We start from the raw sequence: 53,790 nt of genomic DNA on the forward strand, positions 1-53,790 counted from the left end.
CCCCCTTCGCGTCGACTCCCTCCTCCGCCTTGGAATCGCACGCACCAGACCGCGTCCGCTATCCGATCGGAGGTCACCCGACAGGCTCTCAGCCGTGGTGGCGGCGCAGCACCCGGAAGGCGAGGGCGACGGCGAGCGCGGCCAGGGCGAGCAGGATGCCGGTTTCGACGAGCTGGAGCGGCCAGAAGTGCGAGGCGGGGTGGTAGTCGGCGAAGTACGTGATGCCGCCCTGGTTGCGCAGGCAGCTCGCGGGGTCCTCAGGAATCGTCGTGCCGGCCCTGAAGCAGTCCTTCCAGTAGATCTCCTTGCCGGAGGCGGTGAGCATGCCCGACTCGATGTGCCAGGCGTGACCGCTCGGGCCGTCGTCGCCGAGGACGCGGGCGGTCGGCCAGAGCTCGTAGCGGCGCTTGCCGAACCCCAGCATGACCGTGCCCAGGGCGAGGGCTGTGAGGCTCATGGACAGGACGGTGCGGCGTACGGCCACGGCGCACAGGGCGCCCACGGCCAGGGCCAGCAGGGCGTAGGCGACGGCGGTCGGGCCGAGGGCGGGTTGGACACCGTTCTCGTACCAGCCCAGTCCGGAGGCGTTCGGGTTGCTCTGCAAGCCCGACCAGCCCCATCGGTAGACGAGGATGAGCACGGTCATCCCGGCGGTCACCAGAGCCGCGGGCAGGGCGAGCCGGGCCGCCAGCCACTGGGCCGGGGAGACCGACTGGGCCCAGGCGAGCCGGAACGTACCGCTCTCCAGCTCGCGGGCGACCAGCGGTCCGGCGACGAAGAGGCCGATGAGCCCGGCGAGCAGCAGGACGACGGTCCCACCGCCTGACAGATACGCCTCGGCGGCGGCGCGGGCGTAGGTGGGCTGGTAGGTGTCGTCGCCGCAGCGGGTGATGTCGCCGTCGGCGCAGAGCTCGTCCGAGCTCGCGACCGCGACCCAGATGCGGAGCCCGACCACGATGGCGATGCCCAGCACCAGGAGTGCGCCGGCCGCCCACAGGGCACGGCGGTGCTGGCGGAGAAGGACGCGGACGGGGCCCCGCAGCCCGGCGGCGGGTGCGACGGGCGCACGCAGACCGATGGCGCTCATACGGCAGCCACCTCCTTGCCGGCCTCGGCGCTCGGCGTCAGCAGAGCAGGCGCCTGGGGCGACCGCAGATGCGCCAGCAGCAGTTCCTCCAGCGAGGGCTCCGCGGCTTCCCAGACGGTGGCGTCCACGGGGCCCTGCCTCCGTACCAGCGCCGTCTGCAGCCGCCCCGCCGTGCGGGACTCGACGACGGTGTGCGGGGCGGTGTCCCGCACCGGACCGGTGAGCAGGGTGTGCGCGGCGAGGAGGTCGTCCGTCTCGCCGCCGAGGCGGACCCGGCCGCCGTCGACGAGCAAGAGGTAGTCGCAGGCGCCCTCCAGCTCGGTGAGGATGTGCGAGGACATCACGATGGTGGTGGAGTGCTCGGCGGCCTCGGCCATCAGTGCGCCCATCAGCTGGTGGCGGGCGAGGGGGTCGAGATCGGCCATCGGTTCGTCCAGCAGGAGCAGTTCGGGCCGCTTGCCGAGGGCGAGGGCCAGTGCGAGCCGGGTGCGCTGGCCGCCGGAGAGGCTGCGGACCCCGGCGTCGCGCGGGAGCTTTCCGGCGATGCGTTCGGCGGTGTCCTGGTCCCAGGTGGCGGGGTTCAGCTCGGCGCCCGCCCAGAGCGTCGCGGCGACCGTCAACTGCGGGTACAGCGGCTTGTCCTGGGCCACGAAGGCCATCTGGGCCCTTGACTCCCCGGGCGCCCCGCCCAGCACCCGTACCGTGCCCTCCGCGGGCCGCAGGAAGCCCGCCGCGAGGGCGAGCAGGGTGGACTTGCCCGCACCGTTGGGGCCGACGAGGGCACACACGCGTCCGACGGGCAGCCGGAACGAACAGTCGCGCAGCGCCCAGCCCCCGCCCCTGCTCCGGTACTTCATGCCGAGGCCGACGGCCTCGATCGCAGCGCCTGTCATCCGGCCTGATCCCCCTTGAAAGTCTTGTCCAGTACGGCGGTGAAGAGCGCGCTCACGTCGTCCTTCTCCAGCCCGGCCGCGCGGGCCCGGCGGGCCCAGTCGGCGAGCTCGGCGCGCAGCGGCGCGTCGTCGGCGGCAGCGGCGCCGCCGAGGGTCCGCGTGACGAAGGTGCCGAGCCCGCGCCGGGCCTCGACGAGGCCCTCGCGTTCCAGCTCCCGGTAGGCCTTGAGCACGGTGTTCGGGTTGATGGCGGTGGCCTCGACGACCTCGCGTGCGGTGGGCAGCCGGTCGCCGGGCTGCAGCAGGCCGAGGCGGAGGGCCTGTTTGGTCTGCTGGACGATCTGGAGGTACGTGGCGACGCCGCTGCGCCGGTCGATGCGGTACTCGACCGCTGCGGACTCTGCCATGTTCACCCCTTTCACTAATTAAGTAGTGGAAGAGTGGCGTAAAGAAGGGGCGACGTCAAGCGACGCCGCCCCCGGGCGAGTTGTGGCTGCTCAGGACTCCGTGCGGTACATCAGGTCCATCTCGTGCGTCGCGAAGCCCATGCGCTCGTAGACGGTCAGAGCCGCCTTGTTGTCCGCGTCGACGTAGAGCATCGCGGTCGGCAGCCCCTCGGCGGCCAGGTGGCGCAGCCCGATCGCGGTGAGCGCCTTGCCGAGCCCGCCGCCCTGCGCGTCGGGCCGGATGCCGACGACGTACACCTCGCCGAGGTGCTGATCGGCGTGCACCTTCGTCCAGTGGAAGCCGATCAGCTCGCCGTCGCGCTCGGCCAGGAAGAAGCCCTTCGGGTCGAACCAGGGTTCCGCCTTGCGGTCGTCCAGGTCGCGCTGGGTCAGCGAACCCTGTTCGGGGTGGTGGGCGAAGGCGGCGCGGTTCACCGCGAGCCAGGCGGCGTCGTCCTCGCCGGGCACGAAGGTGCGGACGGTGACGCCGGGCGGCAGCACCGGCTCCGCGATGTCCAGCGGACTCAGCGGGCGCCGCAGCTGACGCAGTTCGCGGAAGAGGGAGAGGCCGAGGACCTGCGAGAGATGCCGGGCCGCGGACTTCCCGCCGTGCGCCCACACCCGCAGCCGCTTCCCGGTCACGGCGAGCAGCGCCGCACCCAGTGCCCGCCCGTGCCCCTGCCCGCGGTACGCCGGATGCACGACCAGCTCGGCGGCCGGCGCCTCGACGGGGTCGGTGTCCTCCAGCTGCGCATACCCGACCAGGGTCGGCCCACTGGTGAGCAGCAGATGCCGCACCCCCTCACGCCGCCCGCCCCGCAGCTGCAGCCGCCCCTGCTCGGACACGGCCTGCCTGCCGTCGGACCGGGCCGCCTCGGCGAGCAGCTCGGACACGGCTCCGGCCTGTTCGGGGGAGAGCACTTCGAGCGTCTGGATCTCGCGTCCGGGGGCGGGGAGAGGTACGTCAGTCGTCATGTGTACGAGCGTACGGGGGGTGAGGGGGGTTGTGGCCCGGGCAGCACTGCGTGCGTGCTGACGGCCGGGGCCTGGTTTGCGCCCCGGCGTGTACTCGGCCGTCGGCCGGTCGCGGCTCTCGGCGATATGTACGCCATACCGGTGATGTGCGGTGGTCGGCTCCGATACCGACCGCATGGCAACCAGTTCGTAACCCCGGAAACCTGTCGCGCTACGCGCGTTGACCCTAGGCTGCGGCACGAAGTCTCCAGACTCGCCATCACCCTCAAGCCTCCCGCTGAACTCACAAGGGGACCGATGTCAGCGACACCACAGAAGAACCGCGCGCCCCGGCGGGTGCTCGCCGCCGCGGCCGGGCTCGCCACCGTCGGCGCGCTCGTCGCCGCGATGCCGGCCGGCGCCCAGGACCGCGGCCATGGGCACGGCCACCACAAGCCGGCCCGTACCGTCGACGTACAGCTGCTGTCCTTCAACGACCTGCACGGGAATCTGGAGCCGCCGGCCGGCTCGGGGGCGGGCACGGTCACCGAGACGCAGGCCGACGGCACGCCCAAGCCGATTCCGGCCGGTGGCGTCGAGTACCTCGCGTCCTCACTGCGTACCGCGCGCAAGGGGCACCCGTACTCGATCACCGCGGCCGGTGGTGACATGGTGGGCGCGAGCCCGTTGCTGTCCGGTCTCTTCCACGACGAGCCGACCATCGAGGCGCTCAACAAGATCGACCTCGATGTGACGACCGTCGGCAACCACGAGTTCGACGAGGGCGCCACCGAGCTGGCCCGCCTCCAGAACGGCGGCTGCCACCCGGTCGAGGGGTGCTACGAGAAGGGCAAGAAGTTCCAGGGCGCCGACTTCCCCTACCTCGCCGCCAACGTGACGAGCGAGAAGACCGGCAAGCCGATCCTCAAGCCGTACACGGTGTGGAAGAAGAACGGCGTCAGGATCGGCTTCATCGGGGTGACCCTGGAGGGCACGCCGAACATCGTCACAGCCAACGGCGTCAAGGGCCTGAAGTTCCACGACGAGATCGAGACGATCAACAAGTACGCCGAGGAGCTGGACAGCCAGGGCGTCAAGTCCATCGTCGCGCTGATCCACGAGGGCGGGGCGCCCGCCTCCGCCTCGTACAACTACGACTGCGACAGCTCCGGCGCCGGTGACGGCATCTCCGGGCCGATCACCGACATCGCCAAGGGCATCACGCCCAAGGTCGACGCGCTGGTCACGGGCCACACCCACCAGGCGTACGTCTGCACGATCCCGGACCCGGCGGGCAACCCGCGCATGGTCACCTCGGCGTCGTCGTTCGGCAAGCTCTACACCGACACGACCCTCACCTACGACCGCCGCACCAAGGACATCGTCCGTACGTCGGTGAAGTCGGCCGGAGCCTCGAACCCGAAGTCGGCGAACCACATCGTCAGCCGGGACCAGCGCAGGGCCAGGGACATGACGAAGCTGATCGCCCGCTGGAACGCCCTCGCGGCGCCCATCGCGAACAAGCCGCAGGGCTACATCACCGCCGACATCGACGGCCGCAGCTCCAAGGCCCTTGAGAAGCCGCTCGGCAACCTGATCGCGGACGCCCAGTTGGAGGGCCTGGCCCCGGCGGACAAGGGCGGGGCGGTCGTCGCCCTCATGAACCCGGGCGGCATCCGGGGGGACCTGGTGTACGCGTCGGCCGACGGCAAGTCCGACGGGGTGGTGACGTACGGGGAGGCGTTCACCGTGCAGCCCTTCACCAACATGATGAACGTCGTCGACCTGACCGGCGCCCAGCTGATCACCGCGCTCCAGCAGCAGGTCAGCGGCTCCAACGAGGCCGGCCCGAAGATCCTTCAGGTGTCCAAGGGCCTCACGTACACCCTGGACATGACGAAGACGGGTGCGGCCCGCGTGGTGACCGACACCATCAAGCTGGACGGTGCGGCGATCGACCCGGCGAAGACCTACCGCGTCGCGATGAACGAGTTCCTGGCGGGCGGCGGCGACGGCTTCGCGGCACTCGGCCAGGGCACCAACAAGCTGGTCGGCGCGTCCGACCTGGACCTGTTCAACGCCTACCTGGCGGCCCACTCCACGGCCGCCGCGCCGCTGGCCCCGCCGGCGACGGACCGGATCACGGTCATCCAGTAACTCCCGTACGCGGGTGAGAGGGGCGGTGGGCCGGCGGGCCCACCGCCCCGCTGCGTGTGACGGGGTGACGGGGGTTTTCGGGCAGGACGACCACGGCGTCGCCCTCGGCAGGTTCTATGAGCGGGTCGCCTCGTAGTCGGGGAGTGCGGCCGGGGTGGTCCGGGTTGCCGGGCGCATGGTCAGGATCAGTACGGCCAGCCCGGCGAAGACGACCGCGGCGACGACGCCGGTGACGTGCAGGCCGGCGGTGAACGCCTCCCGCGCGGTGTGCAGCAGTTCCGCGCTCTCGTCGGCGGGAAGGTGCCGACCGGCGGCGACCGCGCCGGCCAGCGAATCGGACGTGCCGTCCGTCCGGCTGCGGTAGATCACTGCGGCCACCGTGCCGAGCAGTGCGAAGCCGAGCGAACCGCCGAAGTAGTTGCCGGTCTCGGACATCGATGCCGCCGAGCCGGCGCGTTCCGGCGGTACGGACCCGACGACCAGCCCGGTGCCCAGCGCGAAGAGTGGGCCGGTGCCCAGCGCCAGTACGGCGATCCCGGTCATCACCAGCGGCAGGGCGCCCGCACCGTCGACGCCGACGAGCAGCAGGCTGCCCAGCGCCGATCCCACCAGCCCGCCGGCGATCGCGGTCGTCTGCTTCATCCGCCGGGCCAGCGCCGGCGCGGTCATGGTGCCGACCGCCACGCCCAGGCCCATCGGTGCGAACAGCACCGCCGACGCGACCGGCGAGAAGCCCAGCACGCTCTGCAGGTACTGGGTCACCAGCAGGCCCGTACCGGCCATGGCGATACCGGCGAAGACCAGCGCGACGAGTACGGCCGTGAACGGGCGGTTGCGCAACAGCCGCAGGTCGAGCAGCGGCGCCTGAAGCCGCAGTTGCCGGCGTACGAAGACCAATCCGGTGGCCGCGCCGACGACGAGGGCCACCGCCGGCACGACCGGCACGCTCTCGACGGTCAGCTGCTTGATGCCGTAGACCATCAGAAGCACCGCCACGAGCGACAGCCCGACGCTTGCCGGGTCCAGCCGGCCGGCCCGGTCGCTGCGGAACTCCGGCAGCAGGACGGGCCCGGCCAGCAGCAGCAACGCCATCGCCGGCACGGCGACCAGGAACACCGATCCCCACCAGAAGTACTGGAGCAGGAACCCGGCGAGCACGGGCCCGAGCGCGCCGCCGGTGAACTGGCAGGTCGCCCAGATCGCGATGGCCTTCCCACGCTGCCGTTCGTCGCGGAACATGTTGGTGATCAAGGCAAGTGTGGACGGCGCCAGGGTCGCGCCGGCGACGCCCAGCAGCGCCCGCGCGACGATCAGCATCAGCGGGTCGACCGCGAAGGCGGCCACGACCGAGAACACCGCGAACGCCGCTGCGCCGATCATCAGCAGCCGTCGGCGGCCGATCCGGTCGCCGAGCGTACCCATCGTGATGACCAGGCCGGCCACCATGAATCCGTAGCTGTCACTGATCCACAGCTGCTGGACGTTGGTGGCACCCAGGTCGGCGCTCAGCCGTGGGAGCGCGAGAAGCAACGCCGTCGCGTCGATCGCGACGAGCAAGGTCGGCAGCATGAGGACGACCAGTCCCAGCCATGCCCGGTTGACTCGCATATCCGAAACTCCCTGTTCTCTCGACGTTTCGCCGGTTGGTCGGAGTGGTGGAGAGCTTCTTGACATCGGTACGGACGGACATCTTTCGCGTCTGCCACGGAGGGGTGTCACCGGAAATGACGGCCTCTCGGTCCGGGCGACGCGACGCCGGAAAACTCCGTGCGAAAGTTCTGGCGGAGGATGTCAAGACGACGACGGCGGCTCCGACCAACCGGTCGAAGGGCCCGATCCGGGGCTCGCGAACCACGAGGAGTACGAGATGCAGTTCCTGATCAGCATGCATATGAACCCGGCCGTGCTGGACGCGCTGACCGACCAGGAGAAGGCGGCGATCGGCAACGGCCACGGCGCGTTCATCGAGGCGCTGAAGACGTCCGGCGAGCTGATCACCACGCAGGCGCTGGTCGACCCGTCACAGGCCGCTGTGGTGTCCGTACGCAACGGCCAGCCGGTGGTGACCGACGGACCCTACCTGGAGGCCAAGGAGTACCTGGGCGGCTTCTACCTGATCGACTGCGAGAACAAGGAGCGGGCGATCGAGCTGGCAGCGCAGATCCCGGACACCGCGGTCGAGGGCCTGGGTGTCGAGGTGCGGCAGGTGATGTTCGCCGACGGACAATTGGAGGCATGACAGCATCAGCCATCGAGGACCTGCTGCGTGAGCTCACGCCGCAGGTCCTCGGCACGTTGGTACGCCGGAACGGCCGGTTCGAGGGGTGTGAGGACGCCGTGCAGGAGGCCGTCCTCGCCGCCACCGTGCAGTGGCCGGCCGAGGGAGTACCGAACAACCCGCGCGGCTGGCTGGTGACGGTCGCCTCCCGGCGGCTCATCGACCAGATGCGCAGCGAGCAGGCGCGCCGCGAGCGGGAGTCGGCGACGGCCACCGAGGTGGTGCCCAAGGACGTACCGGACACCGACGACACGCTCGTCCTGCTCTTCCTGTGCTGTCATCCGACGCTGACCGCGGCCTCCCAGACCGCCCTGACGCTGCGGGCGGTCGGCGGCCTGACCACTGCCGAGATCGCCCGCGCGTTCCTGGTGCCGGAGGCCACGATGGCGGCCAGGATCAGCCGGGCCAAACAGCGCATCAAGGCCGCCGGAAGCTCGTTCACCCTGCCGGACGGCGCGGAGCGCGAGGAGCGGCTACGGGTCGTCCTGCATGTGCTGTACCTGATCTTCAACGAGGGCTACACCGCCTCCTCGGGCAGCGAGCTGCACCGCGCCGACCTCGCGCACGAGGCGATCCGGCTGGCCGGGATGGTGCACGCGCAGCTGCCCGAGGACGGCGAGGTGACCGGGCTGCTCGCGCTGATGCTGCTGACCCACGCCCGCCGGGAGGCGCGTACGACGGCGGCCGGCGACCTGGTGCCGCTGGACGAGCAGGACCGTACGAAGTGGGACCGCGGGCTGATCGGCGAGGGGCTGGAGCTGGTCAAGGCGTCGCTGGCCGGCCCGACGCTGGGGCCCTACCAGCTGCAGGCCGCCATCGCCGGCACGCACGCCGACGCGGCCACGGCCGAGGAGACCAACTGGCCGCAGGTGCACGCCCTTTACCTGGTCCTGGAACGGATCGCGCCCAACCCGATGGTCACCCTCAACCGGGCGATCGCGCTCGCCGAGACCGAGGGCCCGGCGGCCGGGCTGGCCCTGCTGTCCACATTGGACAGTGACGGGCGGATGGCCGGGCATCACCGGCTGCTGTCCGTACGGGCGCATCTGCTGGAGAAGACCGGCGACACGGCAGGGGCGTACGAGCACTACCGGCGCGCAGCGAAGTCCACCGCCAGCATCGCCGAGCAGCGCTACCTGGAGTCCCGGGCGAGCCGGGTGGCACGCCTCGTACCACAGGTGCCGGGACCGAAGCAGTGCTGAGTCACAGCCACTGAAATGGCGATCGCCGCCGTCCTAGGGGTTCGTGTGGCGTGTGGGGTGCGTACGGGTTATGCGACCGACGCCGACATACCGGAGTCGCTCGGTGCGGACGGGACGACCATAGTGGTGGGCGATGAGGACGCGGGTACCACTGTGCAGCTCTTCGAGGATCTGCGCTGTCCTGCCTGCGAGGAGTTCGAGACGCAGGGCGCCGGGGCCGAGCTGAACGGGCTGGCCCAGCGCGGTTCGGTGCAGATCCACTACACACTCGCATCGTTCCTCGACGGCAAGCTGGGCGGCAACGGCTCGAAGAAGGCCGTGAACGCGCTGCGCGCCGCACTGGCAGAGGACAAGTTCGTCGAGTACCACCGGGTCCTGTACGCACATCAGCCGGATGAAGTCGTCGACGGCTTCACCGACGACTTCATCCTGAAGATGGCGTCCCGCGTCGAGGGCCTGCGCGGGCCGGGCTTCGGCACCGCGGTCCGGACGATGAAGTGTCAAGCGTTCGTCGACGCATCCGAGAATGCCTTTGAGCACTCCGGGGCCGGCGGTACGCCGACGCTGAAGGTCAGTGGCGCAGAACTGCCGGAGTTCAAGAAGGGCCACCTTGCCGACTACGTCGGGGAGCCCTCCTGGATCACCCGACTGGATCTGTGACCCACCGGGGGCGCGCCGCAGAAGCTGCGTCGGATCCCAACTCGGCTCCGGTGCACGTTCCGTGAGAACGATCGGCGGGTCGGCCGAGGCTTCCGGACACCGTCGGCATGAGTTTTGGACACCACGGGGAATCCTGCGAGGAGGGGCCCGGCCGTAGCGATAGAAAGGCAGTCCCCGATCGAGGAGGACCGCCTGTGGAACTCGGACCGTTCGGCATATGGGGCCTGGCCTTCACGCACGGGGACCGGCGCGAAGCGCAGGACGCCGCAGCAGAGCTCGAAGAGCTGGGGTACGGAACGCTCTGGCTCGGCGGCAGTCCGGGCGGCAACCCCAGCGGGGACCTGGTCACTGCCGCCGAACTCCTGGCCGCGACAAGGCGAGTAGCGGTCGCGACCGGGTGTGTGTCCATCTGGGAACAACCAGCCGACCGGCTCGCCGCCGCCTACCACGCACTGCCCGAGCACCAGCGGGCCCGGCTTCTGGTAGGGCTGGGCGTCAGCCACGCCGACTTCGTCGACCGCTACCACCGCCCCTACGCGGCGCTCGGCTCGTACCTGGATGAACTGGATGCCGCTGCCCCTCCCCTGCCGTCCTCCGCACGCATCATCGGCGCGCACGGCCCACAGATGACCCGTTTGGGCGCTGCCCGGTCAGTGGGGGTGCATCCCTACCTGGTGGATGTGGCGCACACCGCACGGGCCAGGTCCGATCTGGGAAGCCGGCCCCTGCTGGCAGTGGAACAGACCGTCATCCTGCACACCGATCCGGATTCCGCCCGCTCACAGGCCCGCGCCATGCTCGTCCCGTACCTGGAACTGGCCAACTATCGTGGCGCATGGCTGCGCGTCGGCTTCACCGACGAAGATCTGGCCGACGGCGGCAGCGACCAACTGATCGACGCCCTGTTCATCCACGGAAGCCCTGACAAGGTTGCGGCCCGACTCACGGAGCAGCAAAAGGCCGGAGCCGACCACCTTGCCCTTCAGATAGCCACCACGGACCATCGTCTTTTCCCCCGCACGGCATGGCGCGACCTTGCTGCGGCACTGTTCTGAGATGTACCCGTGGGATCACCACTCCGCGTCGGCTTGCCCCCGGCACCCGCGCCGGGTGCCGCTCCCCTGAGAGAACGTCGAGATCGCGTCGGCTCTCTCTCCCGGAATCCGATTCGGGGGAGGGCTGCCGTCGAACCCGTTCCGTTGGTGTCGTGCACCCGTCATAATTTGGCGGCTGACCCCCCACAGCAGACGGAGGCATTCCCCGCATGAGTCCCTACACCGCCACTCGCCGGAACTTCCTGGCCGGCGCTCTCGCCGCCACCGCCACCGTTGTCGTCGGCGCGGGCCCCGCCACCGCCGGGGCCCGGCAGGTCCTCGCCACCCAGGACTGGATGGGCGCCGTCCCCGATGCCACCGCGTTGCAACGCCTCACGATCCCCGGTTCGCACGACTCGGGGGCTCGCTACGGTGGTCCGTGGACCGAGTGTCAGAACACCACCGTGGCCGAGCAGTTGACCAGCGGGCTGCGGTTCCTCGACGTGCGGTGCCGGGCCACAGGTGACTCGTTCGCGATCCACCACGGCGCCTCGTACCAGAACCTGATGTTCGGCGATGTGCTCGGCGCCTGCTGGGACTTCCTGGCGGCTCACCCGGGCGAGACCGTGCTGATGCGGGTCAAGCAGGAGTACTCCGAGGAGAGCGACGCGGAGTTCCGGCGGATCTTCGACCTCTACCTCGACGTCAAGGGGTGGCGGCCGTTGTTCCGTATCGGCTCCGCGCTGCCCTCGCTGGGTGAGGCGCGCGGCAAGGTCGTACTGCTTGCCGACAACGGCGGTCTGCCCGGGGTCCGTTACGCCGATTCGGAACTCTTCGACATCCAGGACGACTACATGGCGGAGCCGTTCGCCAAGTATCCCAAGATCGAGGCCCAGTTCCGCAAGGCCGCGCAGCAGCCCGGGAAGCTGTTCATGAACTACGTCAGCACCGCCGCCCTGATGCCGCCGCGCTGGAACGCGGACCGGCTCAACCCGCAGGTGCAGTCGTTCCTGGACGGATCGGAGGCGGCGGGCTGGACCGGGCTCGGGATCGTCCCGCTGGACTTCCCCGCCACCCGGTCCGGCCTGGTGGAATCGCTGATCCGGCACAACCCCGGGGTCTGAGTGCTCCCGGCGGCCGCGGACCCTTACGAGATCGAGGTGCTCCGGCCGGACGATTTTCTGCTGGACATGCTCGACCTGGCCCCGGTGGATGTGTTCTCCGTCCTGCGCAGGCAGGCAGGCAGGAGGCTACCGACGAGAACCCCGTGACCTGCATGGACTGCTTGATCGGCCGGCGACTGGGGGAGCGCCGCAATGCGCAGCGGAGTTCCGCCGACGACTCCGAGCCCGGTCAGAGCCCCGGCGGCGGCTGCGGGGCCCCCGGCAGCCTGATCGACGCCTCGGTGCCGTCTCCCTCCGCCGCCGGGCGCAGGGTCACTTCGCCGCCGGACTGCTGGACCGTGCGGGCGACGATCGACAGGCCCAGCCCCGAACCGGGGAGCTGGCGGGCGGACGGGGAGCGCCAGAAGCGTTCGAAGACGTGGGGGAGTTCCTCGGCGGGGATGCCGGGGCCGTGGTCCCGTACGGTCAGTTCGCCGTTGCGCAGCGCCACCTCGATCGTGCCGTGGGGCGGGCTGAACTTGACCGCGTTGTCCAGGACGTTGACCACCGCCCGCTCCAGCGCCGCCGGCTCGGCCCGTACGTACCAAGGCGTCAGGTCCGCCCTGACCGTCAGCTCGGGGCCGCGCAGGCGGGCGCGTTCCAGGGCCGTGTCCGCGATGTCGTGCAGAGCGACGACCTGGAGCGGGCCGGGGTCCGCCGCGTCGGGGCGGGCCAGTTCCTGGAGGTCGCCGATGAGCGAGGCCAGCTCGGTCATCTGCGCCTTGACCGATTTCATCAGGGCCTTGCGGTCGTCCGGCGGGATGGCCCGGCCGGTGTCGTCACTGCGGGCGAGGAGTTCGATGTTGGTACGGAGGGACGTCAGCGGTGTCCGCAGTTCGTGGCCGGCGTCCGCGATCAGCTGGGCCTGGCGGTCGCGGGAGCTGGCGAGGGAGGCGGTCATCGAGTTGAAGGAGCGGGACAGCCGGGCGATCTCGTCCTCGCCCTCGACCGGGATGCGGACGGTGAGGTCCTCGGTGCGGGCGACGTGCTCGACCGTCTCGGTGAGCTCGTCGACGGGGCGCAGACCGGTGCGGGCGACCCAGAGACCGGCCGCGCCGGCGCCGATCACGCCGATGCCGGAGACGACCAGGAGGACCCAGGCGAGGGTGGAGAGCGGGTCGTCGACGTCGCTCATCGGGCGGGCGATGGAGACGGCGAAGCTTCCCTGCAGCAGGCCCGGAACCTGGCTGCGGGGCTCGTACGCGTAGGTGTAGACGCGCATCCCCTTGCCGTTCTCGGCCCTGGCCGAGTGCAGGGAGTTGTCGCGCAGGTGGGCGGCCACGGCGATGTCGGCGGCGGTCACTCCGATCGGTGACGTCTTGGCGGCGGTGCACGTGCTCCCGGACACGGTGACGAGCTGCACGGTGTACGTTCCCTGGAGCTGCGGTGCGGTCGCTCGATCGGGGCGCGTACAGGCGACGAGCAGGGTCTGCACATACTCGTCGCTGACCTGGACGTTGCGCAACGAGTCGTCCATCTGCTGCTCCAGCTGGGCCCGCGTCACGAACCAGCAGGCCGCCGCGACCGCCGCCACCGCGACCGCCACCGCTGTCGCCACCAGCAGCGCGAGCCGGGTCCGCAGCGGCAGGGCGCGGAGCCGGTGCAGGGTCTCGGTCATCCGTCACCGCCGCCGGAGCGGAGCGCGTAACCGACCCCTCGCACCGTGTGCACGAGCCGCGGTTCGCCCCCCGCCTCCGTCTTGCGGCGCAGGTACATCACGTACACGTCCAGGGAGTTGGAGCTCGGTTCGAAGTCGAAGCCCCACACCGCCTTGAGGATCTGCTCGCGGGTCAGCACCTGCCGCGGGTGCGCCAGGAACATCTCCAGCAGGGTGAACTCGGTACGGGTCAGCTCGACCCGGCGCGTGCCCCGGGTGACCTCGCGGGTGGCGAGGTTCATCCGCAGATCGGCGAAGTCCAGCACGTCGTCGTCCGGGACGCCGCCCGCCGCGGCCGCGTACGAGCTGCGGCGCAGCAGGGCCCGGATGCGGGCGAAGAGCTCGTCCAGTTCGAACGGCTTCACCAGGTAGTCGTCGGCGCCCGCGTCGAGACCGGTGACCCGGTCGCCGACGGTGTCGCGGGCGGTGAGCATCAGGATGGGTGTGGTGGTGCCTGCGGAGCGAAGCCTGCGGGCCGCCGTCAGTCCGTCCATCCGCGGCATCTGGATGTCGAGGACGATGAGGTCGGGGGCGTACGACTCGGCCCGGGCGAGGGCGTCGAGACCGTCGACGGCGACCTCGGTCCCGTACCCCTCGAACGCGAGACTGCGCTCCAGGGCCTCACGTACGGCGGGCTCGTCGTCGACGATCAGGATGCGCTGCGGATCGTCTTCGGCGGGGCTCATCGCTCGTTGTCCTCTTCTCGTTCCGTGCCTACCGGGCTGCTCTCAGCCTCGCACGGCCGCCGCGCGTCGTCGCGCGGCCCGGCGCTTACGGCCTGCGGCGGTACGGACCTCCGGGGCGCGGGGCGGCTCGGAGGTACCGCGGGCGGCCAGTTCCGTGACGAGCGCGAGGGGCAGGGCCAGGTCGGCCGGGCCGGTGGGGGGCTGCGTGGGGTGGTGCATGACTGTCTCCTCAGGAGCTGTTGCCGGCCCGCAGGGTGTCGAGGTCGGCCTTGAGCGTGTTCACCGGGATCGCGAAGCCGAGGCCCACGCTGCCCGCGCCGGCGCTGCTGGATCCGCCGGACGAACTCGCCGAGTACATCGCGGAGTTGATGCCGATGATCTCGCCGTTCATATTGATGAGCGCGCCACCGGAGTTGCCGGGGTTGAGCGAGGCGTCGGTCTGGATGGCCTTGTACGTGGTGGTGGAGTTGCCGGTGTCGCCGTTGAACTGCCGGCCGCCGAACTCGAACGGCCACTGCTCGCCGCCGCGCTGCCCGCCCTGTGCCTGGTCCTGGCCGCCGGTGTTCTCCTTGGCGACCGTGACATCGCGGTCGAGGGCGGAGACGATACCGCTGGTGACGGTGCCGGTGAGGCCCTCCGGCGAGCCGATCGCGACGACCTGGTCGCCGACCGCGACCGCCGAGGAGTCGCCCAGCGTGGCCGTCTTCAGCCCGCTCGCACCTTGGAGCTTGATGAGTGCGAGGTCCTTGTCGGGGTCGGTGCCGACGACCTTCGCGTTGTACGTCTTGCCGGTGCTGAGCGTCACCTTGATCGACGAGGCGCCGGAGATGACGTGGTTGTTGGTGACGACCTCGCCGTCGGACGTGATGACCACTCCGGAGCCGGTGGACTCGCCCGCGGTCGAGGTCGCGTTGATCTCGACGATCATCGGCGAGACGGCCTGGGCGACACCGGCGACGGTGCCCTTGCTGCTCTGCGAGACGGTGGTGCCGGGGACGACGCCGCTGCCCGTGCTGTTCGTGTCGTTGCCGGTGAGCCGGCCGATGACGGTGGCGGTGCCGCCGCCGACGACCCCTGCCGCGATCGCCACGGCCACCAGGAGGGCGACCGGCCGCCGGGCCCGGCGCCGGGACGGGGCAGGCTCGGGCGCGGGCTGCGGGAGGCCGGAGCCGTAACCGCCGTCCCCGCCTCCGCCGTGCCCGTCGGCGTCGCCGCCCCAGCCGGGCCACACGGTGGTTCCGGGGCCCGTCGCGATCGGCTGCGCGGGCTGGTGGGACGGCGGCGGCGGGTAGGACGCGTCGCCGTTGCCGTACGAGGGGTACATCGGGTACTCGCCGCTCGGGCGCTGGCTCTCTGTCATGTCAAAGAGCGTGTCCGGCGAAGATGAGAGAAGCCTGAGCACGCGCTGAGAAGCCCTGCAGAACCTCGTATGCCCCATATAAGACCGACCGGCACATGGGGGGTGGGAGTAGGAGCGGGGCCGGGTGCGTGCAGCTACAAGGCGGAGGAGGGAAGCAACGCGAAAGGGGTCCCCCCATGCCTTTCGGGCCCTTTCGGGCTATGGGGGAGTTGTTGACCGACGACAACGCCGGAGGGGGTCCCCCTGGCCCTTAAGGCCTTGGGGGAGTGCGTGCCCAGCCCCGCGACGCCGCCCCCCATGTGCCGGTCGGTGCCGGTCGGTGCCGGTCGGTCCAAGGGAGTACGGCCCGCCGGTAAGTACAGGGGTACGGCCCGGCAGGGACAAGAGGTACGCAGGTACGGCCCGCCGGGCCTATCGCGCCCCGACCGTGAGCTCCCCGCAGCCGCACGACCGCCGCACCACCAGCGCAGACGGGAACTGCTTCAGCCGCTCCCGCCGCGACCCCGACACCCGCAACGCGTCGTCGAGCACCAGGTCCACGGCCGCCCGTGCCATCGCCGGGCGGTCCGAGAAGACCGTGGTCAGCGGCGGATCCGTCAGACCGGCTTCCTTCACGTCGTCGAAACCCGCCACGGCGAGATCCCCGGGCACATCGATCCGCAGCTCGCGCGCGGCCCGCAGCACACCGATGGCCTGGTCGTCCGTCGAGCAGAAGATGGCCGGCGGCCTGTCCGGACCCGCGAGCAGCTTCAGCGCCACCTGATAGGCGTCGTAACGGTTGTACGGGGCCTGGAAGAGCCGGCCCTCCGTCGAGCGCCCCGACTCGTGCATCGCACGGCGCCAGCCCTCGACGTGGTCGGCGACCGGGTCGCCGACCACCGGGGTCGACTCCATGCCGCCGAGGCACGCCACGTACTCGTTGCCGTGTTCCAGCAGGTGCCGGGTGGCGAGCTGGGCGCCGCCGATGTCGTCCGTGACGACCGCGACGTCATCGATCGCCTCGGGCCGCTCGTGCAGCAGCACGACCCGCGCGTCCCATGCCTCGATCTCGGCCGCCGCCCGCTCGCTGGGGCCCTGGCTGACCAGGATCAGCCCGGAGACCCGCATGCCGAGAAAGGCCCGCAGGTAGTGGACCTCGCGCTCGTCGCGGTAGTCGGAGTTGCCGACGAGCACCATTTTTCCGCGCTCGGCGGCAGCCTGTTCGACCGCGTGCGCCATCTCCGCGAAGAACGGCTGCCGGGCGTCCGGCACGATCATCCCTATGAGGTCGGTCCGCCGCGAGGCCATGGCCTGGGCAACTCGGTCGGGCCGGTAGCCCAGCTCCTTGATCGCGGCGAGCACCCGCTCGCGCGTGGCCGGGGCGACCGGCCTGGGTCCGTTGTTGATGACATAGCTGACGACCGCGGTCGACGTACCCGCCAGTCTCGCCACATCGTCCCGCGTCACCTTGGCCACGCGCGGCAGTCTACGCGGATGGACCTACCGGCTGGCAGGCCGGACCGGGGCTTCTTCGACGACCTCGGCCACGCGCGACTGCTCCGGACGGATTACGGGTTCGGCGGCCGCCTTCGCCGCGGCCTGCGCCTTGGCCTCCTCGGCGGCACGCTCCACCTTCTCCGGTGCGACGAAGCGGTAGCCGACGTTGCGGACCGTACCGATCAGCGACTCGTGTTCGGGGCCGAACTTGGCGCGCAGTCGCCGCACATGGACGTCGACCGTCCGGGTACCGCCGAAGTAGTCGTAGCCCCAGACCTCCTGGAGCAGCTGGGCGCGGGTGAAGACCCGGCCCGGGTGCTGTGCCAGATATTTGAGCAGTTCGAATTCCTTGAAGGTCAGGTCCAGGACCCGGCCCTTGAGCTTCGCGCTGTACGTCGCCTCGTCGACCGACAGATCGCCGTTGCGGATCTCCATCGGGGAGTCGTCGGCGCTGATCTGCTGCCGGCCGGTGGCCAGCCGCAGCCGGGCCTCGACCTCGGCCGGTCCCGCCGTGTCCAGCAGTACGTCGTCGATGCCCCAGTCGGCGGTGACGGCCGCGAGACCACCCTCCGTCACGACGAGGATCAGCGGACAGCCCGGTCCGGTGGACCGCAGCAGCTGGCACAGCGACCGCACCTGCGGCAGATCGCGGCGGCCGTCGATCAGGATGACGTCGGCACCGGGGGTGTCGACGAGAGCGGGGCCTTCGGCCGGCGCCACCCGCACGCTGTGCAGCAGGAGACCGAGGGCCGGAAGTACCTCCGTCGACGGTTGAAGGGCATTCGTCAGGAGCAGCAGTGAACTCATCGCCGCCCACCTGCCTGGGTCGTCGGTCGGTGATCGTGCACGGTTCGCTCGCCCATTACGTCGGTCCTCCTCGTTCCCTGCGAGAGGGGCACTCCCGGGCTCGGGCCCGGGGGAGTATGCAGCACTTCTTCGTACGTTTCGTGCCGGCTTTCGTACTGTCTGCCGTACGACATTCGTCATACGGGTTTTACGGGTGCGGTCCCGCGCCCCGGGGCCGCTGAGCTTGTGGAAACGTCGCCGTAACAACGCTTGGAAAGCACAAAAGGACCCGGGGGCTGCTTTGCCCGGATCCTCTTCCCAGCAGAATAGCCCACATGAGTTCAGTGTCCGAGGGGCGATTTCCGAGTTCTTCTGTTCCCTTGATCACGCCGGGTCCACTGCGCACCACATTGCGGACCGATGACGGGGTCCGTATCGAGGCGGTGTACGAGCCGTGTACGGCAGACGCCGGGGCTGCTGCGGAAACATCCTTCGACAGTACTGCGATCGTGGTCGCGCACGGTTTCACCGGATCGGTGGACCGGCCCGCGGTGCGGCGTGCCGCCGGGGTGTTCGCCCAGCGTGCGGCCGTGATCACGTTCTCCTTCCGGGGGCACGGTGGGTCCGGCGGGCGGTCGACGGTGGGCGACCGCGAGGTGCTGGATCTCGCGGCTGCGGTGGAGTGGGCGCGGGCGCTCGGACACCGGCGGATCGTGACCGTCGGGTTTTCGATGGGCGGTTCCGTGGTGCTGCGGCACGGGGCGCTGTATACGGGACGATCAACGGCCGGCGCGGAAGCCGGTGGCGTTGCGGAGCGCGAGGGGCGCATTGAGGCGCGCAACGGGGCGCACGCGGATGCGGTGGTCGCCGTGAGCGCCCCTGCCCGCTGGTACTACCGGGGCACGGCTCCGATGCGCCGCCTGCACTGGGTGGTCACCCGACCCGTCGGCCGGCTGGTCGGCCGCTACGGGTTCCGCACCCGGATCGACCGGAACGACTGGAATCCGGTGCCGCTCCCGCCGGTCGAGGCGGCCGGGCTGATCGCCCCGGCCCCGCTGCTGATCGTGCACGGCGACCAGGACCCGTACTTCCCGCTGGACCACCCCCGGATGCTGGCGGCCGCGGCGGGCGACGGCGCCGAGCTGTGGCTGGAGTGCGGCATGGGCCATGCCGAGAACGCCGCCGACGAGAGCTTGCTCACCCGCATCGGCGACTGGGCGGTGGCGCGGTGATTCATGATGGACAGCTGATGCGAGACGAGAGGAACTCCGCCATGCCTGCGGGAACGATCCGCTACTGGGCCGCCGCCAAGGCCGCCGCCGGGACCGCGGAGGAGCCGTACACGGCCGCGACCCTCGCCGAGGCGCTCGACGCGGTGCGTGAGCGGCACCCCGGTGAGCTCACCCGAGTGCTCCAAAGGTGCTCGTTCCTCATCGACGGTGCCCCCGTGGGGACCCGCAGTCATGAGACCGTACGCCTTGCCGAGGGCGGCACGGTCGAGGTGCTCCCGCCGTTCGCAGGAGGGTGAACCGCAGAACATGAGCAGCAACGATCAGCAGCATCCGTACGGACAGGACCCGGGCTACGGGTACGACCCGCTGAACGGCCAGGAGCCGCAGCCTGCGCAGCCGTACCGGGAGCAGTCCTACGGCGACCAGCCCTACGGCGTGCAGTCGTACGGAAATCAGTCGTACGCGGATCAGTCCTACGGTCAGCAGTCGTACGGGGGCGAGTCCTACGGCGCGCAGTCGTACGGTCAGCAGGCCCCCTACGGAGCCCCGCAACAGGCGCACGGCCCGTACGACCCTAACCAGGCACCCCGGGCGAACCCCGGGCCCGCGTGGCCGGCCGGGCACATGCAGGAGCCCGGCGCGCCTGATGGGCACGGCCCGCAGGATCCCGGTGTCGCCCAGACCTGGGAGGGCCAGACCTGGGACACCCAGTACCAGCCGGCCATCCGGCCCACCCAGCCCGTACAGCACTCCCAGCCGGTGCAGCAGCCCGTTCCGGCCGCCGCCGAGACCGGATATCCGCAGCCGCCGCTGGGTGCCTCCGGCTCCTACCCGCTGCCTCCCGAGGTCCCGGTCGCACCCGTCGCGGCCGAGCCGGTCCGGGCGGCCGCACCCGCCGGCGCGGCTCCGGCCGCCACCGCATCCGCGCAGGATGCCGCCGGTTACAGCGCGCCCACCACCCTGGGCAACAGCCGCATCACCGATGCCCAGCGCGCCCGCGCCGAGGGCCGTTCGCCGATCATCGCGCCGGGCATGCAGCCGGCCGGCATCACAGCGGGACTCGGGCTGCTGCTCGCCCTCGGCGCCGCGATCGGGCCGTACGCCCTGGTCGTACCCCTGGTGCTGCTCCAGGCCGTGACCGCGGCCGGCTGGTTCCGGCTCAACGGCATGTGGCCGGCCCGGCAGGGCATCGCGCTCGCGTTCGCCGGTGGCTTCGTAGCCGACATCGCACTGCTCGCCGCGGGCCGCGAGAACGGACCGGCCGCCATCCTCGGCACCCTCGGCGTCTGGGTGCTGCTCACCGTGGTACTCCAGCTGCGCAGTCACGCGAGCGCCGACGAGCGGATGCAAGGGCTGATGGCCACCGTCGCGTCGGCCGCCCTCTCCGTCCTGGCCGCAGGACATCTCGCGGCGGTCCCGGACGCGGTGACGGTGGGCGCGGTGGCCGTCGCGGTCGCCGTGCTCGTCCGCGCGCTGCCGCTGCCCGGACCTGCCTCGGTCGTGGTGGCGCTGCTCGCTGCCGCGGGCGCCGGTGCGGTGGCGGGGACGTTCACCGACTTCGGTACGAAGGGTGCGCTGCTCGGCCTCGCGGCGGGCGGTTGCGCACTGATCGGGCTGCGGGTGGCGAGCTACGACTACCCGTCACGGTTCGTCCACATGACGGCCGGTGTGGCACTGCCGCTCACCGCCGCGGCCCCCGCCGTCTATCTGATCGGCCGCGCGATCTCGTAGCGCGGAACGGCATCGCCCCGGGAACCGAAGGGGGGCGATCACTCGTCGATCACCCCGGGCGCGCCGTGCATCCATAGTGGATGTGCGGGCGCCAGGGGTCCGGCCGGATTCAGGGTGGGGGAAGAGCGGGCATGCGTGCACTGCGAATACTGCTGGTGGCAGTGGTGGTTCTGGGCGGGATCTTCGTCGCCGTCGACCGGGCGGCGGTGTACTTCGCCGAGTCGGAGGTCGAGGGGCGGGTCCAGGTCACCGGCGCCACGATCGGCTCGACGGACGTCTCCATCAAGGGATTCCCGTTCCTGACGCAGGTCGCCGGAGACCAGCTCGACGAGGTCGACGTCAAGATCACCGGCATCGAGACCGACGCCAACGGCCGCAGGATCCGGATCAGCCGGATGAACGCCGCGCTGCACGAGGTGAAGCTCGCCGACGGCTACTCCAGTGCCACCGCTGCCCGGGCCACCGGCACCGCCGTCATCTCGTACGAGGACCTGACCAAGGCCGCCAGCGACGGCGTCGTCGTCGAGTACGGCGGCAACGGCAAGGTGAAGGTGACCGGCACGGTCGACATCCTCGGCAACCCGCTCTCGCGCAGTGTGCTCTCCACCGTCACCCTGGTCGACGGCCACACGCTCAAGGTGCACGCGGACAAGGTGCCGGGCGAGGGCATCCCGGGGCTGGAGGGTCTGGTGCGGGAGAAGACCGACTTCGAGCGGGAGGTCGGCGGTCTGCCCAGCGGTCTCAAGCTGGAGAAGATCCAGCCGACCGCCGACGGCCTGGAGATCTCGGTGACGGGCACGGACGTACGGCTCGCGGGATAAGACCGACCGGCACATGGGGGGCGGCGTCGCGGGGCTGGGCACGCACTCCCCCAAGGCCTTAAGGGCCAGGGGGGACCCCCTCCGGCGTTGTCGTCGGTCAACAACTCCCCCATAGCCCGAAAGGGCCCGAAAGGCATGAGGGGACCCCTTTCGCGTTGCTTCCCTCCTCCGCCTTGCAGCTGCACGCACCCAGCCCCGCTCCTACTCCCACCCCCCCCATGTGCCGGTCGGTCCAAGACCGACCGGCACATGGGGGCATCGACGACCCTGCGCGCCACATATTGAGACGGCTGCGTCCGATCCGTAGATGACTGACGGGCGTCGACGGCGAAGGACCGACGCGGGAGAAGCCGTAACGCCATGCGTGTCTCGCATCGCGGGCGATCGTGTCTCACGATACGACACGGCGGTGACATGCCCGCCCGCACCTCCCTACGATCGGTCCCATGCAGTGCTCTATTGGCGGTCTCCCACAGCGGGGACGGGCGGATCTCACGAAGCGGCGGGCAGTGGACCTGTGCCGCGTCGCCGCCATGCTCTGTCGCACTGTCTGAGCGGGAGCCTTCGGCACCCCGCATTCCCCGGCCCTTCGACCGATGTCAGGGCCCATCCCGATCGCCTGTGCACGTGCGCCGCACCCTGTGCCGCCGTACATCCGCATCACGCACCGTCTCGCACCATCTCGCCGCAGACTGCCCCGGAGGAGAACAGAATGAGCCGCAGTGACGTCCTGGTAGACGCCGACTGGGTCGAGGCCCACATCGACGACCCGAAGATCGCTCTCGTCGAGGTCGACGAGGACACCTCGGCGTACGAGAAGAACCACATCAAGAACGCGATCCGGATCGACTGGACCAAGGACCTCCAGGACCCGGTCCGCCGCGACTTCATCGACCAGGCCGGTTTCGAGAAGCTGCTGTCCGAGAAGGGCATCGGCAACGACACCACTGTCGTCCTGTACGGCGGCAACAACAACTGGTTCGCGTCCTACGCGTTCTGGTACTTCAAGCTCTACGGACACCAGGACGTCCGCCTGCTCGACGGCGGCCGCAAGAAGTGGGAGCTCGACTCCCGCGACCTGGTCGACGGCGACCAGATCCCGTCGCGCCCGGCCACCGCGTACAAGGCCCAGCCGCAGGACGAGTCGATCCGTGCCTACCGCGACGAAGTCGTGAAGGCGATCGGCAGCCAGAACCTGGTCGACGTGCGGTCGCCCGACGAGTTCAGCGGCAAGCTGCTCGCCCCGGCGCACCTCCCGCAGGAGCAGTCCCAGCGCCCCGGCCACGTGCCGACCGCCCGCAACATCCCGTGGTCGAAGAACGCCAACGACGACGGCACCTTCAAGTCGGACGACGCGCTCAAGGCCCTCTACGAGGACGAGCAGGTCGACCTGGCGAAGGACACCATCGCGTACTGCCGTATCGGCGAGCGCTCCGCGCTCACCTGGTTCGTGCTGCACGAGCTGCTCGGCCAGGAGAACGTCAAGAACTACGACGGTTCGTGGACCGAGTACGGCTCCCTCGTGGGTGTGCCGATCGAGCTCGGCGCCAACAAGTAACTCCGCACGACCCGGACCAGCACGACCCCCGACCCAGAAGGACAGAACACCATGTGTGGAGCAAAGGCCGGCGGCCCCGACGCTTCGACCATCAAGCCCGGTGAGACCACCATCCAGGGCAGCGTGACCCGCGACGGCGAACCCGTCACCGGTTACGTGCGCCTGCTGGACTCGACCGGAGAGTTCACCGCGGAGGTCCCGACCTCGGCGACCGGACAGTTCCGCTTCTACGCGGCCGAGGGCACGTGGACGCTGCGCGCCCTCGTCCCGGGCGGCAGCGCCGACCGCACGGTCGTGGCGCAGACGGGTGGCCTCTCCGAGGTCGCGATCGCCGTCTAGTTCCGAACGCGGCCTCGTGCCGCTTCGCGGGCTTCGAGCCGCTGCGCCGGACTGCGTCCGTCGAACCGGCCCGGAGCTCCCGCGACGCCTTACCGGCCGAAGGGCCGTACCCCGGGGGTTGGACGCCTTCTGTAGCGGGGTGCGGCCCTTCGCGCCGTTCGTGTGGGTGGGAGCGGGCCTACGCTTGAGTTATGTACGCCCGGCGCCGTCGCGGCTATTTCCTCATGATGGGCGGCTGCATCGTCCTCTTCGTATCGGCCTGGTCCTTTGTCAGACTGTGGTCGATGCCCGCCGCGGTAGCGATGTGCGTCGTCGCCATGGTGATCCCGCCCGTCGCGGCCATGGTCGCCAACCGCCGGGGTCCGGAGGACCGCTGGTGGGACGATCCGTCGGGCGACCCGCAGTCCGACGAGTGGTGGGACGAGCTCGACGGCAAGAAGCGGCGGTAGCGGGTACGGCGCGGGTGCGTCAGTAGACGAGGGCCTGGACGCCGTCGGCCATGATCTCGCTGACGAAGACCTGGGCGCCCGCGATCCGTACGCCCTCCAGGACGTCCTGCTCGGTGATGTCGCGACGGGCCGCGCACTGCGTGCACAGGGTGATCTGCCCGCCCGCCTGGATCGACTCGATCAGATCCGGCAGCGGCGCGGCATGCGGCAGTTCGAACTCCGCGGCGCGCCCCGGCAGAGCGAACCATGAGGATTCACCGGTCAGCCAGAGCGAGACCTCCACGCCGCTGGCGACGGCGACCGCGGCCACCGTGAACGCCTGCGAGCAGCGCTCGGCGGAGTCGGCACCGGCAGTCACCTTGATCACGAGCTTCTTCGGCATATGCCGAACTGTAATCGTCGGGTGGGCAACCTCATCTCCTCGGTGGCAGTCAGGTGTGTGCGCGGATAACGGAATTCGTGCCTCAGGTCTCGTGGGGGGACCCCTTTTGGAACCGAAAGACACCATTCCTGACGAGCAGGCCGGGCCGCTCGCGGCGAAGGAGATACCGGCCGGTGCCTTGGAGCCATCGCCGGCGGGAGAGACACCGGAGCCGGAGCCGGAGCCGGTGCTTGAGGCCGGACCCGAGCCCGAGCCTCAGCCCCAGCCCGTTCCCGAGTCGGCGCCCGTGGCCGAGCCCGGGGCCGCACCGGTCGCCGCGCCCGTCGTGAAGCGCCCGCGTGGGCGCACGACCCTGCTGATCGCCGCTGCCGCAGTGCTCGGTATCGCCGGCGGCACCGCCGTGGGCTACGACGTGCAGGCCGGACGCGCTCCGACCGCGCTGCCCGCCCTGTCGCAGCCCGATCTGGTGTACCCGGCGAAGGCGCTGCCCGCGGACAAGGCCCCCGACCCGCTGCCCGCGTCCCAGGACCATCAGGTCAGGACGGACGGCGACCTGCGCAAGCTGCTCGCCGACAGGCCCGCGGGCTGGAGCGAGGACAAGGCGGCGCCGGGCCTCCGCGACGGCTGGCTGGGCGTGGACGAGTACGCCCGCACCTTCAGGGACAAGGGCGACCAGTACGAGTACTTCCTGGAGTCCGACATGCGCCGGATCGCGGGTGCCGCCTGGAAGCGCGGGCAGTACCGCACCGCCGAGACCCATCTCGTGCAGTTCCGCTCGGGCGTCGTGCAGGAGGCCCAGGTCTTGGCCGAGGGCCAGCGTTCGTACATGCCCGGCACCGAGTTCGGTGCGGGCAACGACGGCGATCCGCTCAAGGGAAGCGGCAACGGCCGCTACTACCTCTACGAGGTCGAGCGGAAGCCGGGCTATCTGCCGTCCTATCGGGCCAGGGCCATCGTGTACCGCGGCGACATCATGGCCGACATCAACATCTACGACACCGTACCGATCAGCAAGAAGGACATCCGGACGCTGGCCGAGCGACAGCTGGAGCGCCTGTGAACGACGTGACCACGCAGGTGATGACGCCCGACGGGAGCGCCGACGCTCCCGGGCCCGCGGCCCCGCTTCCCCCGGCCGCCCCCGGCCGGGCACGCCGGGTGATCCGCACAGCGCTCCCCGTCGTGCTGGTGATCGCCGCGGTCGGAGGTGCGGCCGCGTACACCAGCAGCACGGTGGACAGCGCGGACCACAGCGTCAGGACCGTCCTCTGGCAGGAGCCCGAGCGCAAGCCGGGCAAGGACCCGGCCGGTGACGTGGCCCGGGGCAGGGCCTCCACCGAGCTCAGCAAGTTGCTGCTGCCGGTCCCGATCGGCTACCGGCTCGGCCCCGACATCGGAGAGATGGGCAACGACGGTGAGCAGAGCGGCAGCAAGGCGGCAGCCGCGGTGAAGGAGAGCGCCCACGGTCTCGCGGGCAAGGAACGCCGGGACTACGAGAAGCGGATCGACGAGCTCCGTATCGAGGGCATGGCCGTCCGTTCCTATGTACCGGACGGCAACGACCTGCTGGTGGAAACACAGATCATGCGGATGAAGGACAAGAAGGCGGTCCGGAACCTCTACAACGTCAGGTCGGACCTCTTCGAGACCATCGGCATCTTCCGCCAGGGGCCGAAGATCCAGGGACACACGAGGAACGCCAAGTGCTTCCTCCTGCGCAAGGACAGTGAAGGCGGCGAGGACTCCATCGTGTCCATGGAGTGCATGGCGTACGACGGTGAGCTGAGCATCAGTGTCTCGGCATCCGGCACCGTGCCCTTCGACCGGGCGGCCGTCGCCGAATTGCTGAAGGACCAGCTCAACCACATCGCGTCTCCGGGGGAGTACGTATGACCGAGCAGACGACGGAAACGCCCGCCGCGCCCGCCGGGACCGAGCCCGCCGCGCCCTCCGAGGCCACCCCCGTACCGCAGGCGCCCGAGCCTCCGTCGGCCCCGCCGCCGGTGCCCAAGCAGCCCAGGCGCGTCCTGCGGGCCGTCGCCCGGTGGACTGTCGCGGCCCTGGTTCTCGGCGGCCTCGGCGCCGGTACGGCCTTCGGCATCACCTCGATGGAGCGCACCGACGTGCCCGGTCTGGCGACCGAGAGCGACGGCCGCTGGGACTACCCCGAGCTCAGCCTGCCCGCGCTCCCGGCCGGCTCGCCCCGCCCGTACAGCGACGGCAATGTCGCCGAGATCCACCACGCCGACCTGCGGCGTCTGCTGCTGCCCGCCCCGGCCGGAGCAACCGTGGACAAGAAGCTCGATGGCGGCTGGGTGAGCACGGAGCAGTACCTCTCCGAGTATGTGAAGGGCAAGCGCTCCGACATCACACACATACTGAAGGACTCTGCTCCGCGGCACGTCGCCGCCCGCGGCTGGACGATGCCCGACGGCACGTCGTCCCGGATCTATCTCGTGCAGTTCAATTCGACGGCCTTCGCGCAGTACTTCAGGGACGCGATCGTCCAGGACACCCCCTCCGGGGTGCCGCTCGTCGGGACGTCCGAGACGTCCGGGATGGTCCTCGACGAAGGCTGGAACGGCGCGGGCAAGGTGGAGCGCACCGCGTCGTACGCGTACGACGAGGCGAAGCCGTACGGCGAGGCGCAAGTCCGCCAGGGTTACCTGGTCGCCGGCGACACGCTCGCCCTCGTCGTCCAGTCCCGCAAGGGCAAGGAGGGCACTCGGAGTGTTCCGTTCCACCAGACGCTGATCCTGCAGAACCAGCTGCTGGGCTGACCTGCCCCTCGGCGATCCCGGGCAAACCCCGAACCGACGGGACGGGCCCCAACCCATTAGGCTGGGGCCCGGCCCCGAATTGCTGCCATACCGCTCGTTCCAAGGAGCTCCCGTGCTTGAGGCATTCTTCTCCGCCCTGCTGGTCCTGGTCTGCATCGGCGTTCTCGCCTTCGCCGGCGTGACCGTGAAGAAGCTGTACCAGGGTCAGCGCTGACCCTCGCTGCCCTCGCCTCCGTCCGCGCCGGCACCCCCCGTCACGAACGTGACATTCGTGCCCGATGTGTCACGTCCGCAGTCACCCGCCCCCACCTCACAGATCGTCTGAGCCGCTCATGATCGAGATCCCGTCCGACCTCCACCCGGACCTCGTCCCGCTGGCCTTCCTCCTCGGCAACTGGGCGGGCGCCGGTGTCTCCGACTTCCCCGGCGCCGAGCAGTGCAACTTCGGCCAGGAAGTCTCCTTCAGCCACGACGGCCGGGACTTCCTGGAGTACGTCTCGCACACCTGGGTGCTCGACTCCGAGGGCAAGAAGGTCAAGCCGCTGGAGTCCGAGTCCGGCTACTGGCGCATCGACAAGGACCGCAAGGTCGAGGTCGTCATGGTCCGCGACCAGGGCGTCATCGAGATCTGGTACGGCGAGCTGGCCGACAAGAAGCCGCAGATCGACCTGGTCACCGACGCGGTGGCCCGGACCGCGGCCTCCGGCCCGTACAGCGGTGGCAAGCGTCTCTACGGCTATGTGAAGAGCGACCTGATGTGGGTCGGCGAGAAGGCCACCCCCGAGGTGGAGCTGCGCCCGTACATGTCGGCGCATCTGAAGAAGACCGTCACCCCGGAAGAGGTCGAGGCGATGGCGAAGAGCCTCGGCGACCTGCCGGACGACGGCATCGCCTTCTTCAAGTAGTCCGGCCCGTTCACGGGTTTCCCCTCGCGCAAAGCTGCGGACAGGTGCTCACCCGGTCCTACACTGGGCCTGTGGTGAGCACCGACTGGAAGACCGATCTCCGGCAGCGCGGCTATCGTCTGACGCCGCAGCGGCAGCTTGTTCTGGAAGCCGTCGACACGCTGGAACACGCGACGCCCGACGACATCCTCTCCGAGGTGCGCAGGACCGCGTCCGGCGTGAACATCTCCACCGTCTACCGGACGCTCGAGCTCCTGGAGGAGCTGGAGCTGGTCAGCCACGCCCATCTGGGCCACGGGGCACCGACGTACCACCTGGCCGACCGCCACCACCACATCCATCTGGTCTGCCGCGACTGTACGAACGTCATCGAGGCCGATGTCGACGTCGTCGCCGAGTTCACCGCGAAGCTGCAGGGCACCTTCGGTTTCGAGACGGACATGAAGCACTTCGCGATCTTCGGCCGCTGCGCCGACTGCACGGCGAAGGCGGCGTCCGAGGGTGCGGCCCGGACGGCCGACGCGGCCGGTACCAAGCCTTAAGGCTTAGGACCGGCAGCTGGAGGGCGGCCGTAAATCGCGTCGTACGCTGGTCGCATGAAGAGCCCCCTGCTGTCCCTGCCAGGCGCCGTCCCCGCCGAAGGCCGCGACGAAGGCGTCGCCGCGCACTACGGTGACCTGTTCCGCGAGCAGCGCGCCCTCGCCGACGGCTCCGGCCTCGTCGACCTCTCGCACCGCGCCGTCGTCACCGTCACCGGCAGCGACCGGCTGACCTGGCTGCATCTCCTGCTCACCCAGCATGTCAGCGAACTCGCCCCGGGACAGGCCACCGAGGCCCTGATCCTCACCGCGAACGGGCACATCGAGCACGCCCTCTATCTCGTCGACGACGGCGAGACCGTGTGGATGCATGCCGAACCGGGCACGCAGGGCGACCTCGTCGCCTATCTGGAATCCATGAAGTTCTTCTACCGGGTCGAAGTCGCCGACCGCACCGAGGACTTCGCCCTGGTGTACCTGCCGGCCGGCTCCATCGCGGAGGTCCCGGACAGCGTGACGGTACGGGAGACGGCGTACGGCCGGGATCTGTTCCTGCCCCGCGCCGACCTGGAGACGTACGCGGCCGGGCACGGCCCCGTGGCCGGCATCCTGGCGTACGAGGCGCTGCGCGTCGAGGCGCACCGTCCGCGCCTCGGCTTCGAGACCGACCACCGCACCATCCCGCACGAGCTGGGCTGGATCGGCACCGCCGTCCACCTCCAGAAGGGCTGCTACCGCGGTCAGGAGACCGTGGCCCGGGTGCAGAATCTGGGCAAGCCGCCGCGGCGCCTGGTCTTCCTGCACCTCGACGGCAGCGAGGTCGTCCTGCCCGGGCACGGCACACCGGTACGGCTCGCCGCGGACGGTGCCGAAGGCCGTCAGCTGGGCTTCATCACCACGTCCGCCCGCCACCACGAGCTGGGACCGATCGCACTGGCCCTGGTCAAGCGGAACGTCGCGGTGGACGCGGAGCTGCTCGCGGGGGACACGGCCGCAGCCCAGGAGACGGTGGTGGAACCGTAGCTGTGCGTAGATTCTCTACGCGCGACCGTCTGCACCGACTGCTCGACCTGGCTCAGACCTGACTCGGACCCGACCCGCTCAGACCCGGCTCAGACCTCGATGACGACGGTGAACGGGCCGTGGTTCGTGAGTGAGACCCGCATGTCCGCCCCGAACCGGCCCGTCTCCACCTGCGCCCCCAGCGCCCGCAGCTGTGCCACCACCTCGTCGACCAGCGGTTCGGCGATCTCGCCGGGCGCCGCGGCGTTCCAGGTGGGCCTGCGCCCCTTCCGGGCGTCCCCGTAGAGAGTGAACTGCGAAATCACCAGAAGTGGTGCATTCACATCGGAGCAGGACTTCTCGCCCTCCAGAATGCGGACCGACCAGAGCTTGCGGGCGAGCTGCGCCGCCTTCTCCGCGGTGTCCCCGTGGGTGACTCCCACCAGCACACACAGCCCCTCGCCGACGATTTCGCCGACCACCTCGGGCCCGCCCGAAGCGCCCGCGCCGTCGGACACCGTGACGCTCGCACCGTCCACCCTCTGTACCACTGCACGCATACAGACCAACCTATCTTGGGCTGAACGGGTACAGAGCATCCACACAGGCCCCACGGGAGTGGCACCATGCTCGGAAGGCGGTGCGCCGACGCACCGGTCGAGGGGATGGACAACAGCATGAGTACCTATGGAACCGGGCAGTCCCCCGGTGCCGTGCCGGGCACGCGCACCGGCACCAGTACCAGTACCAGCACCAGCACCATGCGCCCACCCGTGCAGCGAACCGGTCACGGTCTGGTGGACGGCCCGTCCGCGGGACCGCAGTCCGAGCTGGACGGCCTGCGGCTGCCGGAGCTGCGCACCCTGCGCCGCGAATCGCAGCGCGACGAGGCCGACCTCAGCTATGTGCGGCGGCTGGTCCAGGGGCGGATCGACATCCTGCGGGCCGAGCTGGCCCGAAGGCTGGATCCGGAGACACCCGTGGTGGACCGGCTCTCGGAGATCCTCGCCGACACCCCGTCCCGGCACCGCTCCTCCGCCAGGCATGTCACGCTCACCACACCGCGCAGCGACGAGTACCGCCGGCTGGCGGCCGAGACGCTCGCCGAGGTCGAACTCTCCGACCTCGACGCCCGTACGGACGAAGAGCTGCACGCCGCGATGGGGCGCCTGGTCCGCTACGAACAGCAGGTCTCCCGACGCCGTCACCAGCTGCAACGGACCGCTGACGATTGCAGTGCGGAGATCGCCCGCAGGTACCGTGATGGTGAAGCACAAGTAGACGACCTGCTCGCCTGAAGCGACCCTTCCGAGGGCTGGTCCGCCCGTCCCCGGAAGGCCACCATGACCTCCAGCGCCGCCCTCGCTGCTCCCTCCGCCATATCCCCCGCCCACCCCGTCCTGGCCGAGGTCGTACGGTCCGGCTTCGTGGAGGGCCGGCACCGGGGCTCGCTGGTCGTGCTGGCCGCCGACGGCAGCGTGGAGCGGGTGCTGGGCGACCCGGCGGCGCCGGTCTTCCCGCGCTCCTCCAACAAGCCGATGCAGGCCGCGGCGGTGCTGCGGGCCGGGCTCGATCTGTCCGGGGAGCGGCTGGCACTGGCCGCCGCGAGCCACTCGGGCGAGGACTTCCACCTCGAACTCGTACGCACGATGCTCGCCGAACACGGACTGACGTCCGGCGATCTGCAGACCCCGCCCGATCTGCCGCTGGATCCGGCGGAGGCGGAGGCGTATCTCGCCGCGGGCCACGTCCGGGACCGGATCACCATGAACTGCTCCGGCAAGCACGCGGCGATGCTCGCGGTGTGCGCGGTGAACGGCTGGGACCGGGCCTCGTACCTCGATCCGTCGCACCCGCTCCAGCAACTGGTCCACCAGGTGGTCGAGGAGGCTGCCGGGGAGCCGGTCGCGGCGGTCGGTACGGACGGGTGCGGGGCTCCGCTGATGGCGATCAGTCTGGTGGGTCTGGCGCGGGCCTTCCGTTCGTTCGTGCTGGCGGAGCCGGGGTCGGCGGAGCGCCGGGTCGGGGACGCGATGCGGGCCCATCCCGAGTACGTGGCCGGAACGCGCCGCCCCGACACCTGGCTGATGCGGGAAGTGCCGGGCACGCTCTCCAAGATGGGCGCGGAGGCGGTGCAGGCGGTGGCGCTGGCGGACGGCCGGGCACTGGCCTTCAAGATCGACGACGGTGCGACGCGAGCACTCGGCCCGGTGCTGGCACAGTCGCTGCGCCTGCTCGGCATCGACGCCCCGGTGGTCTCCCGGATCGGACGCACGCCTCTGCTGGGCGGCGGCGGCGAGGTCGGCGAGATCCGGGCAGCGTTCTGACCGGATTCCCCGTCGGCGGGAAAACCGCGCGACAATCGGTGAGCCTGTATCTAGCGTGGGGTGTATGCGCCTTGACGTTCGTACGATCACCGAATCCGAGTTCCCAGGCTGGCGGCAGGCCCTGAACACCGGCTTTCTGCGCCCGCCGGTGGTGACGGCTGAGGAGGTCGCCGGCCGCCTCCCGTACACCGACCTGGCCCGTACGCAGGGTGCGTTCGACGGCGGGCGGTGCGTGGCCACGTTCCGTTCGTTCGCGCAGGAGCTCACGGTCGTCGGCGGCGCTTCGGTGCAGGCCGACGCGGTCTCCAACGTCACGGTGTCTCCCACGCACCGCCGTCGCGGGCTGCTCAGCCGGATGATGGCCACGGACCTGGCGGCGGCGAAGGAGCGCGGCGACGTGGTCGCCACGCTGATCGCCGCCGAGTACCCGATCTACGGGCGGTACGGGTTCGGCCCGGCGGCGTGGACCACCGAGTGGGAGATCGACGTACCGCGGACGGGCCTCGACCCGCGCTGGTCGGGGCCCTCCGCGCAGGACGGCGGCCGGATCGACCTGGTGAGTGGCGCGGACGTACGCAAACTGGGCCCGGCCCTCCACGAGCGGCTGCGTGCCCGGCAGCACGGCGCGGTCAGCCGCGACACGCGCTGGTGGGAACTGAACACCGGCGAGAACCTGTCCGGCCCCGAAACCTGGACGGAGCCCTTCTACGCCGTCTACAGCAACGCGGACGGCGAGCCCGACGGCCTGGTCGCCTACCGCGCCGACGACAACTGGGGCGACGCCAAGCAACCGCTGAACCGGGCCACGGTGCTCGGCCAGATCGCCGTCACCCCGGCCGCGGAGCGCGCGCTGTGGCACTTCGTCTGCTCGATCGACTGGATCACCACGGTCCGCACCGGCCACCGCGCCCCCGACGACCTGCTGCCACTTCTCCTCCCGGACCCGCGCGCGGCCCGCATCGTGACCCAGGCGGACTGGCTTTGGATACGGGTCCTGGACATCGTACGCGCCCTGGAGGCCCGCACCTACGCGGTACCCGGCGCACTGACCCTGGACATCCACGACGCCACGGGCCTGACCACCGGCCGCTACCGCCTCGACGCCTCCCCGTCCGGCGCCACCTGCACCCCCACCACGGCCGCCGCCGATCTCGCCCTGGACGTAAGGGAGTTGGGGACGCTCTACCTGGGCGACGAGTCCCCGGCGCGACTGGCGGCCCTGGGTCGCATCGAGGAACTCACGCCGGGTGCGGTGGCGCTGGCGGAGGGGATGTTCCGGGCGGCGCGGCGGGCTTGGTGCCCGGATGTGTTCTAGGGCCTGCCGTCAAACGGCCGTCCGGATCCAACCTCCTTTGCGCCGAAAGGAGTTGTAGCGTTCTTCCGGGGCACAGTCGGTCTGTACGGATGCGATCCGTGCCGCCTTGCGGCTGCACGCACCCAGCCCCGCTCCTTCTCCCGCCCCCAACCCGGTTCCGGTCGGCGACGACGTCGTACCCGGCGATGCGTGCGGTGTCTTTGTCGGCGGTGGTGAGTGTGGCCAGGACGCGTACGGCGGTGGTCTTGCCCGCGCCGTTGGGGCCGAGCAAGGAGAAGACGGTGCAGCGGTCGACCCGGAGGTCGACACTGTCCAGCACCGGGGCGAGGACTTTCCGTACGACTTGGTGAGGCCGTGAGCCTCGATCACGGCTGCCATGGGTGCACCCATCCCTTCGGCGTATGGCATACGCGATAGCGCGTAGGGGTTACGCATAACTAGGATGGTCGTCAAGGGAAGGTGGGGTTCCAGGTGACTGAAGAGAAGGGCCCGTCGGGCGGTACGGGCCTGCCGGCCAGCATCGAGGCCGCCTGGGGGCTGCGCGAGCGTCCGGCCAAGGGACCGAAGCCCGGGCTGAGTCTGACCCGCATCGTGGACGCCGCGGTGGCGGTGGCGGCGTCCGAGGGGCTGGGGGCGGTGTCGATGGGGCGGGTCGCCAAGGAACTGGGCGCGTCGACGATGTCGCTGTACCGGTATGTGTCCGCCAAGGGCGAGCTCTATGTCCTGATGCAGGAGGCGGCGATGGGTCCGCCGCCCCCGCTGCCCGCACTGGAGAAAGACGCCGGCTGGCGGGAGGCGCTCGCGCAGTGGGCGTGGGCGCAGCGTCGGGTGTTCCACCGCAGTCTGTGGATGCTCCGCATCCCGATCTCGGGCCCGCCGGCCAGCCCGAACTCCGTCGCCTGGTGGGAGCAGGGCCTCCAGGCTCTCGAAGGCACCGGCCTGAGCGCGGGCGAGGAGGTCTCCGTCATCCTCCTGGTCAGCGGGTTCGTACGGAACGAGGCGCTGCTGATGGGTGATCTCGCCGCCGCAGTGGAGGCGCGCGGCATCCCGGCGCAGGAAGTGATGGCCGGATACGCCCGCACCCTGGACCGGCTCGTCGACCCCGTACGGCATCCGTCGCTCTCCCGGCTGCTGAAGTCCGAGGTGATGGGGACGCCGGACGAGCCCGACCACGAGTTCAGGTTCGGGCTCGAACGCGTGCTGGACGGGGTCGAGGCCCTGGTGGAGGCGCGGGCGCGGGACTGAGGGGGCAAGGCCGGGCCGCCGCCCCCGCTGCCCGCAACTCACTTCGGTACAACCCGGCAGCAGCTCGCAACCCTTCCGGCTGTCGGCGGCCGGCTCGTCCGGCGCCCGTCCGACCGCCCTCGGACGTCAAGTCTGGTTGAGGTCAAGGCGTACGCTTCATGGTCATGAGCGGAGAGAAAGCCTGGCCCGGGGCGGCGGTGCATACGCCCCCCGCAGTCTCTGCGGTCCGTGCGCCGATGAGCCTGCGTGAGCGGAAGAAGCAGCTGACGTACCAGGCGGTCTCCGATGCCGCGATCGCGATGTTCCTGGAGCGGGGCTTCGACAAGGTCTCGGTGGCGGAGGTGGCGGCCGCAGCGGACATCTCCAAGCCGACGCTGTTCCGGTACTTCCCGACCAAGGAGGACCTGGCCCTGCACCGGTTCGCCGACCATGAGGACGAGGCGGCCCGTGTCGTCGCAGCCCGCGCGGACACCGAGTCCCCCCTGGGCGCCCTGCGCCGCCACTTCCTGGACGGCCTGGAGCGGCGCGACCCGGTGACCGGGCTCTGTGATGCGCCTCAGGTGCTGGCGTTCATGCGGCTGCTGTACGGGACGCCGTCCCTGGTGGCCCGCATGTACGCCTACCAGGGCCGCTCGGAGGCGGCGCTCGCCCGTGCCCTGGGCGACCGGGTGCGGGACAGGCTGGCCGCGGGCCAGATCATCGCCGTACAGCGCATCCTGGGCCTGGAGAACTGGCGGCGGATCGACGCGGGGGAGAGCGCGGACGAGGCGTACGGCGGTGCGGTCGAGGCCGCCGAACTCGCCTTCGTACAGCTGCGGTCGGGGCTCGGGGAGGAGTGAAGGACGGCAGCGGCGGACTGGCGGTGTCCGCGTCGGTGTCCGGGTCTATCCGGACGGGCATCAGTCTTCGGCGCTGCCGGTGAACACGATCGAATCGCTGTGCGTCGGCGGGGCCCGCCGCCGGTGACGGCCCGCTCCACCGCCCCGGCAGCTGCATCGCGCCGAAGCCGAGCCGGGGGATGGTGACGGTGCCGCCCAGTTCGAAGGTGCGGGGGCGGGCGCGGAGTCCGAGGCTGAGTCGATCGATGAGGAGGTCATGGGGGCAGCATGGCTACCGGAGGGCCGGATCACCACATTCTTTGTTGCCGGTCACGGCCACGGATTCCGAGACCGGCCGGGCCCGGCTACCGTGAGGCAATGGCCTCCGCGCCGATGCCCGGAACGAGAGCCTTCCCGTCCCACCCGCTCCGCGGGGTCCAGGCGTCGTACGTCCGTCAGGCCAGCTGTCCCTCCGACTACGCGCAGGTCGTCGCGGACTTCGAACCCTGGGAGGAAGGGGTCGTGTTCGAGGCCGCCGGCACCGCGTCGGTCAAAGGCTGACCGGCGGACGAACTCGCCTCGTTCCACGAGGGTTTCATCCAGGGGGTGCGCGAGGAGCTGGCCGACCTCGCCGACCGCGAGTCCGCGACCGTCGCCGCGGTGGCGGTCGTCCTGCAGCGCATCAAGGTGCATGGAGCCGACTCCCACCCGGGGCGTTCCGGGCGGCCGGACGCGTCGCCGTGCGCAACGCCCTGATGCAGGCGTACGGGCCGCCACCCAGGCCCAAGCGCCGCCGCGGATGAGGACGGGGCGTGGCTGCCCCGGCCCCGGGCGTGCCCCGCCTCGGGCGTGCCCCGCCTCGGGCGTGCCCCGCCTCGGGCGTGCCCCGCCTCGGGCGTGCCCCCCGCCTCGGGCGTGCCCCCCCGCCTCGGGCGTGCCCCCCCCGCCTCGGGCGTGCCCCCCGGCCCCGGGTTGCCACCTGATCCGGGGCGTGCCACTCCGGTCCGGGGCTCAGGATTCCACGGCCGACCGGTGCAGGATCCGTGCCAGCTCGCGCGGCTGGGAGAACATCGGCCAGTGGCCGGTGTCCATCTCGACCAGTTCCCAATGCTCGCTGCCGGCCAGCAGCTTGGCCACGTCGCCGTTCGGCTCGTCGCCGTCGAGCAGGCACTTGATGTAGGTCGCCGGAAGCTCGCCGAGCGGGCGTGCCAGTACGGCCGGCTCGGTCAGCGTGGTGCCCGGATGCGGTGTCGAGCCGCCCACGATCCGGGCGATCTGCTCGTCGGTGAGGCCCTGGCCGTCGAAGTCGGCGTCGGTGAGCGGTGCCCAGAGGCCGTCGTTCCCGGCGATCGAGGCCTCCAGCGCCTCGCGGCCCGCCCACCAGCCGGAGGCGAACGATTCGCCGTCGACCGGAATCTCGGAGTCGACGAACACCACACGGGCCAGCCGGTCACCGATGCGTTCGGCGGCCTGGCCGACCGGGATGCCCGAGTAGCTGTGCCCGACCAGGACGACGTCGTGGAGATCGTGGCGCTCCACCTCGTCGACGATGTCCCGGACGTGGGTCTGCTGCCCTGCCTGCACGCCCTGCTTCTCGGCGAGGCCGGACAGTGTTACCGGGTGGGTGCCGTGTCCGGCCGTACGCAACTCCGACACCACCTCGTCCCACGCCCGCGATCCGAGCCACGCGCCTGCCACCAGTACGAATTCAGCCATGGTGGCAACCTAGCGTGGCGGCCCCACCGCTCGCCCCGGTTTTGCCCAGGTGCGGCGTGGGCGCATCAGAGTCCGTGTCAGCCGAGCGGGGAGGCGTGGCCCGGCCTGCACCCGGAAGGGACGTTGTCGCCACTGATGTCGAAGTCTCCGCAGGTGAGAAAGGCATCGTTGAACTCGCGCCCCGGGCCGTGGCCAGCACTCTGGTGGCAGCCCCGGCCAGGCCGAACAAGAGGAACCCGGCGGCTGCGGCGGGCTTGCTGTGCACGGCTGCCAGGAGCGCGCCCCGGTGTCACCGATGACGGACGCGCCGTCGCGATCGCCGTCACCGCCGACCGGGCGCCCACCGCACAGGGTCCCGCCGAGGGCTCACTTCCCGAGCGGCTGGTTGAAGCGCAACAGGTTGCCGGCGGGGTCGCGGAACGCGCAGTCGCGAACGCCGTAGGGCTGGTCCATCGGCTCCTGCAGCACCTCGCCGCCCGCGGCGCTGATGCGCTCGAAGGCGGCGTCGCAGTCGTCCGTCGCGAAGATGACGCCGCGCAGCATGCCCTTGGCCATCAGCTCCGCCATGGCCTGTTTGTCGGCCGGTGAGGCGTTCGGATCGGCGGCGGGCGGTTCCAGGACGATGTTCACGTCCGGCTGCGAGGGCGCTCCGACGGTCACCCAGCGCATCCCCTCGAACGCGACGTCGTTGCGTACCTCAAGGCCGAGCACATCGCGGTAGAAGGCGATCGCCTTGTCGTGGTCGTCGACAGCGATGAAGCATTGGGAAAGGCTGATCTCCATGCCGTTCACGCTATGGCTTGGTGGCGGGGCTCGCTCCACCGTTCCTGACCGGCCGCGTGTGGATCTTGGCCATGCAGGCCGGGATGGCGGCGCCATGGTCATGGCTCCGCGCCCGGTAGGCGCTCGGGCTCTCGCCGACCAACTGGGTGAAGCGGGAGCTGAACGACCCCAGCGACGTACAGCCGACCGCGAAGCAGACCTCGGTCACTGTGAGGTCGCCGCGCCGCAGCAGCGCTTTCGCCCGCTCGATGCGGCGGGTCATCAGGTAGCCGTATGGCGTCTCGCCGAAAGCGGCGCGGAAGCTGCGGGAGAAATGGCCCGGCGACATCAGGGCGCCACGCGCCAGCGCCGGGACGTCGAGCGGCTCGCCGTAGTCACGGTCCATCCGATCGCGGGCCCGCCGCAGCCGGACGAGGTCGTCGAGGTTCTGCCGTCTCACCTGACCAGTTTCACACAGCTCCCGAGGCCGGAGATGAAGCATGGACGACGCCCTGGAGCCGGAGCTGACCGAGGACGAGCCGAGCGACCGGCTCGGCGACGACGACCGCGAGGCCTGCGTCCGCGGCAGTCATGGCCGAAGCCCTCGGGTGCACCCCAAGGCGGTCGGTCTTGCTCGTCCTGCTCGGACACGTCTCGCCATCAGCCGAGTGGGACGAGTCGAAACACATGAGAGAACTCGTCCCACGGCGTCCGCGAGGGCCTCGGTCAGGTGCCGACGTAGGCCGCGAGGTGCTCGCCGGTGAGGGTGGAGCGGGCGGCGACGAGGTCGGCGGGTGTGCCCTCGAAGACGATCCGGCCGCCGTCGTGGCCGGCGCCGGGGCCGAGGTCGACGATCCAGTCGGCGTGCGCCATGACCGCCTGGTGGTGCTCGATGACGATGACCGACTTGCCCGAGTCGACGAGCCGGTCGAGCAGGCCGAGCAGGTGCTCGACGTCGGCGAGGTGGAGGCCCGTGGTCGGCTCGTCGAGGACGTAGACGCCGCCCTTCTCGGCCATGTGCGTGGCCAGCTTGAGCCGCTGCCGCTCGCCGCCGGACAGCGTGGTCAGCGGCTGGCCGAGAGTGAGGTAGCCGAGCCCGACGTCGGCCAGCCGCTCGAGGATCTTGTGCGCGGCCGGCGTGTGCGCCTCGCCGGCGCCGAAGAACTCCTCGGCCTCGGTCACCGACATCGCGAGCACCTCGCTGATGTCGCGACCGGCGAGGTGGTATTCGAGCACCGATGCCTGGAACCGCTTCCCCTCGCACTCCTCGCAGGGGCTGGAGACGCCGGCCATCATCGCCAGGTCCGTGTAGATGACGCCGGCACCGTTGCAGGTGGGGCAGGCGCCCTCGGAGTTGGCGCTGAACAGCGCCGGCTTCACGCCATTGGCCTTCGCGAACGCCTTGCGGATCGGGTCGAGCAGTCCGGTGTACGTCGCCGGATTGCTCCGTCGCGAGCCGCGGATCGCGCCCTGGTCGACCGAGACCACACCCTCGCCGGCGGGGATCGATCCGTGCACGAGCGAGCTCTTGCCGGAGCCGGCGACGCCGGTGACGACCGTCAGCACACCGAGCGGGATGTCGACGTCGACGTTCTGCAGATTGTTCGCCGTCGCGCCGCGGATCTCCAGGGTGCCGGTGGGCTTGCGCACCGTCTCCTTGACAGCGGCCCGGTCGTCGAGATGGCGGCCGGTGACGGTGCCGCTGGCCCGAAGCCCCTCGAGGGTGCCCTCGAAGCAGACGGTGCCGCCCCCCGTACCGGCGCCGGGGCCGAGGTCGACCACGTGGTCGGCGATCGCGATCGTCTCGGGCTTGTGCTCCACGACTAGCACCGTGTTGCCCTTGTCCCGCAGCCGCAGCAGCAGGTCGTTCATCCGCTGGATGTCATGGGGGTGCAGCCCGATCGTCGGCTCGTCGAAGACGTAGGTGACATCGGTGAGCGAGGAGCCGAGGTGCCGGATCATCTTGACGCGCTGCGCCTCGCCACCCGACAGCGTGCCCGCCGGCCGCTCGAGCGAGAGGTAGCCGAGCCCGATCTCGACGAACGAATCCAGGGTGTGCTGAAGCGCGGCGAGCAGCGGCGCCACCGACAGCTCCTTGAGGCCGCGGACCCATTCGGCCAGGTCGCTGATCTGCATCGCGCAGGCGTCGGCGATGCTGATCCGCTTGATCTTCGACGACCGGGCCCCCTCGCTGAGCCGGGTGCCATCGCACTCGGGGCAGGTGGTGAACGTGACAGCACGCTCCACGAACGCCCGGATGTGCGGCTGCATCGCCTCCTTGTCCTTGGACAGGAACGACTTCTGGATCTTGGGGATCAGTCCCTCGTAGGTGAGGTTCACGCCCTCGACCTTCACCTTGGTCGGCTCCCGGTGGAGGAAGTCCTGCATCTCCTTCTCGGTGAACTCGCGGATCGGCTTGTCCGGATCGAGGAGGCCCGACTCGGCGTAGACCCGCACGGTCCAGAAGCTGTCCGACTTCCAGCCGGGGATGGTGAACGCGCCCTCGGCGAGCGACTTGGAGTCGTCGTAGAGCTGGGTGAGGTCGATGTCGGAGACCGTGCCCCGGCCCTCGCAGCGCGTACACATGCCGCCGGTGCGGTTGAAGGTCGCTTTCACCGCCTTCTTGGCACCGCGCTCGACGGTGATGGCACCGCTCGCCCGGACCGAGGGGACGTTGAAGGCATACGCACTGGGCGGGCCTATGTGCGGCTTCCCGAGCCGGCTGAAGAGGATGCGCAACATCGCGTTGGCGTCGGTGGCGGTGCCGACCGTGGAGCGGGGGTCGGCACCCATCCGCTGCTGGTCGACGATGATCGCGGTCGTCAGCCCGTCGAGTACGTCGACCTCGGGCCGCGCCTGCGTCGGCATGAAGCCCTGCACGAAGGCGCTGTAGGTCTCGTTGATCATCCGCTGCGACTCCGCGGCGATGGTGTCGAACACCAGCGAGCTCTTGCCCGAGCCGGAGACTCCGGTGAACACCGTCAGCCGGCGCTTCGGGATCTCGATGCTGACGTCCTTGAGGTTGTTCTCGCGCGCACCGTGCACGCGGATCAGATCGTGGCTGTCGGCAACGTGCGGCGCAGGCGACTGCGTGTCAGTCCTCGTGGCCATGCTCATCGTGTCTCCATCTGTTGGGCGGGGTCGCCTTCGCGGTCTCCGTCGGCGTCGCCTGGCTCGATCCGACCAGCTTCGAGCGTACGTGTGGTTGTTCTCCGCTTCGGCCCGTGGAGCCTCTGGGCCCCGGCGGCCACGCGGCGTGCCCTCCGAGGCGTCAGACCAACCAGCGGCCGTCGCGCATCAGCTCGCGGTCGGGCAGCTCATTCACCTCGCGCCAGGCCTGGATGCGGCGTGGGGAGATGCGGAACCAGCGGTACGGGGTGGCCTGCGCAATGGGGTCTCCCCTGCTCGAACGAAGTTGAGAGCTTGGGGAAGGGTCGAAGCCGGTGCGCGCGGCGAACCGGTCCCCCGCGGCTGCCGGCAGCGCGTCGATCTCGAGGACCTCGACTCCGCCCTCGATCATGGACACGTCGCGGGTGTGGCCCAGCCCCAGCCGAACGGTTCGGGTGGCGGCGAGGTTCCTGCCGGTCGGGCTGTCCGTCGGCGTGGCCATCAGCAGCGCCTCGCCGTCCCGGTCGAAGGACAGCGGTACCAGGTACGGCGCACCGTCCGCCGAGGCACTGGCCACTCAGAGATCGATGTCGTGGGTGAGCCGATGCCCGGTGTCGCGACGGCGCCGAGCGCGGGAGCGGGGGTCGGCAGTCATTGGTCCTGAAGCAGCCCGAGGACGTTGCCGTCGGGGTCGGTGACGGTGGCCACCAGGCGGCCGCCACCGACGTCGTGTGCCGGCTCCTTCACGGTGGCACCCGCGGCGGTCACCTCGGCCAGCTTCGCCTCGATGTCCGGCACGTGCCAGTAGGCCACCGGTGAGGTCATGCCCTGCTGTCCACCGCCCGGCACCAGCCCGATGTGCTGGCCCGCGGCCTCGAAGCCGACGTAGTAGGACTCGTCGGCCTGCGGCGCTACGCCGAGCAGGGCGGCGTACACCTCCTTGGCCCTCGCCAGGTCGGAAACGGGATGCAGCACGGTCTTGATTCCCTGGGTGGCAGAGCTGGCCATGGTCACTCCTGCAAGTCGTGGGTCCGGTCGGGATTGTCCGGCTCGAAGGCGAATGGGAAGTGCGCAATTCGACAGCCCGATCGCCCCGGACGGCGATTTCACCGTTGGCCACGCTAGCTGCGGCTCGGGGGCCGGCGCTTCTCCATTCCTGATCAGGTTGAACGAGACGCCGGATGTTCGTCCGTCTCGCTCAACCTGAGGTGTCTCGTCACGATCCCTTGGGCTTGTGGGCGAGAAAGAAGGCCTAGGGAGTTCATCTTCGTCGCGCGACGTCCATAGCTCAGCCCACGAGAGACCTCGCTGCGCAGACTGACCGGGACTCGATCACTTCGCCGAGCGGATCCAGCGGGAAACCCTCACAGGCCGGCACTGGGAACGGATGTCCTGTTCCAGATAACTGTGGGCATGGTGAGGCTCGGTAGCCGGTCACCGGGTCGACGCGAGCGGGGGTCAGCAGGCCGAGCTCGTCATAGAGACGCAGCGCCTTCGGTGACAGGCGGGACGCCTTCGCGAACGTCCCAATGGTCAGCAACCCCATGCTCACTCCTCCTCATGCCGAGCACATCGCCCGGCCCCACCGATGCTGTGGCCTCCCCCAAGGTGAAGGTCAACTATCGGGGCACTGACTGCTCTTCCGTGTAGCGACGTTCGAGCCAGCCTTGCGCTGAAGAGGGTGAAGGACCTTTCGTTCCGCGGCTGCATCCGCAGGCCCATGGGAAGGTCCTCCTGGACCGTCGGCATCGCCGTACGCGGTGCGTCACCGCATCGGGAGGAGCTTGTCCGTCCAGAGCGGACGACAAAAGGCAAAGGCAAGGAGGTTACCCACTCCTTGCCACTCTCAAGATATAGCGCACCGGGGGGCTTGCGGCAAGGCCCGGGTCGTGCCGCAGAATCGTCGGCCGAGGCCAGAACCTGCGGAAATCAGGGATTCGCGAAGTACGTGTGCTGTTGTCGACGTATGGGTCACGCGGGGACGTCGAACCGCCGGTGGAACTCGCGGTGCGGTTGCGGAGACTCGGCGCGGAAGAGCGCGTGTGCGTGCCGCCGGACTGCGCGGAGCGGCTGGCCGAAATCCAATCTCGTTGAATGGGCGTTCTGATGATTGACGTGATCGTGGTCGGCGGCGGACCGACCGGCTTGATGCTGGCCGGCGAGTTGCGGCTGGCCGGAGTGCACGTGGTCGTGCTGGAGAAGTTGGCGGAGCCGACCGGGGAGTCCCGCGGGCGCGGTCTGCACGTGCGCAGCGTCGAGATGATGGACCAGCGTGGCCTGCTTGACCGGTTCCTCGCGGTCAGCGAGCGGTTCTCGGTCGGCGGTTTCTTCGGCGGCATCATGAAGCCGTGGCCGGACCGGTTGGACACGGCGCACCCGTACGGCCTCTCCACCCTGCAGCCGGTCACCGAGCGGCTGCTCAATGAGCGTGCGCTCGAACTCGGTGCCGAGATACGGCGCGGCTGCGAAGTGGTCGGGTTGAGTCAGGCCGAAGACGGGGCCGGGGCCGGGGTGACCGTCGAGCTGGCGGACGGCACGCACCTGCGCTCGCGCTACCTCGTCGGGTGCGACGGCGGCCGCAGTGCGGTGCGCAAGCTGCTCGGCGTCGGTTTCCCCGGCGAGCCCGCCAAGGTCGAGACGCTGCTGGGCGACATGGAGATGACCGAGGATCCGGCGACGGTTGACGCCATCGTCGAGGAAGTCCGCAAGACCCAACTGCGGTTCGGCGCCATCCCCAACGGGGACGGGACGTACCGCGTCGTCGTGCCGGCCGACGGCGTGGCCGAGGACCGTGCGACCGCGCCGACGTTCGAGGAGTTCAAGGAGCAGCTGCGGGCGGTCGCGGGCACCGACTTCGGCGTGCACTCGCCACGCTGGCTGTCCCGGTTCGGCGACGCCACCCGGCAGGCCGAGCGCTACCGGGTCGGCCGGGTGCTGCTGGCCGGCGACGCGGCGCACATCCACCCGCCGACCGGCGGGCAGGGGCTCAACCTCGGCGTCCAGGACGCGTTCAACCTCGGCTGGAAGCTGGCCGCAGAGGTCAACGGCTGGGCGCCGGTGGGGCTGCTGGACAGCTACCACGCCGAACGGCACCCGGTGGGCGCCCGCGTGCTGGACAACACCCGCGCGCAGATCACGCTGCTCGGAACCGGTCCGGGTGCGACCGCGCTGCGGGAGCTGTTCTCGAAGCTGATGGACTTCGAGGAGGTGAACCGGTACGTGACCGGGATCATCACCGCGGTCGAGGTCCGCTACGACTTCGGCGAGGGCCACGAACTGCTCGGCCGGCGGATGCGGGACGTGGGGCTGAAGCGGGGGCGTCTCTACGAGCTGATGCACGGCGGCCGCGGGCTCCTGCTCGACCGGACCGGCCGGCTCTCGGTGGCGGGCTGGGCAGACCGGGTCGACCACGTCGTCGACGGCAGCGAGGAATTGGACGTGCCTGCGGTACTGCTGCGGCCGGACGGCCACGTGGCGTGGGTCGGTGAAGATCAGCAGGATCTGCTCAGTCAGCTGCCCAAGTGGTTCGGTGCTGCTGCCGGCTGAGCACGCAGTTGTGGCCCGGAAGGGTGGGCAGTGTTCTGCTGTCCTGTCCCAGACAACTGTGGGCATGGTGGGGCTCTGACCTGTGGTGCTTACGGTTGAGTGGGACGAGCCGGCTCCTCCTGTCCCGCTCAACCGTAGGCAGCCACCTCTGGGGGTGTGCATCGCGAAAGTCCACCGATGGCCCTGGCGTTCCTGGTGGGGTGAAGCTGCGGGATCCCACTGGGCCCGGGTGTGCCGGTGCGCCGGCCTGAGCCTGCTCGTGCGATTCGGCCCGGCGCACCTACTGCAGCACCGCCAAGCGCCTGGTGGAGTGTCAGCGCGCTGCGAGGTTTGCGAGCAGCTCGGCAGCGGGCTTCGGGCGGACGAGCCAGCGCAGGTGGCTCCCCTCGAGTGTCCGAACCGGCATGTGGACCCAGCACACCCAGGCTCTGTGATCACGAGGCGTTGAGGGCGATGCCGTGATGGCGCCGTCGCCAATCCGTACGCCGGGCATGACGGTCGCCCGGTCCCTGAACCAGACGTCGTTGCCGACGACTGTGTCGCCGCGGCTGGGCATGGCGGTGACGATGTCGCGCAGCCGCTCCTCCCGGCCAAGGCGTTGTTCTTGTCAACGGCTGTTCACGGATGCCTCGTTCGAGGCGGTGACCACACCTGGATCAGTGGAACGTCGCGGCGCCGCGGAGCCTTCCGCGGGCTTGGACCTCGCCAGCCACAGGCCGGTGACTACGGCGGTGGCCAAAATGATGGCGCCGGCAGCGAGGAAGGCGCTGTTGAGGCCGGTCTCGAAGGAGGCGCCGCCGGATTGCCGGGTGCGGACGATGGCTCCGAGTACCGCCACGCCGAGCACCGCGCCGATCTGCCGGGTGGTGCTGCTGATGCCTGAAGCGAGGCCACTTTCCTGCGGGCCGACTGCTTGGATGGCGGCGCCTGTCAGTGGGGACATGGCCAGTGCGAAGCCGATGCCGGTGAGTCCCAGCCGCCACCACACGTTCCCGTAGCCGGTGTCGGCGTGCACCATGCCGAGCGCCAGCAGTCCCAGGCCGGCCAGGGCCAGGCCGGTGGTGACCACGATTCGGAAGCCGTACCGGGCGGCGAGTCGGCCCGCGTACGGGCTGACGATCACCATGGCGAGGGATACCGGCAGGGTCTGCAGGCCGGCGCGCAGGATTGAGCTGCCCTGGACGTACACGAAGAACTGGGAGAAGAAGAACGACGATCCCATGAGCGCGAACCCCACCACGACCATGGCGGTGTTGGACACGGTGAACAGGCGCTGCCGGAACAGCGGCAGCGGCAGCATCGGAGCGGAACGACGGGCTTCGACGGCGACGAAGGCGGCGAGGAGGATCGCCGCGGCGGCGAAGCTGCCCAGGATGACCGGTGAGGTCCAGCCGCGGGCACCCCCCTCGATCAGCCCGTAGGTCAGTACCCCCACCGCCAGAACGGACAGCACCGTGCCCGGGATGTCGATAGCGGGGGCGCTCGGGTTGCGGGACTCGCCGAGGTGGCGTAGGCCGACCAGCAGCAGGACCACGCCGATGGGCAGATTGACCAGGAAGATGGCGGGCCAGCCGAAGGCTTGTGTGAGCACGCCGCCGGCCACGGGGCCTGCGGCCAGACCGATTCCGCTGAGTCCGGCCCACAGCCCGATCGCCTTGATTCGTTCCTGCGGCACGGGATAGGAGGCGGCGAGCAGGGCGAGCGAGGCAGGGCTCAGCGCCGCGGCCCCGATGCCCTGCAGCACCCGGCCGGCGACCAGCCAGCCGAGCGAGGGTGCGAGGCTGCACAGCAGCGACGCGGCGGTGAACACCGCCACGCCGGTCAGGTACACCCGCTTGCGGCCGAATCGGTCGGCGAAGACACCGCCGGACAGCAGCAGCATGGCGACCAGCAGTACGTACGCGTCGACGATCCATTGCAGTCCGGTCAGCTGAGTGTGCAGCCGGTGCTGCATATCGGGCAGTGCCGCTCCAACGATCGTGTTGTCGAGCAGGACCATGAATTGGCCTAGGCAGGTCACCGTGAGCAGCACGGCCCGGTTTGATCGACTGCCTACGGTCGCATGCGATGCAGCCATGGGATGCCCCTCAATCGTTGGTTACGCCCGGTCGCGGTCGACGCAGGTGGTGATACACCTGAGCGCCCTAAAGCAGTCGGCAACTGCGTTAGGTGACTATAGGGAGGATCGCCCCGCAAACGCAAGTCGCGACTGCGTTAAGGTGGGGGCATGAACGAGAGTCAGCGAGCCCGGCGGCCCGGTGGGCGCAGCGCCCGCGTCGGCGCGCAGGTGCACCAGGCCGTCACCGACCTGATCAGTGAGCGCGGCTACGGCAACTTCACCGTCGGCGAGGTCGCAGCCCGCGCAGGCGTAGCCGACAGCAGCATCTACCGCCGGTGGGGCGACCTGGAAACCCTGCTCACCGACGTGGCGCTCACCCGCCTCAATGCGCAGTCGCCGATGCCCGACACCGGGAGCCTCGCCGGCGACTTGCGCACTTACGCGGCCCAAGTGGCCCGCGAGATCACCGGACCCGACGGTCCGGCGGTGCTGCACCTGGCCGTCGCCCTGTCGAGCAGCGGTCAGCAGGGGCTGCAGGCTGGGGCCGACCTCCGCGCCGAACGCACCCGGCAACTGCAGTCCATGCTCGATCGCGCCCGCGACCGTGGCGAGCACGCACCCGACGCGTTCGACGTGCTGGACCACATCCTGGCCCCGATGTATATCCGCGTCTTGTTCGGCATGGTCCCGCTCACCCCGGGCTACATCGACGGGCTGGTCGACCGATTGCTGTGACCTGACCCGGTTCCCGCGACCAGCCCTCGGACGCGGTGCCAGGACTCCGCGAGGTGCTCGCCAACACGCGCCAGCTCAGGCTTCCATGCCTTGGCTGGCTCACGCGGCCTGACTGAATCCGTCGGTCGGCGAGCCGTCGCCGCGGATCAGAGTGAAGTTGACGTCCAGGTGCGGGTTTTAGGTGTCGGGGCGGCCATCCGGACTCCAAGACGGCCGCAGCACCGCCGCCTGGCAGGCCGCCGCCGTCACGGTGCACATTGCCGCGTCATCCGGCTCGCTCCAGGCACGACTCATACCCCACATGCCCACCACAGGTCGCTGACCAGTACCAACCGCACCATTTGCCCTGACCACGAAAAGCCGGGAACCGGCGCTCAGGCCGTACCGACTCGAACCGGACCGGCCACAGGTGTCCCAAGGCTCCCCGTTCACGGATGCCGACCGCGCTGACGTACTCCAGTTCGACGTCCTACGCCGACACCTCGCGCACACTCATCCACGCCTCCGGTACGGCGCTGACCAGCCACTTCGACCGTAGAAGCGCGGAAAGAGACAGACCAGGCAAGCGGCACCCCTCCGTCGCCTACACCGATCCGCCGATCGACCCCCTGGCTGCCGCAGCCGTCTTCGGGATCGCCGAACAAATCCTCACCACCGACTACGACGCCACGTTCGCCGTCTTCAACCCACTGATCACCCGAGCCCGAAGCGCTGAGCCCGCCATGGCCCACCTACAGCGAGCCCTCTACGCATCCCGGCCGCTCCAGATCACGCTCAGCCACCACAGACACGACGTCTGGGGGCGGGGGACGAAGCGCCTCGCACGCGAACACCCCGAACTCGTTCCCATGCCACCTGCGGGACCACCGGTGAGCCGTGACGCGGTAGTTGAAACCGATAGAACGTGGTGCCCTGGCCGTTCTGAGCACGCCTGACACGGTTGTTGGGCCCGATGTGTCAGGGCCTCGAACCTTGTCAGCCCGCGGGCCGGGCAGCGGCGACGCAGAACTCATTGCCTTCCGGGTCGGCCATCATGATGTGGTGCCCGTTGAACTCCTCCACGGTGATACCGCCCGCCTTCACCAGCAGGTCGGCCTTCGCCCTGATCCGTGCCCACCGTTCCTCGGGACTGCCGTGTCCTGGCACCCGGACGTCGATATGGAGTCGGTTCTTTGCCGTCTTCGGCTCAGGGACCTTGAGGATGGAGAGCCGGGGTCCGATGCCGTCGGGATCGCAGAGCCATGCCACGTCGTCCACTGAGTCGTCCGCCGGAAGGTTGAAACTCGCGTGCCACTCTTCGCGGGTCTTGAAGGGAGCGGGCGGCGGCTCGTCGACATAGTCCAGCGCCGTTTTCCAGAAGCGGCCGAGGAGCTTCGCGTCCTTGCAGTCGAAGGTCAGACTGATCCTGGTCGTCATGGCCGGAGCGTACTGCGCACCTCTGACAGTCGCGGCTGAGCTGAAGGAGCGGCCAGCCGCCGCTGGTACGCAATGATTCGCCGGACACTGCCCAGGTCGCGCGGCGCCAGCAAGCGCGGCCAGGTTCCAACTGCCGTGGCACGGCTCAACCGGTGACAACAATCGCTGGAAGGTGACTGTCCGGTCTCAGATAAGTCCGGGTGAGGCGGTCCCCTGACCTGCGGTGCCCGGACTTGAGTGAGACGGCTTTCGCAAGGTCGTCTCACTCAAGTCCCGGCAAACGGCTTTCTTGGTCAGATGTGGAGTTCGGACGGGAAGCCGGTCCAGCGCAGTTTTGCGGGCAGGTGCCGCATGTCGTTGTAGAAAAGCACGGAGGACGGCCTGCCGGGTGCGTAGCGGATGACCGTCAGAGCTGCGTTGCCGTGGTTGAGGCCCATCCAGCGCCACTCGGGCGCGTCGAGGGCAGCTCGGATCAGCCATCCGATGAGGAAGTTGTGGGTGACGACCAGTTCATGGCGGGGGCGATCGCCGTCGACCGGGCCTGTGAATTCTGCGAGTGCTTCCCGGGCCAGTGCTGGACCGCGGTTGCGCTCCTCTTCCGGAACCTGAGCGAGGAAGCTGAGCATGGCGTCGGCCGAATCTGGCGGCAGCTCCTCCTTTGTAGGCAGGTAGGGGATGTAGTCGCCGGCCAGTTCCGATTGGTGCAGTGGGACGGCGTCAAGTTGTGCGCTGATCAGCTGGGCCGTCTGCTGCGCCCGAGGTAGCGGCCCGTGGTGTATCGCCGAAAGTGGGGTGCTCTGGAGCCGTTCACCGAGCAGAACGGCTTGGCGCCGGCCGCTGTCCGTCAGGGTTGTCTCGTCTGCTGACGCTTCACCGTGCCGGGCGAGGTAGAGGTATCGAGTGGTTGTGTCTGTCATGTCCCGGGTCTCCGTCGTCATCCGTGATCTTGTATGTCAGGGATGGACGCTGAGCTCTTTGTGCATAGTTCCGTCGCGGCTGTCCTGTCTCAGTTCTGCCTCGTCGGAGGCTTATGGGGGGCAGGAGGGCTTCGATCTTTCTGGCTGTGGCTTCGATGGTCGTGCTGACCCATGTGCGGCTGGTGCCCCGCAAGGGCGCCTGCATCGGGAAGCGGCGATGGAATTCGGCGATGGCCTGCGCGACCACGAGGAGGTCGTCACTGAGGAGCGACCGTCTCCATTGGACGGATGCGAACAGGCTGATCAGCGTGACGTGTTCGGGGTATCCAGCCGCGATCAGCCAGGGGGCCGCCTTGTCCTGTTCGACTGTTGGCGCCTTGATCCGGACCAGGTCGTGGAGGAGCTCGGCTCGGTGGACGAGCCGGTAGTGGCGGTGAGCCAGACCGCTCCAGAGCTTGCCGGTGGTGTCCTGGCAGATGCTGGTGACGATCGGACCGTAGCGCCGCCGCAGCCGCCAGTACTGGCGTTGGGCGCGGATCACATCAGGGGTTCGGGACAGGTCAAGCTGCTGTTCGGGAGCGAAGACGTTCTTGCCGATCCAGAGGTTGTGGCGGAGGCAGACGTTGTCGTGCGTGGAGGCCCAGACCTGGGCGGGGAGGGTGGAACCGGTGCGTATGACGACGCAGCGGCGGCAGGCCCAGCGAAGCACGTGGTCGGGGGCCGGGGCAGGCGTTTTCGTGGTGGGCGACACGTCGCTCGCCCGGAGGTCGGGGATGGTTTGGGACAGGTTCTGCCGGGACTGGCCGCTGAGGATGCAGAGGATATCGACTTTGGTGAGGCGCGAGTCCAGCCAGCGTGAGGGAGAGCGCAGGCGGGCCAGAGGGACGTGGTTCGCCAGTGCGAGGCGGTTCCAGTAGGACGATTCGCACTCGCCGGGGAAGGGCGGCAGCGTGATGGGCAGAGGGCGGATGAGGGCCGGGTGGAACGTCATGGTTCAGCCGGTGCGGGGCAGAAAGGCGGTGCGTCCGCGGGTGGAGGACTCGCTGCTGTGGTCGATGCGGATGTTCTTGACCGTGGTCCGGGTGATGCGCTCGGTTCCGTCCAGGATCGCGGAGATCGCTGCTGCCCGGATCAGGTGGGAGAGGCTTCCAATCATGCCGCCGGTGCGCTGGTGCAGGTGTTTCGCCATCTTCACCAGGGTGTTCGGCTCGTGCCGGTGGAGACGGAGGGTGTTCTCCATGGACGCGATCAGGGACCGCCACTCCGCGTTGAGCGGGAAGGGACCGGTGCGGAGGAGGACGCAGCGGCCAGCCAGCTGCTTGCCGCGGATGCCGGTGAACAGCCCCGACTGTTCGACGTTGATGCCGGCATAGACGAAGGTCGCGGGCAGGTGCTCGGTGAAGTACTTCAGGTGGTCGGAGAGGTCTTCCCCGGCGATGGTGGCGTGGTTGAGCAGGTGGATTTCGTCGACCAGGACCAGGTCGGTGCGTGCCTCGATGAGCACCTGGCAGACGGCGCTGGTCACGTCGATGGTGTTGTGTCTCGGGCCGATCACGGGCAGGCCGAGGAACCGCGCGAACTCCAGGGCGAGTTTGCGTGGGGAGCCTTTGGGCGGGGCGGTGATGTAGACGACCGGGATGCGCTGGCTTCCCGGGTAGCGCTGTCGGACGCGTAGTTCGTGCAGGCGGCCGAGCTGCTTGAGCGCGGTGGTCTTTCCGGTGGTCCATTCCCCGGAGACGATGAGTCCGCGGCGGGCGCCGTGCTCGCGCTGGTTGAGCAGGGTCAGCAGCCGCCCTTGGTGGGCGATGTCCTTGACCGTGGAGGTGCGCACGACCTGGAGTTCGGAGTGGTAGGCGATGCGGGCCTCGTCGTAGGCGTCTCGCATCGGGGGGCTCAGGTCCTGCCACTGCTGCTCGGGCAGCAGGTGGAAGACGGCCGAGTCCTCTTCAACAAACCGGCGCCAGCCCTCCAGTCGCGTGGACGGGTCCGTGCGGTCCTCGCCGGGCTCAGGCACGTCCTCGCCTTCCGGCTCCGGCGTGTTCACCACCACCGTTCGGCCTCCTTGCGTGCGTCGAAGATCTCCAGCGGGATCACGTCGGCGAGTTCGTCCTCGTCCGTCTCCACCGGTTCGGCAGCGCTCTCTTCGGCCGGCGCGTCCGGGCGGGGCCAGGAAGGTTCGGCAGTGGCCCGGGTCCGGGCGGCGACCTTGCGGCCCCGGCGCGATGCGCGGGGCGGTTTCGTGGGTGTGTCCTCCGGGCCGTCGGCGGCGCGGTCCAGCAGGGCGACGGCGGCTTGGGCGATCTCGTCCTCGGTCGCCGGGTCGGTGCCGCGCTGGGCCAGGATGCGGCGGGCGTGGTCCCAGGCGAGTTCGCCCATCGGCGTCGGGGCGGTGCGAAGGTGCCGCCAGATGGCGGTGATCCAGCCGCCTTCACGGTGGTTGCGTACCCAGACGCGGGAGATGTCGTAGGGGTCGTAGTGGACTTCCCAGCTCCGCCCGTCCACTCCGGCGCCGGACGGCTGGCGGCGGAAGGGGTTCAACTCGGCGCTGTCGTAGGTGCGGTGGCCCAGGCGGATGCCGTAGGAGTTGATTCTCCGTCGGCAGCGGGGCAGCAACTCGATGTACTCGTCGGGGCTGAGCGCGACCGGGACGTGCCCAGCGGCAGCGACCAGGGCGGCGTACTTCTCGTTCGGAGTCAGTGCCTTGCCGGGCATCAGTGGGTCCCGCAGTCCGTCGTGCGGCCGGTTCTGCCAGTGGACGATCCATTCCTGCAGCAGTTCCTGGAGCTGATGGATCGTCCAGACGGCCTCTGCGGCCGGATCGGTGCCACGGTGTTCGGTGCTGCGTCCCTTGTGGCCGGGAAGGTGCTGGACGAACATCGAGGCCACCGACCCGAGCGTGGTCTCGATGTGCGGCTTGTCCGTCGGGGTGTCGGGGTGGGCGGGCTGGAAGGAGATGCCCAGTGACTGGCAGGCAGAGCGGAACGTGTCGGAGATATAGGCCTTGCCCCGATCGCAGACGATCGTCTCCGGCGTGATCACCGGAATCGCCGCCGCCTGAGCCAGCCGCTCGTCCAGCGCCGTCAGCGAGGCGTGCGGCAGCACCGAGCGGGACATCCGCAGGGCGTCTGCCCAGCCCGGACGCATCGGCTCCGGCGTCATCGCCCGGGCCAGCAGCAGTGCGGCGTCCACCGCCTTCGTCGACGGCCGCAGCACCGCCGCCGCCAGCGTGCGGGTCGCGATGTCCACGATGCCGGTCAGCTCGACTGTGTCCACCGTGCCGTCATCGTGAACGACCAGCACATCCATCGGAGTGGAGTCGATCTCCATCACCTCGCCCGGCCGGGCCGCGGTGAGCTGCCCGAACATGCCCTCCGGTTGCTTGGCCAGCGAACGGCGGGTGCGGGCCGAGCCCAGCGTGTGCCGCCCGGCGCTGACCGCCTTCAACAGCCGGTAGAAAGCCGCCCGCGACGGCAGCGGCACCACTCCCGGTCCGTGCTCGGCCTCCAAGAGGCGTTCCATCCGGCGCCGCAGCACCTGCGCGGAGACCGTGGACCGGCCGGTCTGCTCATCCACAACCTTCCGCAGGGCCTCGACCACCCGCCGGTCGGCGCGGCCCGTGCCGTCCGAGGCGGTCCGCAGCCGCGGGTCGACCAGCCCCAGCACCCCCTCCCGCTCGAACCGGGCCCGCATGTCCTGCAGCGCGGTCAGCGACACCGCCATCCCTGCCGCCGACAACTCGGCGACCTTCGCCAGCTCCCGCTGCCGCAGGGACCAGACCGCCGGGTCGTACCCGGGTTTCACCGGCCCGTGCGGATCGTCCAGCGGCCGCCCGGAGAGCATCTCCACCAGATGCCGCTGCCACCACTCCGCCCGCTCAACCGCCTTGGCCGGAAGCCCCTCCAGCACCCCGGCCGCCGGCACCACCGTCCGCACCGAGGCCGGAGTGACCACCTCGAAGCCGTCCGAGGACAGCAGATGGGCCAGCATCACCACGCTCGCCGACTGACCCTCGTCGACCAGCCGGACCGCAGTCCCCTCCAAAGCGGCAACCGTATGCAGCCGCCTGTCGAAGCGCACCCGGTCACCCGCTCGCAGCAGTCGCGGACGCGACGGCATCCCCGCCTCCCTCCCGGACCAGGTCGAGCCGGACCCGCGTGTCCGCCGACAGCAGCCCGGCCTCCAAGTCCGTGGTCAGAACCTGCTGCCAGAGCAGGTGGAACAGCACCGGCAGCACCGCGATCTGGTCGCC

General features: G+C 70.0%; 56 protein-coding genes and 4 pseudogenes (1 of these 60 only partly in view). 30 read left to right on the top strand and 30 right to left on the bottom strand.

Features of this window, described 5'->3' with window-relative positions; translation table 11 throughout:
- Positions 1–88: 88 nt before the first annotated feature.
- The 4 genes from ACIPEK_RS07410 to mshD all read right to left on the bottom strand — a co-directional run bounded on the left by ACIPEK_RS07410 (position 89) and on the right by mshD (position 3,401).
- Complete coding sequence (locus ACIPEK_RS07410; RefSeq protein WP_401991871.1) at positions 89–1,087, bottom strand: ABC transporter permease; 999 nt, start codon at positions 1,085–1,087, stop codon at positions 89–91.
- Positions 1,084–1,980, bottom strand: coding sequence for an ABC transporter ATP-binding protein (locus ACIPEK_RS07415; protein WP_401991874.1), 897 nt, complete (start codon positions 1,978–1,980; stop codon positions 1,084–1,086). Before ACIPEK_RS07415 ends, ACIPEK_RS07410 begins: the two co-directional genes overlap by 4 nt.
- Positions 1,977–2,387 (bottom strand): GntR family transcriptional regulator, encoded by a 411-nt coding sequence (locus ACIPEK_RS07420; RefSeq protein WP_401991877.1) that lies wholly within the window; start codon positions 2,385–2,387, stop codon positions 1,977–1,979. The genes ACIPEK_RS07415 and ACIPEK_RS07420 overlap by 4 nt, the downstream gene beginning before the upstream one ends.
- 90 nt (positions 2,388–2,477) lie before the next feature.
- Positions 2,478–3,401 carry a mycothiol synthase gene (gene mshD / locus ACIPEK_RS07425; protein ID WP_401991880.1) on the bottom strand — a complete coding sequence of 308 codons (924 nt, stop codon included), beginning with the start codon at positions 3,399–3,401 and terminating at the stop codon, positions 2,478–2,480.
- 297 nt (positions 3,402–3,698) lie between these two features.
- On the opposite strand from mshD, the gene ACIPEK_RS07430 reads away from it, so the two are divergent.
- A complete protein-coding gene (locus ACIPEK_RS07430) occupies positions 3,699–5,537 on the top strand; it encodes a bifunctional metallophosphatase/5'-nucleotidase (protein WP_401991883.1) in 1,839 nt (612 codons plus the stop codon).
- 114 nt (positions 5,538–5,651) lie between these two features.
- On the opposite strand, the gene ACIPEK_RS07435 is transcribed toward ACIPEK_RS07430, so the two are convergent.
- Positions 5,652–7,145: an MFS transporter gene (locus tag ACIPEK_RS07435; RefSeq protein ID WP_401991886.1), complete on the bottom strand. Its 1,494-nt coding sequence runs from the start codon at positions 7,143–7,145 to the stop codon at positions 5,652–5,654.
- Between the two features lie 259 nt (positions 7,146–7,404).
- Between ACIPEK_RS07435 and ACIPEK_RS07440 the strand changes: the two genes are divergently transcribed.
- From ACIPEK_RS07440 to ACIPEK_RS07460, 5 genes are all read left to right on the top strand, one after another.
- Positions 7,405–7,776, top strand: a complete 372-nt coding sequence (locus ACIPEK_RS07440) for a YciI family protein (RefSeq protein ID WP_401991889.1) — start codon at positions 7,405–7,407, stop codon at positions 7,774–7,776.
- Complete coding sequence (locus ACIPEK_RS07445) at positions 7,773–9,017, top strand: RNA polymerase sigma factor (RefSeq protein ID WP_401991892.1); 1,245 nt, start codon at positions 7,773–7,775, stop codon at positions 9,015–9,017. The genes ACIPEK_RS07440 and ACIPEK_RS07445 overlap by 4 nt, the downstream gene beginning before the upstream one ends.
- A gap of 15 nt (positions 9,018–9,032) precedes the next feature.
- A complete protein-coding gene (locus ACIPEK_RS07450; protein ID WP_401991895.1) occupies positions 9,033–9,677 on the top strand; it encodes a DsbA family protein in 645 nt (214 codons plus the stop codon).
- Between the two features lie 194 nt (positions 9,678–9,871).
- Positions 9,872–10,732 carry a TIGR03620 family F420-dependent LLM class oxidoreductase gene (locus tag ACIPEK_RS07455; RefSeq protein WP_401991898.1) on the top strand — a complete coding sequence of 287 codons (861 nt, stop codon included), beginning with the start codon at positions 9,872–9,874 and terminating at the stop codon, positions 10,730–10,732.
- Between the two features lie 209 nt (positions 10,733–10,941).
- On the top strand, positions 10,942–11,835 hold the full coding sequence (locus ACIPEK_RS07460; RefSeq protein WP_401991901.1) for a phosphatidylinositol-specific phospholipase C: 894 nt from the start codon (positions 10,942–10,944) through the stop codon (positions 11,833–11,835).
- A gap of 229 nt (positions 11,836–12,064) precedes the next feature.
- Here the strand turns inward: ACIPEK_RS07460 and ACIPEK_RS07465 are convergent, their stop codons facing one another.
- The 6 genes from ACIPEK_RS07465 to ACIPEK_RS07490 all read right to left on the bottom strand — a co-directional run bounded on the left by ACIPEK_RS07465 (position 12,065) and on the right by ACIPEK_RS07490 (position 17,860).
- A complete protein-coding gene (locus tag ACIPEK_RS07465; RefSeq protein WP_401991904.1) occupies positions 12,065–13,492 on the bottom strand; it encodes a sensor histidine kinase in 1,428 nt (475 codons plus the stop codon).
- On the bottom strand, positions 13,489–14,217 hold the full coding sequence (locus ACIPEK_RS07470; protein ID WP_401991907.1) for a response regulator transcription factor: 729 nt from the start codon (positions 14,215–14,217) through the stop codon (positions 13,489–13,491). The genes ACIPEK_RS07465 and ACIPEK_RS07470 overlap by 4 nt, the downstream gene beginning before the upstream one ends.
- Positions 14,218–14,259: 42 nt before the next feature.
- Positions 14,260–14,436, bottom strand: coding sequence for a hypothetical protein (locus tag ACIPEK_RS07475; RefSeq protein ID WP_401991910.1), 177 nt, complete (start codon positions 14,434–14,436; stop codon positions 14,260–14,262).
- A gap of 10 nt (positions 14,437–14,446) precedes the next feature.
- Positions 14,447–15,577 (bottom strand): S1C family serine protease, encoded by a 1,131-nt coding sequence (locus ACIPEK_RS07480; RefSeq protein WP_401991913.1) that lies wholly within the window; start codon positions 15,575–15,577, stop codon positions 14,447–14,449.
- 411 nt (positions 15,578–15,988) lie between these two features.
- A complete protein-coding gene (locus ACIPEK_RS07485) occupies positions 15,989–17,032 on the bottom strand; it encodes a LacI family DNA-binding transcriptional regulator (protein ID WP_401991916.1) in 1,044 nt (347 codons plus the stop codon).
- Between the two features lie 24 nt (positions 17,033–17,056).
- Positions 17,057–17,860, bottom strand: coding sequence for a winged-helix domain-containing protein (locus tag ACIPEK_RS07490; RefSeq protein WP_401991919.1), 804 nt, complete (start codon positions 17,858–17,860; stop codon positions 17,057–17,059).
- 314 nt (positions 17,861–18,174) lie between these two features.
- Between ACIPEK_RS07490 and ACIPEK_RS07495 the strand changes: the two genes are divergently transcribed.
- From ACIPEK_RS07495 to ACIPEK_RS07530, 8 genes are all read left to right on the top strand, one after another.
- Positions 18,175–19,071 carry an alpha/beta hydrolase gene (locus ACIPEK_RS07495; protein WP_401991922.1) on the top strand — a complete coding sequence of 299 codons (897 nt, stop codon included), beginning with the start codon at positions 18,175–18,177 and terminating at the stop codon, positions 19,069–19,071.
- 41 nt (positions 19,072–19,112) lie between these two features.
- Positions 19,113–19,367: a MoaD/ThiS family protein gene (locus ACIPEK_RS07500; RefSeq protein ID WP_093899708.1), complete on the top strand. Its 255-nt coding sequence runs from the start codon at positions 19,113–19,115 to the stop codon at positions 19,365–19,367.
- A 10-nt stretch (positions 19,368–19,377) separates the two neighbouring features.
- Positions 19,378–20,802: a hypothetical protein gene (locus ACIPEK_RS07505; protein WP_401991925.1), complete on the top strand. Its 1,425-nt coding sequence runs from the start codon at positions 19,378–19,380 to the stop codon at positions 20,800–20,802.
- 131 nt (positions 20,803–20,933) lie between these two features.
- Positions 20,934–21,623, top strand: coding sequence for a DUF2993 domain-containing protein (locus ACIPEK_RS07510; RefSeq protein WP_401991927.1), 690 nt, complete (start codon positions 20,934–20,936; stop codon positions 21,621–21,623).
- A 446-nt stretch (positions 21,624–22,069) separates the two neighbouring features.
- Positions 22,070–22,177 carry a putative leader peptide gene (locus ACIPEK_RS07515; RefSeq protein ID WP_350983699.1) on the top strand — a complete coding sequence of 36 codons (108 nt, stop codon included), beginning with the start codon at positions 22,070–22,072 and terminating at the stop codon, positions 22,175–22,177.
- A gap of 158 nt (positions 22,178–22,335) precedes the next feature.
- The gene (locus ACIPEK_RS07520; protein ID WP_401991930.1) at positions 22,336–23,181 is read left to right on the top strand and encodes a sulfurtransferase; all 846 of its coding nucleotides are present in this window, start codon (positions 22,336–22,338) and stop codon (positions 23,179–23,181) included.
- A 51-nt stretch (positions 23,182–23,232) separates the two neighbouring features.
- Positions 23,233–23,520, top strand: coding sequence for a DUF1416 domain-containing protein (locus tag ACIPEK_RS07525; protein ID WP_018490348.1), 288 nt, complete (start codon positions 23,233–23,235; stop codon positions 23,518–23,520).
- A gap of 191 nt (positions 23,521–23,711) precedes the next feature.
- Positions 23,712–23,969: a DUF3099 domain-containing protein gene (locus tag ACIPEK_RS07530; protein WP_401991933.1), complete on the top strand. Its 258-nt coding sequence runs from the start codon at positions 23,712–23,714 to the stop codon at positions 23,967–23,969.
- 19 nt (positions 23,970–23,988) lie between these two features.
- Here ACIPEK_RS07530 and ACIPEK_RS07535 read toward each other — a convergent pair whose 3' ends face one another.
- Positions 23,989–24,351 (bottom strand): DsrE family protein, encoded by a 363-nt coding sequence (locus ACIPEK_RS07535; protein WP_093540233.1) that lies wholly within the window; start codon positions 24,349–24,351, stop codon positions 23,989–23,991.
- A 106-nt stretch (positions 24,352–24,457) separates the two neighbouring features.
- On the opposite strand from ACIPEK_RS07535, the gene ACIPEK_RS07540 reads away from it, so the two are divergent.
- The 6 genes from ACIPEK_RS07540 to ACIPEK_RS07565 all read left to right on the top strand — a co-directional run bounded on the left by ACIPEK_RS07540 (position 24,458) and on the right by ACIPEK_RS07565 (position 29,598).
- Entirely contained in the window at positions 24,458–25,411 is a 954-nt protein-coding gene (locus ACIPEK_RS07540) for a hypothetical protein (protein WP_401991936.1), read from the top strand.
- Positions 25,408–26,244: a hypothetical protein gene (locus ACIPEK_RS07545; RefSeq protein ID WP_401991939.1), complete on the top strand. Its 837-nt coding sequence runs from the start codon at positions 25,408–25,410 to the stop codon at positions 26,242–26,244. Before ACIPEK_RS07540 ends, ACIPEK_RS07545 begins: the two co-directional genes overlap by 4 nt.
- Positions 26,241–27,131, top strand: a complete 891-nt coding sequence (locus tag ACIPEK_RS07550) for a hypothetical protein (protein ID WP_385649173.1) — start codon at positions 26,241–26,243, stop codon at positions 27,129–27,131. Before ACIPEK_RS07545 ends, ACIPEK_RS07550 begins: the two co-directional genes overlap by 4 nt.
- Before the next feature lie 332 nt (positions 27,132–27,463).
- A complete protein-coding gene (locus ACIPEK_RS07555; RefSeq protein ID WP_114245760.1) occupies positions 27,464–28,036 on the top strand; it encodes an FABP family protein in 573 nt (190 codons plus the stop codon).
- A gap of 71 nt (positions 28,037–28,107) precedes the next feature.
- On the top strand, positions 28,108–28,578 hold the full coding sequence (locus ACIPEK_RS07560) for a Fur family transcriptional regulator (RefSeq protein ID WP_401991943.1): 471 nt from the start codon (positions 28,108–28,110) through the stop codon (positions 28,576–28,578).
- Between the two features lie 54 nt (positions 28,579–28,632).
- A complete protein-coding gene (locus tag ACIPEK_RS07565) occupies positions 28,633–29,598 on the top strand; it encodes a YgfZ/GcvT domain-containing protein (RefSeq protein ID WP_401991946.1) in 966 nt (321 codons plus the stop codon).
- Positions 29,599–29,687: 89 nt separating this feature from the next.
- Here ACIPEK_RS07565 and dtd read toward each other — a convergent pair whose 3' ends face one another.
- Positions 29,688–30,137 (bottom strand): D-aminoacyl-tRNA deacylase, encoded by a 450-nt coding sequence (dtd, locus tag ACIPEK_RS07570; RefSeq protein ID WP_383072618.1) that lies wholly within the window; start codon positions 30,135–30,137, stop codon positions 29,688–29,690.
- Positions 30,138–30,254: 117 nt separating this feature from the next.
- On the opposite strand from dtd, the gene ACIPEK_RS07575 reads away from it, so the two are divergent.
- From ACIPEK_RS07575 to ACIPEK_RS07585, 3 genes are all read left to right on the top strand, one after another.
- Positions 30,255–30,875 carry an ABC transporter substrate-binding protein gene (locus ACIPEK_RS07575; protein WP_401991949.1) on the top strand — a complete coding sequence of 207 codons (621 nt, stop codon included), beginning with the start codon at positions 30,255–30,257 and terminating at the stop codon, positions 30,873–30,875.
- A 45-nt stretch (positions 30,876–30,920) separates the two neighbouring features.
- Positions 30,921–31,904, top strand: a complete 984-nt coding sequence (locus ACIPEK_RS07580) for an asparaginase (RefSeq protein WP_401991952.1) — start codon at positions 30,921–30,923, stop codon at positions 31,902–31,904.
- 64 nt (positions 31,905–31,968) lie between these two features.
- Positions 31,969–33,219 (top strand): GNAT family N-acetyltransferase, encoded by a 1,251-nt coding sequence (locus ACIPEK_RS07585; protein ID WP_401991955.1) that lies wholly within the window; start codon positions 31,969–31,971, stop codon positions 33,217–33,219.
- Between the two features lie 148 nt (positions 33,220–33,367).
- Here ACIPEK_RS07585 and ACIPEK_RS07590 read toward each other — a convergent pair.
- Positions 33,368–33,627: pseudogene (locus ACIPEK_RS07590) on the bottom strand (ATP-binding cassette domain-containing protein); the annotation flags it as partial.
- A 63-nt stretch (positions 33,628–33,690) separates the two neighbouring features.
- Between ACIPEK_RS07590 and ACIPEK_RS07595 the strand changes: the two are divergent.
- The 4 genes from ACIPEK_RS07595 (at position 33,691) to ACIPEK_RS07610 (ending at position 36,038) form a co-directional block, all read left to right on the top strand.
- The gene (locus ACIPEK_RS07595) at positions 33,691–34,464 is read left to right on the top strand and encodes a TetR/AcrR family transcriptional regulator (protein ID WP_401991958.1); all 774 of its coding nucleotides are present in this window, start codon (positions 33,691–33,693) and stop codon (positions 34,462–34,464) included.
- A gap of 158 nt (positions 34,465–34,622) precedes the next feature.
- Positions 34,623–35,303 (top strand): TetR/AcrR family transcriptional regulator, encoded by a 681-nt coding sequence (locus ACIPEK_RS07600; RefSeq protein ID WP_401991961.1) that lies wholly within the window; start codon positions 34,623–34,625, stop codon positions 35,301–35,303.
- A 357-nt stretch (positions 35,304–35,660) separates the two neighbouring features.
- The gene (locus ACIPEK_RS07605) at positions 35,661–35,843 is read left to right on the top strand and encodes a hypothetical protein (protein ID WP_401991964.1); all 183 of its coding nucleotides are present in this window, start codon (positions 35,661–35,663) and stop codon (positions 35,841–35,843) included.
- 45 nt (positions 35,844–35,888) lie between these two features.
- The gene (locus ACIPEK_RS07610; RefSeq protein ID WP_401991967.1) at positions 35,889–36,038 is read left to right on the top strand and encodes a hypothetical protein; all 150 of its coding nucleotides are present in this window, start codon (positions 35,889–35,891) and stop codon (positions 36,036–36,038) included.
- A 255-nt stretch (positions 36,039–36,293) separates the two neighbouring features.
- Here ACIPEK_RS07610 and ACIPEK_RS07615 read toward each other — a convergent pair whose 3' ends face one another.
- From ACIPEK_RS07615 to ACIPEK_RS07650, 8 genes and pseudogenes are all read right to left on the bottom strand, one after another.
- Positions 36,294–36,998: an alpha/beta fold hydrolase gene (locus ACIPEK_RS07615; protein ID WP_401991970.1), complete on the bottom strand. Its 705-nt coding sequence runs from the start codon at positions 36,996–36,998 to the stop codon at positions 36,294–36,296.
- Between the two features lie 366 nt (positions 36,999–37,364).
- The gene (locus ACIPEK_RS07620; protein WP_401991973.1) at positions 37,365–37,781 is read right to left on the bottom strand and encodes a VOC family protein; all 417 of its coding nucleotides are present in this window, start codon (positions 37,779–37,781) and stop codon (positions 37,365–37,367) included.
- A gap of 10 nt (positions 37,782–37,791) precedes the next feature.
- The gene (locus tag ACIPEK_RS07625) at positions 37,792–38,262 is read right to left on the bottom strand and encodes a helix-turn-helix transcriptional regulator (protein ID WP_401991976.1); all 471 of its coding nucleotides are present in this window, start codon (positions 38,260–38,262) and stop codon (positions 37,792–37,794) included.
- Entirely contained in the window at positions 38,231–38,353 is a 123-nt protein-coding gene (locus tag ACIPEK_RS07630; protein WP_401992746.1) for a hypothetical protein, read from the bottom strand. The genes ACIPEK_RS07625 and ACIPEK_RS07630 overlap by 32 nt, the downstream gene beginning before the upstream one ends.
- 133 nt (positions 38,354–38,486) lie before the next feature.
- Positions 38,487–40,877 carry an ATP-binding cassette domain-containing protein gene (locus ACIPEK_RS07635; RefSeq protein WP_401991979.1) on the bottom strand — a complete coding sequence of 797 codons (2,391 nt, stop codon included), beginning with the start codon at positions 40,875–40,877 and terminating at the stop codon, positions 38,487–38,489.
- Positions 40,878–41,031: 154 nt separating this feature from the next.
- Positions 41,032–41,523: pseudogene (locus ACIPEK_RS07640) on the bottom strand (pyridoxamine 5'-phosphate oxidase family protein).
- On the bottom strand, positions 41,520–41,876 hold the full coding sequence (locus ACIPEK_RS07645; RefSeq protein ID WP_401991982.1) for a VOC family protein: 357 nt from the start codon (positions 41,874–41,876) through the stop codon (positions 41,520–41,522). Before ACIPEK_RS07645 ends, ACIPEK_RS07640 begins: the two are co-directional and overlap by 4 nt.
- A gap of 394 nt (positions 41,877–42,270) precedes the next feature.
- Positions 42,271–42,414: pseudogene (locus tag ACIPEK_RS07650) on the bottom strand (MerR family DNA-binding transcriptional regulator); the annotation flags it as partial.
- Between the two features lie 560 nt (positions 42,415–42,974).
- On the opposite strand from ACIPEK_RS07650, the gene rox reads away from it, so the two are divergent.
- Entirely contained in the window at positions 42,975–44,414 is a 1,440-nt protein-coding gene (gene rox / locus ACIPEK_RS07655; RefSeq protein WP_401992714.1) for a rifampin monooxygenase, read from the top strand.
- Between the two features lie 445 nt (positions 44,415–44,859).
- Here the strand turns inward: rox and ACIPEK_RS07660 are convergent.
- Together ACIPEK_RS07660 and ACIPEK_RS07665 are read right to left on the bottom strand one after the other, a co-directional pair.
- Positions 44,860–44,970 (bottom strand): annotated as a pseudogene (locus tag ACIPEK_RS07660) (antibiotic acetyltransferase); the annotation flags it as partial.
- Between the two features lie 51 nt (positions 44,971–45,021).
- Positions 45,022–46,491: an MFS transporter gene (locus ACIPEK_RS07665; RefSeq protein WP_401991985.1), complete on the bottom strand. Its 1,470-nt coding sequence runs from the start codon at positions 46,489–46,491 to the stop codon at positions 45,022–45,024.
- A 150-nt stretch (positions 46,492–46,641) separates the two neighbouring features.
- Between ACIPEK_RS07665 and ACIPEK_RS07670 the strand changes: the two genes are divergently transcribed.
- Together ACIPEK_RS07670 and ACIPEK_RS07675 are read left to right on the top strand one after the other, a co-directional pair.
- Positions 46,642–47,208, top strand: a complete 567-nt coding sequence (locus ACIPEK_RS07670; RefSeq protein ID WP_401991988.1) for a TetR/AcrR family transcriptional regulator — start codon at positions 46,642–46,644, stop codon at positions 47,206–47,208.
- 434 nt (positions 47,209–47,642) lie between these two features.
- A complete protein-coding gene (locus tag ACIPEK_RS07675) occupies positions 47,643–48,143 on the top strand; it encodes a hypothetical protein (RefSeq protein ID WP_401991991.1) in 501 nt (166 codons plus the stop codon).
- 40 nt (positions 48,144–48,183) lie between these two features.
- Here ACIPEK_RS07675 and ACIPEK_RS07680 read toward each other — a convergent pair whose 3' ends face one another.
- From ACIPEK_RS07680 to ACIPEK_RS07705, 6 genes are all read right to left on the bottom strand, one after another.
- Entirely contained in the window at positions 48,184–48,624 is a 441-nt protein-coding gene (locus tag ACIPEK_RS07680) for a VOC family protein (RefSeq protein ID WP_401991994.1), read from the bottom strand.
- A 293-nt stretch (positions 48,625–48,917) separates the two neighbouring features.
- Complete coding sequence (locus ACIPEK_RS07685) at positions 48,918–49,541, bottom strand: histidine phosphatase family protein (RefSeq protein ID WP_401991996.1); 624 nt, start codon at positions 49,539–49,541, stop codon at positions 48,918–48,920.
- On the bottom strand, positions 49,495–50,532 hold the full coding sequence (locus tag ACIPEK_RS07690) for a hypothetical protein (RefSeq protein WP_401991999.1): 1,038 nt from the start codon (positions 50,530–50,532) through the stop codon (positions 49,495–49,497). The genes ACIPEK_RS07685 and ACIPEK_RS07690 overlap by 47 nt, the downstream gene beginning before the upstream one ends.
- Before the next feature lie 3 nt (positions 50,533–50,535).
- Complete coding sequence (locus ACIPEK_RS07695) at positions 50,536–51,591, bottom strand: TniB family NTP-binding protein (RefSeq protein WP_401992001.1); 1,056 nt, start codon at positions 51,589–51,591, stop codon at positions 50,536–50,538.
- On the bottom strand, positions 51,582–53,657 hold the full coding sequence (locus tag ACIPEK_RS07700; RefSeq protein WP_401992004.1) for a Mu transposase C-terminal domain-containing protein: 2,076 nt from the start codon (positions 53,655–53,657) through the stop codon (positions 51,582–51,584). The genes ACIPEK_RS07695 and ACIPEK_RS07700 overlap by 10 nt, the downstream gene beginning before the upstream one ends.
- Positions 53,623–53,790, bottom strand: the end of a protein-coding gene (locus tag ACIPEK_RS07705; RefSeq protein ID WP_401992007.1) for a TnsA-like heteromeric transposase endonuclease subunit. Its footprint extends 384 nt past the window's final position; 168 of the gene's 552 nt are visible here — the last part of the coding sequence; the start codon falls outside the window, past its right edge — the gene reads right to left on this strand; its stop codon occupies positions 53,623–53,625. Before ACIPEK_RS07705 ends, ACIPEK_RS07700 begins: the two co-directional genes overlap by 35 nt.

The organism is Streptomyces sp. NPDC088246, from assembly GCF_044741025.1.
Lineage (GTDB): Bacteria > Actinomycetota > Actinomycetes > Streptomycetales > Streptomycetaceae > Streptomyces.

Excerpts from the sequence above, each read along its gene's own strand:
- ACIPEK_RS07580 (WP_401991952.1), top strand. The coding sequence starts at position 30,921 with ATGACCTCCAGCGCCGCCCTCGCTGCTCCCTCCGCCATATCCCCCGCC.
- rox (WP_401992714.1), top strand. The coding sequence starts at position 42,975 with ATGATTGACGTGATCGTGGTCGGCGGCGGACCGACCGGCTTGATGCTG.
- ACIPEK_RS07615 (WP_401991970.1), bottom strand. The coding sequence starts at position 36,998 with ATGGCTGAATTCGTACTGGTGGCAGGCGCGTGGCTCGGATCGCGGGCG.
- ACIPEK_RS07480 (WP_401991913.1), bottom strand. The coding sequence starts at position 15,577 with ATGACAGAGAGCCAGCGCCCGAGCGGCGAGTACCCGATGTACCCCTCG.
- mshD (WP_401991880.1), bottom strand. The coding sequence starts at position 3,401 with ATGACGACTGACGTACCTCTCCCCGCCCCCGGACGCGAGATCCAGACG.
- ACIPEK_RS07460 (WP_401991901.1), top strand. The coding sequence starts at position 10,942 with ATGAGTCCCTACACCGCCACTCGCCGGAACTTCCTGGCCGGCGCTCTC.
- ACIPEK_RS07445 (WP_401991892.1), top strand. The coding sequence starts at position 7,773 with ATGACAGCATCAGCCATCGAGGACCTGCTGCGTGAGCTCACGCCGCAG.
- ACIPEK_RS07675 (WP_401991991.1), top strand. The coding sequence starts at position 47,643 with ATGCCGACCGCGCTGACGTACTCCAGTTCGACGTCCTACGCCGACACC.
- ACIPEK_RS07530 (WP_401991933.1), top strand. The coding sequence starts at position 23,712 with ATGTACGCCCGGCGCCGTCGCGGCTATTTCCTCATGATGGGCGGCTGC.
- ACIPEK_RS07410 (WP_401991871.1), bottom strand. The coding sequence starts at position 1,087 with ATGAGCGCCATCGGTCTGCGTGCGCCCGTCGCACCCGCCGCCGGGCTG.
- ACIPEK_RS07670 (WP_401991988.1), top strand. The coding sequence starts at position 46,642 with ATGAACGAGAGTCAGCGAGCCCGGCGGCCCGGTGGGCGCAGCGCCCGC.
- ACIPEK_RS07465 (WP_401991904.1), bottom strand. The coding sequence starts at position 13,492 with ATGACCGAGACCCTGCACCGGCTCCGCGCCCTGCCGCTGCGGACCCGG.
- ACIPEK_RS07525 (WP_018490348.1), top strand. The coding sequence starts at position 23,233 with ATGTGTGGAGCAAAGGCCGGCGGCCCCGACGCTTCGACCATCAAGCCC.
- ACIPEK_RS07475 (WP_401991910.1), bottom strand. The coding sequence starts at position 14,436 with ATGCACCACCCCACGCAGCCCCCCACCGGCCCGGCCGACCTGGCCCTG.
- ACIPEK_RS07440 (WP_401991889.1), top strand. The coding sequence starts at position 7,405 with ATGCAGTTCCTGATCAGCATGCATATGAACCCGGCCGTGCTGGACGCG.
- dtd (WP_383072618.1), bottom strand. The coding sequence starts at position 30,137 with ATGCGTGCAGTGGTACAGAGGGTGGACGGTGCGAGCGTCACGGTGTCC.
- ACIPEK_RS07690 (WP_401991999.1), bottom strand. The coding sequence starts at position 50,532 with ATGACGTTCCACCCGGCCCTCATCCGCCCTCTGCCCATCACGCTGCCG.
- ACIPEK_RS07515 (WP_350983699.1), top strand. The coding sequence starts at position 22,070 with ATGCAGTGCTCTATTGGCGGTCTCCCACAGCGGGGACGGGCGGATCTC.
- ACIPEK_RS07520 (WP_401991930.1), top strand. The coding sequence starts at position 22,336 with ATGAGCCGCAGTGACGTCCTGGTAGACGCCGACTGGGTCGAGGCCCAC.
- ACIPEK_RS07680 (WP_401991994.1), bottom strand. The coding sequence starts at position 48,624 with ATGACGACCAGGATCAGTCTGACCTTCGACTGCAAGGACGCGAAGCTC.
- ACIPEK_RS07630 (WP_401992746.1), bottom strand. The coding sequence starts at position 38,353 with ATGACTGCCGCGGACGCAGGCCTCGCGGTCGTCGTCGCCGAGCCGGTC.
- ACIPEK_RS07685 (WP_401991996.1), bottom strand. The coding sequence starts at position 49,541 with ATGACAGACACAACCACTCGATACCTCTACCTCGCCCGGCACGGTGAA.
- ACIPEK_RS07535 (WP_093540233.1), bottom strand. The coding sequence starts at position 24,351 with ATGCCGAAGAAGCTCGTGATCAAGGTGACTGCCGGTGCCGACTCCGCC.
- ACIPEK_RS07450 (WP_401991895.1), top strand. The coding sequence starts at position 9,033 with ATGGCGATCGCCGCCGTCCTAGGGGTTCGTGTGGCGTGTGGGGTGCGT.
- ACIPEK_RS07635 (WP_401991979.1), bottom strand. The coding sequence starts at position 40,877 with ATGAGCATGGCCACGAGGACTGACACGCAGTCGCCTGCGCCGCACGTT.
- ACIPEK_RS07510 (WP_401991927.1), top strand. The coding sequence starts at position 20,934 with ATGCGTGCACTGCGAATACTGCTGGTGGCAGTGGTGGTTCTGGGCGGG.
- ACIPEK_RS07435 (WP_401991886.1), bottom strand. The coding sequence starts at position 7,145 with ATGCGAGTCAACCGGGCATGGCTGGGACTGGTCGTCCTCATGCTGCCG.
- ACIPEK_RS07555 (WP_114245760.1), top strand. The coding sequence starts at position 27,464 with ATGATCGAGATCCCGTCCGACCTCCACCCGGACCTCGTCCCGCTGGCC.
- ACIPEK_RS07430 (WP_401991883.1), top strand. The coding sequence starts at position 3,699 with ATGTCAGCGACACCACAGAAGAACCGCGCGCCCCGGCGGGTGCTCGCC.
- ACIPEK_RS07415 (WP_401991874.1), bottom strand. The coding sequence starts at position 1,980 with ATGACAGGCGCTGCGATCGAGGCCGTCGGCCTCGGCATGAAGTACCGG.
- ACIPEK_RS07625 (WP_401991976.1), bottom strand. The coding sequence starts at position 38,262 with ATGCTTCATCTCCGGCCTCGGGAGCTGTGTGAAACTGGTCAGGTGAGA.
- ACIPEK_RS07490 (WP_401991919.1), bottom strand. The coding sequence starts at position 17,860 with ATGAGTTCACTGCTGCTCCTGACGAATGCCCTTCAACCGTCGACGGAG.
- ACIPEK_RS07505 (WP_401991925.1), top strand. The coding sequence starts at position 19,378 with ATGAGCAGCAACGATCAGCAGCATCCGTACGGACAGGACCCGGGCTAC.
- ACIPEK_RS07550 (WP_385649173.1), top strand. The coding sequence starts at position 26,241 with ATGACCGAGCAGACGACGGAAACGCCCGCCGCGCCCGCCGGGACCGAG.
- ACIPEK_RS07495 (WP_401991922.1), top strand. The coding sequence starts at position 18,175 with ATGAGTTCAGTGTCCGAGGGGCGATTTCCGAGTTCTTCTGTTCCCTTG.
- ACIPEK_RS07565 (WP_401991946.1), top strand. The coding sequence starts at position 28,633 with ATGAAGAGCCCCCTGCTGTCCCTGCCAGGCGCCGTCCCCGCCGAAGGC.
- ACIPEK_RS07700 (WP_401992004.1), bottom strand. The coding sequence starts at position 53,657 with ATGCCGTCGCGTCCGCGACTGCTGCGAGCGGGTGACCGGGTGCGCTTC.
- ACIPEK_RS07575 (WP_401991949.1), top strand. The coding sequence starts at position 30,255 with ATGAGTACCTATGGAACCGGGCAGTCCCCCGGTGCCGTGCCGGGCACG.
- ACIPEK_RS07620 (WP_401991973.1), bottom strand. The coding sequence starts at position 37,781 with ATGGAGATCAGCCTTTCCCAATGCTTCATCGCTGTCGACGACCACGAC.
- ACIPEK_RS07585 (WP_401991955.1), top strand. The coding sequence starts at position 31,969 with ATGCGCCTTGACGTTCGTACGATCACCGAATCCGAGTTCCCAGGCTGG.
- ACIPEK_RS07645 (WP_401991982.1), bottom strand. The coding sequence starts at position 41,876 with ATGGCCAGCTCTGCCACCCAGGGAATCAAGACCGTGCTGCATCCCGTT.
- ACIPEK_RS07665 (WP_401991985.1), bottom strand. The coding sequence starts at position 46,491 with ATGGCTGCATCGCATGCGACCGTAGGCAGTCGATCAAACCGGGCCGTG.
- ACIPEK_RS07500 (WP_093899708.1), top strand. The coding sequence starts at position 19,113 with ATGCCTGCGGGAACGATCCGCTACTGGGCCGCCGCCAAGGCCGCCGCC.
- ACIPEK_RS07470 (WP_401991907.1), bottom strand. The coding sequence starts at position 14,217 with ATGAGCCCCGCCGAAGACGATCCGCAGCGCATCCTGATCGTCGACGAC.
- ACIPEK_RS07420 (WP_401991877.1), bottom strand. The coding sequence starts at position 2,387 with ATGGCAGAGTCCGCAGCGGTCGAGTACCGCATCGACCGGCGCAGCGGC.
- ACIPEK_RS07600 (WP_401991961.1), top strand. The coding sequence starts at position 34,623 with ATGGTCATGAGCGGAGAGAAAGCCTGGCCCGGGGCGGCGGTGCATACG.
- ACIPEK_RS07605 (WP_401991964.1), top strand. The coding sequence starts at position 35,661 with ATGGCCTCCGCGCCGATGCCCGGAACGAGAGCCTTCCCGTCCCACCCG.